The organism is Streptomyces sp. NPDC107538 (assembly GCF_055657445.1).
Genome location: NZ_JBVKAY010000018.1, coordinates 56,185 through 111,182, shown reverse-complemented (window position 1 = coordinate 111,182; position 54,998 = coordinate 56,185). Strand labels below are relative to the sequence as shown.

The window sequence follows — 54,998 nt, the reverse complement described above, 5'->3', positions numbered from 1 at the left end:
CGTGGGGTGGCTGGCGCGGCGGGTGCCGGGCGGACCCGGGGCGGCGCCGCGCAGTTGGGCGACCGGGGCGGCCGGGGCCGGGTTCGTGGCCTCGCTGGGACTGGCCTCGGTGGTGGCCACGGGCAATCTGGTGCCGGACTCCCCCGCCGACCTGGACGTGGGCGGCCTCTCCGAGACCCGGGACGGCAGACTCGCCCTCCTGGAGGTCAACGCCTTCGCGGCGGCCGGACTGCTGGCACGGTCCCGCCGGCCGGCCGCCCAGGCGCTGCCGCTGACCGCCGTCGTCGTCGCGGAGGCGCTGCGCGCCCACCCGACCACGGACCACCACGACCCGCTCGTCGGCACCGGTCTGACCCTGGTGCACCTGACGTGCGCGGCGCTGTGGGCGGGCGGGCTGTTCCACGTCCTGCGGACACTGCGCACGCGCGCGTGGCGGTCGTCGGGAGCGGGCGCCGCGCTGTTGGGCCTCTACGCGCGCGTGGCCGCCGTTCTGCTCGCCGCCATCACCGCCACGGGGGTGGGGAGCACCCTGCGCCGGATGCCGCCGGGCACGGTCCTCGACCAGCTGACGGAGACGGCGTACGGCCGCGCCCTGCTCGCCAAGGTGCTCCTCGTGGCCGCCGTCGCCGCGCTCGCCCTCTGGGCCCGGCTGCGGCTGCGCCGCCCGACCGGAGACCCGCTCGACGCCTGCGCTCCCGCCCGCGCGGAGGTGGTCGCGCTGGGCCTGGTCATGGCGGTGTCGGCGCTGCTCACGGCGCTGCCGGTGCCGATCCGGTGGTGAGCGGGGGCGGCTTCACGAAGGCCGGGGTCCGGGTGCGGCGCGGTCGGCCTAGCCGGTGGGTGTGGGCGGTCGGGCAGGGCGGGTCGTCCGGCGGGGCGGGGTGGTCGGGGAGAGCGGGTCGCCCGGCGGGGCGGGGGGTCGGGGAGAGCGGGTCTTCGGGGGGGGTGGTCGGGCCTGTCGCCCGGTCAGGTCGTGGTCGGGGACGCCTCGTCGTACGCCGGGGTGAGGGCGGGTGCGGGCCGCGCGCTGCGGGCGTCGAGGACGCCTCGGACCAGCAGGTACTGGGCCGCCAGATAGGTGAGCATGATCCACAGGTCGGGGCGGGGCGGCTGCGGCCACTCGGCGACGCCGGTCGCGATGAGCAGGTCCGACACCATGAAGAGGGCGCCGCCGAGGCCCGCGACGAGGCCCAGCCGGGTGGCGGCCCACGCCATCGTGGTCAGCAGGGCGCTGTACCCGGCGACGGGCAGCCGCAGCTCCACCGGCAGTCCGGGCCAGAGACTGGCGACGGCGGCGACCGGGGCGAGGGCGTACCCGACGCCGTACGCGAGCCGCTTGGGCCCCGCCGGTCTCCCGGACTTCGCGAAGAGCACGAGGTAGCAGACGTGCCCCACCGCGAAGGACCCCATCCCGGCGAGGAAGGCCGGCTCGGCGTCGGAGAGGAGCAGCACATCGCCGCCCCAGCCGAACAGCAGTGCGGCGAGCAGCGGTCGAGGGGCGCCGCGTGTGTAGGCGTAGGCCGCGAGCAGGGGCATCAACAGGGGCTTGGCGACGGCGTGCCCGGTGTCGAACCCAAGGGCGAGCGAGCCGAGGTCGACGGCGGCGGCGACTGCGAAGGCGATGAGCAGGGCGGGGCGGAGGGCAGAGCGGAGTGCGGGTCGGTGGGCGGAGCTTCGGTCCGGCTTCACGCGACGGTGTTCGTGGTCGGGGCCGGAGCGATGGACTCGGCGGTCTGCACCGTCTCTGCAGGCTCCGCCGTGCCCACGCACTCCACCGCCTCCACGGTCTCCGCCGGCCGCGTGGGCTGCCAGCCGGGCCCGCCGAACACCCGGCCCGCGCGCTCGCCCCAACTGCTCGCTCGCTTCAGGTCCTTGGCGATGGCGGCGTACTCGTGGGTGGCGACCCGCAGCGGGTTGTACGTGTCGATGTTCTTCGTCAGGCCGTACACCGGGCGCTCGGTCTCCTCGATGAACGAGCCGAAGAGCCGGTCCCAGACGATGAGGATGCCGCCGAAGTTGCGGTCCAGATAGCCGCCCTGGGAGGCGTGGTGGACCCGGTGGTGCGAGGGCGTGTTGAAGACGAACTCGAAGGCGCGGGGCAGTTTCCCGATGCGCTCGGTGTGGATCCAGAACTGGTAGACGAGGTTGGCGGAGGAGCAGAAGGCGAGCGCGGCCGGGTGCACGCCGAGGGCGATGAGCGGGACGTAGAAGGGCCACACGGTCCAGGTCGTCCAGGGCTGCCGCAGGGCGGTGGTCAGGTTGAACTTCCGGCTGGAGTGGTGGACCACGTGGCAGGCCCAGAGGATCCGGACGACGTGGTGGCCGCGGTGCGACCAGTAGTAGAAGAAGTCCTGGGCGAGCAGCATCAGCGGCACCGTCCACCACAGGACGGGGACGCGCAGCGGGGTCAGTTCGTAGACCGCCGTGTAGATCGCGACGATCGGGATCTTCCAGAGGAAGTCGAAGGCGAGACTCCCGAGCCCCATGCCGACACTCGTCGCGGCGTCCTTCGTCTCGTACCCCGCGGCATCGTCGTCCGGATGGATCCGGACGCTGATCACCTCGATCACGGTGAGCAGCACGAAGGCGGGTATCGACCACAGCACGACATCGGGCAGGTTCGGCATGGGGGCACGGTAGAACCGCTGGTCGGCGGGGGCTAGACGTTGTTACTGACAAGTATTTACGGTGGTACGCGCTTGCTTCTTGGCGTCCTTCACCAATTCGGGCGAGGAAGGGCGAGCCTGTCGCTCCGTCACCGGCCGCCAACCACCGTCGGGTAACGAGCTGTCAGTCGTGGCCCGTATCCTCAGGGACCATGCTCGAAGACCACACGACCGCAGCGTCGCAAGCGCCTTGGCCGGCCGCGTATCCGCAGGGGTACGCGGTCGTGGACGTGGAGACGACCGGGCTGGCCCGGGACGACCGGATAATTTCGGCGGCTGTGTACAGACTGGACGCGCGGGGCGAGGTCGAGGACCACTGGTACACGTTGGTGAACCCGGAGCGGGATCCGGGGCCGGTGTGGATCCACGGGCTGACGAGTGACGTGCTCGAAGGGGCGCCGCTGTTCAAGGAGATCGCGGAGGAGTTCTCGTCCCGGCTCGCGGACCGCGTGCTCGTCGCGCACAACGCGGTGTTCGACTGGTCGATGATCGCCCGGGAGTACGCGCGCGCGGAGACCGAGGCGCCGGTGCGGCAGCGGCTGTGCACGATCGCGCTGTCGAAGGAGCTGGGTCTGCCGCTGCCCAACCACAAGCTGGAGTCGCTGGCGGCGCACTTCGGGGTCGTGCAGCAGCGGGCGCACCACGCGTTGGACGACGCGCGGGTGCTGGCGGAGGCGTTCCGGCCGAGTCTGCGATCCGCCGCCGCGAGCGGGGTGCGGCTGCCGTTGCACGAGTGCCGGCCGCTGACCGAGTGGCGGGACGGCGCCGCCGCCGCGCCGCGGATCGGGCAGCAGGCGGGGCACGGTGGGGGGTACGGCGGCTACGACGGGTACCGGCCCACCAGTTGGCGGCCCTCGCGGAAGCGGCCCGCGTGCCCCTACCCCAACCCGGGGCGGTACGAGGACGGCAAACCGCTCAAGCAGGGCATGCGGGTCGCCTTCTCCGGGGACACTTCGGTCGAGCGCGATCTGCTGGAGGACCGCGCGATCGAGGCCGGGCTGCATGTCGCGACGAGTCTGTCCCGGGTGACCAGTCTGCTCGTGACCAACGACCCGGACTCGAACACGTCGAAGGTCGTCAAGGCCCGGCAGTACGGGACGCCGGTCGTGGACGAGGCGGGGTTCGGGCAGTTGCTCCGCGATGTCGCGCCCGCCGACGAGTGACCCGTGGTGACCCGTACGGACGGGTGATTGCCGGGCGACTCGCCAGGCGTCCGCTCGCCCGCACGGTGACGACGGCTCACCCTGTGGCGCATGGCGAGATGCGAAGTTTGCGGCAATGACTACGGAATGACCTTCGAGGTCCACGCACAGGGCGCGATCCACGTCTTCGACTGTTTCTCCTGTGCGATCCACCGTATGGCCCCCATCTGCGAGCACTGCCGGGTGCAGATCATCGGCCAGGGCGTCGAGGTCGAGGGCCACTGGTACTGCGGCGCCCACTGCGCGCGGGCCGAGGGGAAGGCGGGCATCGTCGACAAGGTCTGAGGGGCTGAGGGTCCCGAGTGCGCACCCGCTCGAACGCGCCCCACGGCCGAGTTGTACGGTCGTGGGGTGTACCGCTTCCTGTTGTCCCGGCAGTGGGTGATTCTCACTCTGCTCGCTCTCGTCCTGGTCCCGACCATGGTCAGGCTGGGTGTTTGGCAGATGCATCGTTATGAGGAGCGCAGCGCGCGGAACCAGCTCGTGGCCGACGCGATGGCCGCGAAGCCGGTGCCCGTGGAGCGGCTGACCTCCCCCGGGCACACCGTCACCAGTGCCGAGCGCTACCGCACGGTGACCGCGAAGGGCCGCTTCGACACCGACGACGAGGTCGTCGTACGCCGCCGGGTCAACGCCGACGACGAGGTCGGCTTCCACGTCCTGACCCCGTTCGTGCTCGACGACGGCAAGGTGCTGCTCGTCAACCGGGGCTGGATCCCCGCGGACGGGCCGAGCCAGACCGCGTTCCCCAAGATCCCCGCGCCGGCCGCCGGGGAGGTCACCGTCACCGGGCGGCTGATGCCCGACGAGACGACCGAGGCCAGCGGTATCAAGGACCTCCAGGGCCTGCCCGACCGGCAGATCATGCTGATCGACAGCGAGCGCGAGGCGGACCGTCTCGGTGCCCGGGTGCTCGGCGGCTACATCGCGCAGACGGCACCCGAGTCCACGGGCGACACCCCGGAACAGCTCGACAGCCCCGGCAACGAGAACGCCGCGCTGAACTACGCCTACGCCCTGCAGTGGTGGCTCTTCGCCCTCGGCGTTCCCGTCGGCTACGTCATCCTCGTCCGCCGTGAGCGCCGCGACCGCGCGGAGGCGGCGGCCGCCGCGGAGGCCGAGGAGAAGGAGACGGCGCCCGCTCCTGCCTAGGTCGGGTCCGGGCAGGCCCCGCTACCGGCCGCGGCCGTCGGTCGACCGGTCCCGCCAGTACGCGAACGTGCGTTCCGGCTCGGGGAGCAGGTCCCAGGGGTGGCGGGTCATGTGGCGGCCGAGGCGTCGGAGGACGGGGGCGGCCTCGTTCGGGCGGTGGGCGCGGGTCAGGGCGAACGCGAGGATGTTGAGGTCGGTGACGGCTTCGGCGTGCGGTGCGGTGCCGGCGTCGAACCAGCCCTTGAGCGCCAGGTCGATCTCGTGGACCGCGCGGGGCTCGTTCCAGTTGCCGCCGCCCGAGCCGAGGACGTCGAGGGGGGTCGCCTCCTGGCGGTGGGCCATGAGTTCGACGCGGGCCGCCACGGGGAGCAGGGCGAGGGGGGAGCCGTGCGGTGCGCGGGCGGCGGCCTGCCAGGCGAAGTCCATCATGTCGGGGACCGTGCCGTGGCCGCGCGGGGACAGGTAGCGCAGGAGCCGGTGGTATGACGTCCGCAGCCAGGGGGCGCGGTTGACGGCCTCGGTCCAGACGGGGACCGCGTCCTTGACCGGTACGGCGCAGGTGTCCATCAGGGACAGCAGGGCCAGCCAGGGTGTGGGGTCCTCCGGGCAGGCCTCGGCGGCGCGGAGGCAGGTGTGTTCGGCGTGGCGGACGGCGGTGCGGTCGGTGGCGGGGGTGCGGTGGGACTCGACGAAGGCGCGCAGGGTGAGGGCGTCGCCGTCGTCCGGGCGGTCGGTGGTCCAGCGTTGTGGGACGGCCGTGGGGAGGTGGTGGGCGAGTACGGCGATGCGGTGGGCTCGGCGGTCCCAGTCTCGGCCGGTGGTGCGGAGGAGGGTGGCGGCGGGTTCCCATGGGGGGCGGGTGCGGCCTGCGCCGAGGCCGTGGAGCTGTTGGGTGGGGCGGAGTTCGGTCAGGGTTCTGTGCAGGGCGTCGTCGTCGAGTTCGGGGCGGATCAGGAGGGCGGGGCGGCGTCTCAGCATCTCTGGATCCGGGGTCGGGGGTGGGGTGGGGTGCGTTGTCGGGTGGGGTGCGTTGTCGGGTGCGGGCCCGGTGGGGCTTCTCGCACAGTTCCCCGCGCCCCTGAAAAGCCGGGGCTGCGCCCCGTGCTTTTCAGGCCCGCAGCCCACCAACTTCAGGCCCGCAGCCCACCAACTTCAGGCCCGCAGCCCCGCCACCGTTCAGGCCCGCAGGGCCGCGGGCTTTCAGGCCCGCAGGGGTCTGTGTCTTTTAGGGGCGCGGGGAACTGCGCGTCCAGCCCCCGCGCGCCCGCACCCGACGACGCACCCGGGTCGGAAGGGATACCCGCAGCCGGAGCCGGGGCTCTCAGCAGCAGCGGCCCTCCGGGTGTTGCTCTCGCTGGCGGGTTCGTAGGGTGTCGTACTCCCTGCGGGTCGGGAGCGGGGCCTTCGGGTGGTGGCGGCGGTGGCGGTCGCAGTAGCGGTCGTACTCGGCCTCGCCGGTGAGTTCCCGGAGGTACCAGCGGACCCCGCGCACCCAGTTCCGGACGGTCACCTTCGGGCCCCCACCAGCTCCTTCTCGGCGCCCTCCGCGTCGATGCGGGACTCGACGTACGGGGCCTCGGTCGACGGGAGGGGGGCTGGGGAGCGGACGGCGCGGACGCAGACCACGGCGCAGTTGATCAGGACCGTGAGGACCAGGAGCAGGAAGATCGCCATGATCACGCCGTCGACCGTGTTGTTGGTGACGATCGTGTGCATGTCGTCCATGTTCGTGGCGCCGGGCAGGAGTTCACCCTTGTCGATGGCCGCCGCGTACTTGTCGCGGAGGGCGAAGAAGCCGATGGCCGGGTTGTCCGAGAAGATCTTCTGCCAGCCGGCGGTGAAGGTGACGGCCACGTCCCAGGCCAGCGGGATGCCGGTGACCCAGGCCCAGCGCAGCTTGCCCGACTTGATCAGGACGGTCGTGGTCACGGCCAGGGCGACCGCGGCGAGCAGCTGGTTGGCGATGCCGAAGAGGGGGAACAGCTGCTTGATTCCGCCGAGGGGGTCGGTGACACCGGCGTAGAGGAAGTACCCCCAGGCGCCGACGACCAGGGCGCTGGTGATCCAGATGCCCGGCTTCCAGGTGACGCGGCCGATCGGCTTCCAGACGTTGCCCAGCATGTCCTGGAGCATGAAGCGGCCCACGCGGGTGCCGGCGTCCACCGTGGTGAGGATGAACAGTGCCTCGAACATGATCGCGAAGTGGTACCAGAAGGCCTTCATCCCGGCGCCGCCGAAGACCCCGGCGAAGATCTCCGACATGCCGACCGCCAGCGTCGGGGCACCTCCGGAGCGGCCGACCAGTGTCTCCTCCTCGACGGCCTTGGCCGCCGCCGTGAGCTGCTCGGGGGTGATGGTGAAGCCGAGGTTCTTGACCGCCTCGGCGGCCGTGTCGACGGTCGGGCCGAGCAGCGCCGCCGGGGAGTTCATGGCGTAGAAGAGGCCGGGTTCGAGGACGCACGCGGCGATCAGGGCCATCACGGCGACGAAGGACTCCGTGAGCATGGAGCCGTAGCCGATCAGCCGGACCTGGGACTCCTTCTGGATCAGCTTCGGGGTCGTACCGGAGGAGACCAGGGCGTGGAAGCCGGACAGGGCGCCGCAGGCGATGGTGATGAAGAGGAAGGGGAAGAGGGAGCCGGCGAAGACCGGTCCGGCACCCGTGTGCGCGAACTCGGTGACCGACTCGGCGCGGAGGTTCGGGGCGGCGACCACGACACCGACGGCCATGAGGGCGATGGTGCCGACCTTCATGAAGGTGGAGAGGTAGTCACGCGGGGCCAGCAGCATCCACACGGGGAGCACGGAGGCGACGAAGCCGTAGCCGACCAGGCAGAAGACCAGGGTCTCGGGGCTCCAGACAAAGTACTCGGCGAGGGAGCTGTCCTGGATCCAGCCGCCGCCGAGGATGGCCAGCAGGAGGAGGGCGACGCCGATGAAGCTGGTCTCCACGACCCGGCCGGGGCGGAGGTAGCGCAGGTAGAAGCCCATGAAGAGGGCGATCGGGATGGTCATGGTGACCGAGAAGGTGCCCCAGGCGGATTCGGCGAGGGCGTTGACGACGACCATCGCGAGGACCGCGAGCAGGATGATCATGATGGCGAAGACACCGATCAGCGCGGCGGCACCGCCCACCTTGCCGATCTCGTCCCGGGCCATCTGTCCGAGGCTCTTGCCGTCCCGGCGCATGGAGAGGAAGAGGACGATCATGTCCTGGACCGCGCCGGCGAAGATCACGCCCGCGATGATCCAGATGGTGCCCGGCAGATAGCCCATCTGGGCCGCCAGCACCGGACCGACCAGCGGGCCGGCGCCGGCGATGGCCGCGAAGTGGTGGCCGAACAGCACCCGCTTGTCCGTGGGGTGGTAGTCGACACCGTCTTCGAGACGTTCGGCCGGGGTGGCCCGGGTGTCGTCGACCTGGAGGACCCGGCGGGCGATGAACCGGGAGTAGAAGCGGTAGCCGATCGCGTACGAGCCGAGGGCCGCCATGAGCAGCCAGACGGCGGAGATCTCCTCGCCCCGGGAGAGCGCGAGCACGGCCCAGCCGATCGCGCCGACGAGGGCGACGGCTATCCAGAGCGCTATGGACTTTGGTGACATACGGGATTTTTCCGGCGCCTCGGGACCGGATCCGGGCATGGCTGACGTAGACATGGCGGCTCCTGATTTCAACGGGTGTGCGGCAGAAAGCGAGGTGCGGCAGCCGGTGGGGGGTGCGGCAGCGGGTGGGTGCGGCTCAGCGATGTCGGTCCGGGCGCGGCCCGTCCGGGCGGCGGCGGTCCGGTCGATGTCGGCCCGGTCGGTGTCGGTCCGTCAGCGCGTACGCGGCGAGCAGGCAGAGGCCGCATCCCGGGACCCAGGCGAGCTGGTACCAGTAGAAGAACGGCGTGCCCGCGAGCCGTGGCTCCGCGGCGGCGTACCAGGGGACCCAGAGCAGTCCGGCGGCGGGGGCGAGGAGCAGGACGGCGCTCGCGACGCGCCGTAGTCGCTGGTGAGCGCGGTGTGCCGGGGGGTGTGTCATGGGCCGTTCTCCTCTCTCGGTGTCTCCCGATCGCTGTGGGTCTGTGCAAGAGTTGCCCACCCGCCGGATCCGGTTGACAGCGAATTCCAGAAGATTCCCGGAAGATTTTCCGGAAGATTTTCCGCCGATCCGTGTCCTCCGGACCGGCCCCCGGCGCAACCAACACGCAAGGGCCCCGGCACATCCGACGGCCCAGGCCCACCAAGGACGGTGACCCATGGCGGACGCTGCCATGACCGCGACGTTCCTCGCCGTGATCGGCGGAGCGTCGCTGTTCGCCGTCACCGCGCGCCGACTGCGCCCCACCGACCGGCTGCCCTCGCTGGAGGGCTGGGCGCTGGCCGACCGGAGCCTCGGCCCGGTGTGGACCTGGCTGCTGCTGGGCGGCACGATCTTCACCGCGTACACCTTCACCGCCGTGCCCGGCCTGGCGTACGGCAACGGGGCGCCCGCCTTCTTCGCGGTGCCGTACACGGTGATCGTCTGCCCGCTGGCCTTCGTGCTGCTGACCCGGCTGTGGGAGGTGGCCCGGCGGCACGGCTATGTGACGGCCGGGGACTTCGTGCGCGGGCGCTACGGTTCGGCGCCGCTCGCCCTGGTGGTGGCGCTGACCGGGATCCTGGCGACCATGCCGTATCTGGCGTTGCAGCTGCTCGGCATCAGGGCGGTGCTGACGGCAGGGGGTCTCTATCCGAAGGGCGCGGCCGGTGATCTGGTGATGGTCGCGCTGTTCGCGGGGCTCGCGGTGGCGACGTACCGGCACGGCCTGCGGGCACCCGCCGTGATCTCGGCGCTGAAGGCGGTCGCCGTCTTCGTGTCGCTGACGGCCGTGTGCTGGCTGGTGCTGGAACGGTTCGGCGGGCCCGGCGCGGTCTTCGACGGGGCGGCGGCACGGCTGAACGGCACCGGAATCGAGGACTCCGCCCTCCTGCTGGCCCCCGAACAGCAGCCCGCCTACGCCACCCTCGCGCTCGGCTCGGCGCTGGCCCTGCTGATGTATCCGCATGTCCTGACCGCCGGGTTCGCCGCCGACGGGCCGCGCACGGTCCGCAAGGTGGCCGTGGCCCTGCCCGCCTGGACGGGACTTCTGGCCCTCTTCGGTTTCCTCGGCATCGCGGCGCTCGCCGCCGGGGTGCGGGCGCCCGAGGGCGGCGCCGAGGCGGCCGTGCCGATGCTGGTGGACCGGCTGATGCCGGGGCCGTTGGCCGGACTGGTGTTCGGCGCGATCACCGTGGGCGCGCTGGTCCCGGCGGCCGTGATGTCGATCGCCGCCGCCACCGGCTTCGTCCGCAATGTGTACGTCGAGTACTTCCAGCCCACCGCCACACCCAAGCGGCAGGTGCGCATCGCCAAGGTGGTGTCGCTGACCGCGAAGGTGGGAGCGGTGGCGTTCGTGTTCGGGCTGCGCGACCAGGACGCCATCAACCTCCAACTCCTCGGCGGGGTGTGGATCCTGCAGATCTTCCCGGCGGTCGCGGTCGGTCTCTTCACCGGGCGGCTGCATCCCCGGGCGCTGCTCGCCGGGTGGGGGGTCGGCATGGTGACCGGCACGTTCCTGGTGGTACGCGAGGGCTTCTCGTCCATCGTGCTCCTGGGCGGCGGCTCGCTGGAGATCTACGCCGGTCTGCTCGCCCTCCTCGTCAATCTGACCGTCGCCGTCGTCGGCACCACGGTCCTCGAACGGCTCGGCGTCCCGCGCGGCGCCGACCTGACCGATCTACCGTCCCGCCTGACCGTCAGGCGGCGCCCCGAGACGGGAGCGAGCAACCCGTGAGACGCAGACAGCACATGCGTGTGCCGGTGCCCCCGGCGGCCTCCTCGGCGCCGCTGCCCCCGGCGGCTACGGCACCCGTGACCGCCGGCGAGCCCTTCGTCCCGAGCCCCGCGCTGCCGCCGGGTGCCCTCGGTGATCCCGCCGATGTGGAGCGCGAGGCGGGGGTCGCCCGGCTGTTCGAGCTGCACTACTCCTCGATGCTGCGGCTCGCGGTGCTGCTGGGCGCGGACGACCCCGAGAACGTGGTGGCCGAGGCGTACTACCAGATCTACCGCAAGTGGCGGCGCCTCAGGGACGCCGAGGCGGCGGAGGCGTACCTGCGGTCGACGGTCTGCAATCTGACCCGGATGCGGATACGTCATCTCCAGGTCGTCCGCCGACATGTGGAGACGCCGCCGGACGAGTCGGTCGCGTCCGCCGAGAGCACGGCCCTGCTCCACGACGACCAGCGGGTGCTGATCGGCGCGCTCCAGCACCTGCCCGCGCGGCAGCGGGAGGCGCTGGTGCTGCGTCACTGGCTGGGGCTGAAGGAGAGCGAGATCGCGGCCGCGATGGGGATCTCCTGCGGCTCGGTCAAGACCCACACCGCACGCGGCCTCGCCGCCCTGACCCAGGCGATGGAGGCCCGGCGATGAACGACACCACCGGCAACGACACCGGGCAGGACCGTACGGAACGGGAGCTGGCGTCGGCGCTCGCCGCGCTGGCGGGCGGTGTGCACGCGGCGCCGGACGCGTACCGGACGGCGCGGGGGGACTGGCTTCGCCGGGAGCGGCGACGGCGGCTGGTGCTGGCCGTCCTGGTCCTCGTCGTCTTCGCCCTCGCCACGCTGATCGGTCTGTGGGTGCTCAACCAGGCTCCGTCGGGGTCCGGGGTGATCTTCTCGGGGGTGGGGGGGACGACGGCGGGGGCGGGGCCTGGGTGAGAGGGGCGCGTCATCGGAGGGGGTGCCATCGCCGTGCGCGTCTGCGGGTCGTGTGTGGCTGGTCGCGCCCACGCGGCGGAGCCGCATATCGACGCAGCCCCGCGCCCCTGGAAAATCGGGCTTCGCCCTCTTTTCCCCGACCGGACTGATCGGCCCCCGCTCCGGGAACCCGACCCCCGTGCACCCCCTTATCGAGGATTACGCCCTGATCGGTGACCACCAGACCGCCGCGCTGGTGAGCCGCCGCGGTTCTGTCGACTGGCTCTGTCTGCCGCGGTTCGACTCGGCCGCCTGTTTCGCCGCGCTGCTCGGTGACGAGGAGAACGGCCACTGGACGATCGCGCCGAAGGATCCCGGAGCCCGCCCCCGGCGCGCGTACCGCCACGACGCCCTCGTCCTGGACACCGAGTGGGAGACGGACGAGGGCACGGTGCGGGTGACCGACCTGATGCCGCAGCGCGACCGTGCCCCCGACGTCGTACGGATCGTGGAGGGCCTGGACGGCCGGGTCACCATGCGCAGCACGCTGCGCCTCCGCTTCGACTACGGCTCGGCCGTCCCCTGGATGCGCAGGTCGGACGGGCATCGCGTGGCGGTCGCCGGCCCGGACGCCGTCTGGCTGCGCAGCGAACCCGGGGTGCGGTCATGGAGCGAAAACCGGGCCACGTACGCGGAGTTCACGGTCGAGCCGGGCGAGAAGGTCGCGTTCGTCCTCACCTGGCACCCCTCCCACGAACCCCGCCCCCGCCTGGTCGACCCGTACGAGGCGCTGCGGTCGAGCCTTCACGACTGGCGGGCGTGGGCGGCGCGCTGCCGGTACACCGGCCCGCACCGGGACACCGTGGTCCGCTCCCTGATCACCCTCAAGGCCCTCACCTACGCCCCGACCGGCGGTATCGTCGCGGCCGCCACCACCTCCCTGCCCGAGGAGATCGGCGGCGTCCGCAACTGGGACTACCGCCACTGCTGGCTGCGCGACTCCACCCTCACCCTCGGCGCACTGCTGTCCTGCGGTTACCAGGAGGAGGCCGAGGCCTGGCGCGACTGGCTGCTCCGCGCGGTCGCCGGCGACCCGGCCGACCTGCAGATCATGTACGGCCTCGCCGGTGAACGCCGCCTCCCCGAGTACGAACTGCCGTGGCTGTCCGGCTACGAGGACTCGCGGCCGGTCCGGGTCGGCAACGACGCCGTACGGCAGTTGCAGCTGGACGTGTACGGCGAGGTGATGGACTCCCTGTTCGTGTCCCGGCGTTCGGGTCTCCCCGACCAGCCGGACATGTGGCGGATGCAGTGCGCGCTGCTGGACTATCTGCGGACGGCCTGGCGGAAGCCGGACGAGGGGCTGTGGGAGGTGCGCGGTCCGCGCCGCCACTTCACCCACTCCAAGGTGATGTGCTGGGTCGCCGCCGACCGGGCCGTCCGCACCCTGGAGGACGACCCGACCCTGACCGGCGGCGACCTCGACGGCTGGCGGACCCTGCGCGACGAGATCCACCGCGAGGTCTGCGAACGCGGCTATGACGCCGACCGCAACACCTTCACCCAGTCCTACGGCTCCCGCGAACTGGACGCCGCGCTGCTGCTCATCCCCCTCATGGGCTTCCTGCCGCCGGACGATCCCCGGGTCGTCGGCACGGTCGACGCGATCCGCGAGGAGCTGTGCCACGAGGGCTTCGTCCGCCGCTACAGCGCCGACCACCTCAACCAGCCCACGGGCCCGGCCGACTCCGTCGACGGGCTGCCGGGCGGTGAGGCCACGTTCCTCGTCTGCTCGTTCTGGCTGGCGGACGCGCTGCAGCTGACCGGCCGTACGAAGGAGGCGCGCGAGCTGTTCGACCGGCTGGTGGGGCTGGTCAACGACGTGGGGCTGCTGGCGGAGGAGTACGACCCCGTCGCGGGCCGCCAGCTCGGGAACTTCCCGCAGGCGTTCAGCCATGTCGGTCTCGTCGGCACCGCCCTCGCCCTCTTCGACGGGGAGGAGGCAGGATAGGGGCCATGGATCTTGGGCTGAAGGACCGTGTCTACATCGTCACCGGGGCGACCCGCGGACTGGGCAACGCGGTCGCGCGGGAACTCGTCGCCGACGGCGCGAAGGTGGTCGTCACGGGGCGCGAGGAGGAGAGCGTGGGCGCGGCGGCGGCAGCGCTCGGCGCGAACGCGGTGGGGGTCGCCGCGGACAACGCGGACCCCGAGGTCGCCGGGCGGCTGATCGCCGCCGCCCGTGAGCACTTCGGGGGCTTCGACGGCATCCTCGTCAGCGTGGGCGGGCCGGCGCCGGGGTTCGTCGCCGACAACACGGACGAGCAGTGGACCACCGCGTTCGAGTCCGTGTTCCTGGGCGCGGTCCGCCTGGCGCGGGCGGCGGCCGAGGAACTGGGCGAGGGCGGTGTCATCGGGTTCGTGCTGTCCGGTTCCGTGCACGAGCCGATCCCCGGCTTGACCATCTCGAACGGGCTGCGGCCGGGGCTGGCCGGGTTCGCCAAGTCGCTGTCCGACGAGTTGGGGCCGCGCGGGATCCGGGTCGTGGGGCTGCTTCCGGCCCGCATCGACACCGATCGGGTGCGGGAGCTGGACGGGATGTCGGCGGACCCGGAGGCGACGCGGGCGGCGCACGAGTCGCGGATTCCGTTGCGGCGGTACGGGCGACCGGAGGAGTTCGGGCGGGCGGGGGCGTTTCTGCTGTCGCCGGCCGCGTCCTATCTGACGGGGATCATGCTGCCGGTCGACGGCGGGATGCGGCACGGGTTCTGACGGCCGTTCGGCGGGTCTCCAAGGCGGATGCGGGTGGGTGCGGGTGGGGGCCGGCGTGTGCGTGGCGCCGTCAACTCACGCGTTCCGCACCGTGCTTGGCCGCTTGCAGTCTGACCTCCGCCGGAAGTTCGGCCAGTCCCGCCGAGTCCTTGGCGTGGGCCAGTGCCTCCGTCGTCAAGGTCCGCAGGGCGTCGCCCGGGTTCACATGGGGCTGGAGGAGGAGGCGGACCCGGGCCTCGGGGGCGTTGCGGCGGCCGGTGAGGTGGGCGTGGGCGCGTTGGACGCCGTCCGCGTCGGCCGCGTCGGTGGTCAGGACACCCTCCAGGGCGCGTCCCCGGAGCAGGGCGCCCTCGCCGTCGCCGGTGTCGACGAGGACCTCGGCGAGGCGGTGGCGGCGCAGGACCGCCGTCAGCCACCACAGGGCGAGCAGGACGAGGACGGCGAGCACGGCGATGACGGTGGGCCACCACCAGCCGGAGTCCCGCCAGCGCGTCCGCTCGGCGGCGCTGAGCAGGACGTCGTTCCTGTCGTCGTGCAGCCACCAGGAGGGCGGGTCCGCGCCGAGCCCCACGGCGAGGACGGCACCGCCGACCCCGACCAGGACGAGCCCGACGACGCCGAGCAGCACACGGTTGACGATCCTCAGCATCGCCCCTCACCCCTTCCGGCCGGGCCGGCGGACATGCACCGACAGCGCGGGCGGCCGGGACAGGCCGAGGCCCCGGATGCCGTCGGCGAGCGTGTCGTCCAGGTCGGCCCGTACCTCGTCGAGTTCCCGGAAGTGGGACACCGCGCGGACGTCGACCCGCTTCCGGCCCGCCCGCACCCGTACGGACTGCACTCCGGACACCTCCATGGCCCGGTCGCGCAGGGCCAGCGCGGCGGCGCCCCGGTGCAGTCCGGCGCGTACGCCGGGGTGGACGCGCCGCATCGGCAGGACGTCCCGCAGCCCGGGGGTCGTGGCGAGCACCAGCAGCCAGAGGCCGAGGAGGACGGCGACCGAGGCGCCGACGAGCACCCAGATGTCGTCGAGGGGGCGCTCGGCCAGCTCCCGGGCCAGCGAACGGCGCCACGCCATCGCGGGCCGGTCGGCGCGGACCGCGACGACGTCGTACAGGAGGAGGCCCGCACCGCCGAGGAGCAGCACCGCGAGGATGCCCGCGGGGACTCTGCGCGCGGACCAGAAGCGCCGCTCCCCGCCGTGGCCGCCGTTCTCGCCGTCCAGGGCGGAGGGCGGGTCGTAGGCGGCGGCGGACGCGGACTGATCGGGACCGGAACCCGAACCCGAACCGGAACCGGGATCGCGGTCCCGGTCACTGCCGCTGTCGTCGGTCTTCTCTATGACGGGCAGTCGTCGTGTGGTGCCTTCGGAGCGCTGGGGTTCGCTCATCGCGTCCTCCCCTGAGCCACGTCGTGTGCGTGCGTCAGGTGCAGCCGTTCCACCTGAACGGCCACCTCCGATACGTGCATTCCCGCCAACGTCCCTACCCGCTCGGTGACATGGCGACGCACCGCAGCGCATTGGCCACCGATGTCCGAGGGGTACGGGAGCCCGAGCGTGACGCGGACGCGCGCGGTCTCGTGAAGGACCACGACGGTGGCATTGGGGGGCGCGGAGTCGGGCGGCGGTGCCACCAGTGCTTCGCGCGCCGCCTGTGCGGCGATCTTCGCGACCACCCGGTCGGCGATGCGGGTCGCCCCACGCTCACCGGCCGGAACGGCCGTCGTCCGCTGTCGGCCGTCCGTCTCCCGTTCCTCCGTGGGGCGGCCACTGTCCACCGGGTTCACCGGCGTCGGTCGTCACGCGGGCGGAAGAAGTCGCCCAGCTCCAGGTCCCCCTCCAGGAACCGGCCGACGACGAAGCCGACGGCGCCCAGCGCGGCCACCAGCAGAAAGGCCCCGAAACCGCCGAAGTACCCGGCGAAGCCCAGCGCCATCCCGGCGATCATCCCGATCACGGCCAAGCTCATCCTGCGCTCCTAGGTCGGACTCCTGACGTCCATCGTTCACTGCAGCCGGGAGTCCGGCTCCTCGTCCTCCTCGTCCGGCAGCTTCACATCGCTGACCGCGATGTTCACCTCGACGACCTCCAGGCCGGTCATCCGCTGCACGGCCGCGACGACGTTCTCGCGCACATCACGGGCCACGTCGCTGATGGACACCCCGTAGTCGACGACGATCTCCAGGTCCAGCGCGGTCTGCACCTCGCCGACCTCGACCTTCACACCCCGGGTCACGGACTTGGCTCCGCCGGGCACCCGATCCCGTACGGCCCCGAAGGTCCGCGACAGGCCGCTGCCCATGGCATGCACACCCACCACCTCGCGCGCGGCGAGTCCGGCGATCTTCTCCACGACGCCGTCGGCGATGGTCGTACGCCCCCGCTCGGCCGGGTCGCCGCCGCCGCGCCGGGTGGGCTTCCGCCCGGCCTGCGCCGGCTCCCTGGTGGTGTCGGGCTTCTCCGTCCGGTTCCGCTCCGTCATGTCAGTCATGCCGTACGTCCCTTCCGGTCGTCCCCCTCAAGCCCACAGTAAGCGCGGTTGCGGCACCGCGCGCCGGGGATGGGGCACGCTGGAGAAATGACGGCGGACGGTTGGACGAAGGCGGTACGCCAGCAGCTCGGGCTCGGCCGAGTGCTCCCCCTGGGCGGCCCGCACGACGGCGCGTGGATCACGGAGGCCGCGGCCGAGGCGGTACTGCGCCGGGGTGCCGCGACGCTGCCGGGGGTGCGGCTCGGCCGGCTCCGCATCTCATCGGTCGGCACCGCGCCCCTCGGCATCTCCCCGGGCGGCGCCGGGGCCGCCCCCGACGAGCGCGAGCAGCCGGCGGTGCCCGCGCCCCCGAGCGCCCTGCCCCCCGGCCCGCTGCGCGTCACGGCCGGCTTCGCCGCCCTGGCGGGTCCGGACGCCGAGCCGTTCCCCGCGGTGGCGGCCCGGCTGCGCGCGGGCCTCGCCACCACGGCCGGGGAACGGCTCGGGCTGTGGGTGACGGAGATCGATCTTCGGGTGACGGATCTGTGGGAGGGCGGGGAGGGAGACGGGGCTACGGCCCCTCCGGCTCCCGGGCCACAGCCCGCCCGGCCGGATCCCACCCAGCCGGCGCCCGCCGGGCCGGCGCCCCGACCGGCGCCCGCCGGGGCTCCCGTGCCGACCGGCGACGACGAGGTCTCCCGTACGGCCGCCGCGGCGCTCTCGGTCCCCGGGGTCGCGTATCTGACCTCCGCCCTCGGCGGCCCCGTCCACCTCGGCCCGGGGGCCGCGCTCCCCCGGCGCCCCGGCCCCGTGACGACAGGGCCCGCCCTCCCCCGTCGCCATGTCCGCGTGGAACTGGCGGTGTCGGAGCAGGGGCAAGCCCTGGAGGTGGCGCGCGCCGTACGCGCCACGGTGGGTGAGGCCCTACCGGACCACCCATCAGTAGCGGTACTCGTCACGGCCGTCGCCGGGTAGCCGGACCGGCCACCCGTCGGCGAGTGAGCGGACCGGCCGCTCGTCAGCGGGTGGGCGGACCAGCTGCCCCGTCAGCGGGTAGGCGAACCGGCCGTCCGTCAGCGGGTAGGCGGACCAGCTGGCCGTCAGCGGCTGGGCGGACCTCGGCGGGTGGGCGGGTCGCCGTTGTCCGGGCTACTCCCCGATGCCCGCGAGGTCCCGTAGGCGTCGTGCCTGCGCTGCCCGCTCTGCCGATCGCTGGTCGTCGTACGAGCGGCCCGCGGCTCCCCGTAGCAGTGCCTTGGTCTCGATCACGGCGTCCCTCGGGGCGGTCACCAGTGCGGCGGCGAGGTCCCGTACCGCGTCGTCGAGCTGGTCGGCGGGCACGGCGAGGTTGGCGAGGCCGACCCGCTGGGCCTCGTCCGCCTGGACGAAGCGGCCGGTGAGGCAGATCTCCAGCGCGCGGGCGTAGCCGACGAGGCTCACCAGCGGGTGCGTCCCGGTGAGGTCGGGCACGAGTCCGAGGCTGGTTTCGAGCATGGCGAACTGCACGTCGTCGGCGACGACGCGCAGATCACAGGCGAGGGCAAGCTGGAAGCCCGCACCGACGGCGTGTCCCTGCACGGCGGCGATGGACACGATGTCGTTGCGCCGCCACCAGGTGAACGCCTCCTGGTACTCGGCGATGGTCGCATCGAGCCCGGCGTCGTCACGGCGCGCGAGATCGATGAACGACGGCTCCCCTTCGATGCCTTCGGGCGTGAACATCTGCCGGTTGAGCCCGGCGGAGAACGATTTGCCCTCGGCACGCAGCACGACCACACGGACGGAGCCCGGCACCGACCGCCCGGCCTCGGTGAGCGCCCGCCACAGAGCGGGGCTCTGCGCGTTGCGCTTGGCCGGATTGGTCAGCGTCACCGTGGCGATCACATCGTCGACGGTGAGCCGAACGCCATCCTTGTCGAGCAGCGGTTCGAGCGAAGCCATGGGGCGCCTCCGATGTGTGCGGTCAGCAGAGCGATGGAGCGATGCTAAGTGACTGCACAGTAACCACCCGGTCGGTCAGCCGACCGACCGGGTGGCCACCATCGAAGGCGATGGCCGCCCGGCGTCAGGCCGAGGCGGCTTTCTTGCCCCGCGTCGCGCCGCCACGCCCTCGGAGCGTGACGCCCGACTCGCTGAGCATCCGGTGCACGAAGCCATACGAGCGGCCGGTTTCCTCGGCCAGTGCCCGAATGCTCGCACCGGAGTCGTACTTCTTCTTCAGGTCTGCCGCGAGCTTGTCGCGCGCGGCGCCGGTAACCCGGCTGCCCTTCTTCAGAGTCTCGGCCACCCGGTCCTCCTCATGGGAAGTGCGCTCTGGTCTCCTCATGATCACCCCTCCGGGGCGGGTTGGCCACCCATTCGGCAAGGTCCGTGCGACAAGGTTTTGACGACAGGAGCGCGTCCCCACGAGTGGAACCTGTGATTCCGCCCGCTCGTGTCCGTACACCCGAACGGGTTGTTCTGTGAAGTGCCAGGTCAGAGACGCATGACGGCCGAGCCCTTCGCACGGAAGGACTCGGCCGCGAAATCGATGTAGGACACACCTCGGTACGAGGAGATCTCACACAGATGATGGATCACCGATGGGCCGAATGATCCATACGCAGTGGATCAACCCATTCGATCAAGCTGTCGGTCGCGTCGGCCGGCTCAGGCGAGCGCGACGAGGTCCGCGTAGTCGGCGCCCCACAGGTCCTCGACGCCGTCGGGCAGCAGGATGATCCGCTCCGGCTGGAGCGCCTCGACCGCGCCCTCGTCGTGGGTGACGAGGACGACCGCGCCCTTGTAGGTGCGCAGCGCGCCGAGGATCTCCTCGCGGCTGGCGGGGTCGAGGTTGTTGGTCGGTTCGTCGAGGAGGAGGACGTTCGCGGACGAGACCACCAGGGTCGCGAGCGCGAGGCGGGTCTTCTCACCGCCGGAGAGGACCCCGGCGGGCTTGTCGACGTCGTCGCCGGAGAACAGGAACGAGCCGAGCGTCTTGCGGATCTCGACCAGGTCCAGGTCGGGCGAGGCGGAGCGCATGTTCTCCAGGACCGTGCGCTCGGGGTCGAGGGTCTCGTGCTCCTGCGCGTAGTAGCCGAGCTTGAGGCCGTGGCCCTCGATCACCTCGCCGGTGTCGGGCTTCTCCACGCCGCCGAGGAGGCGCAGCAGCGTGGTCTTACCGGCGCCGTTGAGGCCGAGGATGACGACCCGGGAGCCCTTGTCGATGGCCAGGTCGACATCGGTGAAGATCTCCAGCGAGCCGTACGACTTCGACAGGCCCTCGGCGGTGAGCGGGGTCTTGCCGCAGGGCGCGGGCTCGGGGAAGCGCAGCTTGGCGACCTTGTCGGAGACCCGGACGGCGTCCAGGCCGGCCAGCAGCCGGTCGGCGCGCTTGGCCATGTTCTGCGCGGCGACGGTCTTGGTGGCCTTGGCGCGCATCTTGTCGGCCTGCGAATGCAGCGCGGCGGCCTTCTTCTCGGCGTTCTGCCGCTCGCGCTTGCGGCGCTTCTCGTCGGCCTCGCGCTGCTGCTGGTAGAGCTTCCAGCCCATGTTGTAGACATCGATCTCGGCGCGGTTGGCGTCCAGGTAGAACACCTTGTTGACGACCGTCTCGACCAGGTCGACGTCGTGGGAGATCACGATGAAGCCGCCGCGGTAGGTCTTGAGGTAGTCCCGCAGCCAGACGATCGAGTCGGCGTCGAGGTGGTTGGTCGGCTCGTCGAGGAGCAGGGTGTCCGCGTCGGAGAACAGGATCCGGGCCAGCTCGATACGGCGGCGCTGACCGCCGGAGAGGGTGTGCAGCGGCTGGCCGAGCACCCGGTCGGGCAGGTTGAGCGCGGCGGCGATGGTGGCGGCCTCGGCCTCGGCGGAGTAGCCGCCCTTGGTGAGGAACTCCGTCTCCTGGCGCTCGTACTGCCGCAGGGCCTTGTCGCGGGTGGCGCCGCTGCCGCTGGCGATGCGCTGCTCGTTCTCGCGCATCTTGCGGATCAGTACGTCGAGGCCGCGGGCGGAGAGGATGCGGTCGCGGGCGAGGACGTCGAGGTCGCCGGTGCGGGGGTCCTGGGGGAGGTAGCCGACCTCGCCGGAGCGGGTGATGGTGCCGCCGGCCGGGATGCCCTCACCGGCCAGGCACTTGGTGAGGGTGGTCTTGCCGGCGCCGTTGCGGCCGACCAGGCCGATGCGGTCGCCCTTGGCGATGCGGAAGGTGGCGGACTCGATGAGGACGCGGGCGCCGGCGCGCAACTCGACGGCGGAGGCGGAGATCACGGACAGACTCCAGGGCGGATCGGGGTGGCGGGTGGGCGGCTGAGGACGTTCCCGCCGTCTAATGCGCGAGGAGAATGGCCATGGGCCGATTCTAACTGGGGGCAGCAAGCGGTTTTCCGCCCGTATGACAAGGGATCACGTGGTCTCGGTCACCGGTTCGGCGGGGCGTTGTCGGTGGCCGGTGCAAAACTGGGCAGCAAGTCGTGTTCCGGACGACAGAGAGGTCGTGATCGGTATGGCAGGCAGGAGCGACGGACGTCCGAGCGTCTATCCGACGCTGCTGTACGCGGACGCCAAGGCCGCCGTCCGGCAGCTCACGGAGGCGCTGGGCTTCACCGAGCTGTCGGTGTACGAGGGCGAGGACGGGATCGTGCAGCACGCCGAGCTGACGCAGGGCAACGGCGCGGTGATGATCGGTTCCAAGGGCAGCGGCAGCGTCTTCGACGGCGCGATGAAGGGCGCGGGGCCCGCCGGGGTGTACATCGTCGTGGACGACGTGGACGCCCACCACCGGCGGGCCGTGGAGCACGGCGTGGAGATCCTGACGCCCCCGACGGACCAGGACTACGGCTCGCGGGACTACATGGCCCGGGACGCCGAGGGCAATGTGTGGAGCTTCGGCACGTACGCCCCCGAGATAGGCGCCTGACGCCCTCCCGGCTGCCCCCCTCCAGCTCCTGGTTCAGCTGCCTCCGGTGTGCACCTGGAAGGCGGCGCGACGGACCGCCTTGGCGAGCGCCGGGTCGGGGTGGGCGGCGGCCAGCGCGACCAGGACCTGCACGGTGCGGGGGTGGCCGACCGCGCGGACCTCGGCGAGCAGCGCGGGGACGGTGGGCTGCACCGCGGACTCCAGATGCCGTACGAGGAGCGGGGCCTCGCCGTGGTCGGCGACGGCGGCGGCGGTGTCCACCCAGAGCCAGGTGGACTCCTCGCGGGTGAGGACCTCGTGGGCGTCCTCGGGGTCGGCGCCGTCGTGCTCGGCGAGCCAGAGCAGGGCGTAGGGGCGCAGCGGGGTCTCGTCGGCGACCGTGCGGACGTCGGGCTCGGCGGGGGCGCCGACGACGCGCAGCGCCTCGAAGGCGAGGCCGCGGATGAGGGCGTCCTCGCCGCGGGCGGCGTCGATCAGCTCGGTGACGGCGCCGCCGACGGGGCGGGCGGCGAGCCAGGCGCGGTACTCGGCGCGGGCCGCGTTGGGGCGGAGCTGGGCGCAGCCTCGGAGCATGTCCTCGGCGGAGACCTCGATGTTCCCGGCGGGGCTCTGCGCGGCGACGCAGATCTGCTCCAGCTTGACCCAGACCGCCCAGCTGCCGAGCGGGGTGAGGGTGGCCTGGGCGTCGCCGTAGGTGAGGGCGCCGACGGAGGCGAGGGCGCGCAGCGACCAGTCGAGGAGGGGGGCGAGGGGGGTGTCCTCGGCGGGCTCGGGGCTGGGCTCCGGCTGCGGGCCATAAGGGACCTCGCAGCGTTCGGTGCGCAGTTCGGTGACCCGTTGCTCCAGCAGGTCGAGGAGCTGCTCCACGGGGACGGGACCGGCGGAGAGCTGGAGGAAGGAGAGCACCTGGGGCATGGCCGAGACGACCTCGGCGACCGCCGCGGGCTCGCGCTCCTCGGGCTCGGGGTAGGCGATGGACCAGGCGTCGAAGAACGCGACCCAGCCGCGCAGTACGGCGCTGTCGTCGCGGTGCCAGGCGCGCAGGCGCCAGCCGGGGCGCGCGCTGTCGCCGTGCACCTCGACGAGGCCGGCCAGTCGGGCCGTGTCCCAGTCGTGGCGGACCTGATCCGGGGTCAGCCCCAGGTCGTCGGCGGCCCGTTCGGCGGTGGCGGCGGAGAGGGTGCCCTGGCCGTCGGGGCTCGCGCTCTCGCGGCCGGGGCGCAGGGCGGCATCGGCCCAGTGGGCGACGCGGGCCGCGTCGGCCAGGACGGCGCGGGCCATGCGGGCCAGTTCCACGGGCGGCGGTGTGCCTTCCGGGGGCCGGGGAGCCGGTCGGCGGCGCTGGGTCACCGCTGCTCGGGGAGCGGCGGCCAGGGTTCGGGGGCCGACGAGGCGGAGCCTGGAGTCGCGCGGGGTACGGGACGTCACGGGGGCAGTCTTCCGGTTGACGGTCCGAAAACCCAAACGGAATGTCACAGCGGGCGACAGGGGTGGCCAACGCACGGGTCCCTCCGGGGGGACATCGGCGGGGATCATCTTGGTTCGGCACTAAACGGAATGGGTCGTACCTGTCTGGGGTGGGCCCGGCCGAACGCGCTTACATCAGCGGTGTCAGGAAGCGGCGCAGGCTCTCCTCGTACTCCTTGGGGTCCGCGTTCCACATGGCGGCGTGCGGGGCGTGGCGGACCGGGCGGAGGGTGACCCGGTCGGGGCGGCGGGCGGCGAGGCGGCGGGAGGGGCCCCAGGGGGCGACGGTGTCCTCGGGGCCGTGGAAGAGCAGGGTCGGTGTCCTGAGGCCCGGCGGGTCGGTGTCCTGGCCGGCGGGGGCGGCGCGCAGTCCCGTACGGCCCTGGGCGGCGCGGACGGCGAGGGGCAGCAGGGCGCCGGGGGTGCGGCGGGCGGCGGCGAGGGCGCGCAGGGTGGCCGGCCAGTCGAGGACCGGGGAGTCCAGGACGAGTCCGGCGACGCGGTCGCGCAGCGCGGAGTGCGTGGTGGCGCGCAGGGCCATGGTGGCGCCGGTGGACCAGCCGAGCAGGACGATCCGCTCGGCGCCGGACCGGACGGCGTACCTGAGGGCGGCGTCGACGTCGCGCCACTCGGTCTCGCCGAGGTGGTTCAGGCCGTCCGGGGAGCGGGGGGCGCCCGGGTCGCCGCGGTAGGCGGGGGCGAGCACCGGGAAGCGGTGGTGGTGCAGGAACTCCATGACGTTCATGGTGTGGGCGCGGGTGGCGCCGAGGCCGTGCACGGCGATCACCCAGGTGTCCCGGGCCGCGGGCACGAACCAGGCGGGCAGGGTGCCGAGTTCGCCGGGGATCTCGACGTCCTCGTGGTCGAGGCCGAGTGCGGTGCGCGGGTCGCCGAGGTGGAGTGCGGGGGTGAGCCGCACCTTGTCGCCGGGCTCCAGGGTGCCGTGGGTGACGCGTTCCAGGCGGCGGACGACGGCGTCGGGGGCGTGCGGGGCGCCGTCGAGGACGGTGCCGACGACGGCGTGGGAGCCGTTGCCGGTGAGGCCGTAGACGCCGGGGCGCCGGGAGGCGAAGGCGCGGGTCAGGGCGATGCGGCCGGCGGCGGTGGAGTGCACGGTCAGCCGGGGTTCGGTGGGCAGGGGTTCGCCCGGCGGCGCCTTCAACGCGACATCGCTCGCCAGCCGGCCCGCGGCGACACTGGCCGCCCCGGCCGCGAACGCGACCCCGACGGCCACGACTGCTGCTTTGACTGCACCCACGCGTCCCAGTGTCCTGGCGGACCCGTCCGGGGGCCAGTGGGCGGGGGCCCAGGGGTGGACCGCGCAGGAGTGACCGGCGCGGCCCGGCGCACGGAGGGGCGCATACGGGACCGGGGTCGCCCTCCGGGGCCGGGACGGGGGGCCGGGCGGGGGGCCGGGACAGGGGTCCGGGCGGAAGGCCGAACGGAAGGCCGGGCGGGGGCCGGGCGGGGGCCGGGCAGAAAGCCGGGGCGGGGCCCAGGCAGAAGGCCGGACGGAAGGCCGGGCGGGGGCCCGGGCAGAGGGCCAGGCGGAAAGCCGGGCGGGGGCCCGGCAGAAGGCCGGGCGGGGGCTTGGGCAGAGGGCCGGGTGGAAGGCCGGGCGGAAAGCCGGGCAGAGGACCGGGCGGACGGCCGGGCAGAGGACCGGACGGGGGCCGGACGGAGGCCCGGACGGAGAGCCGGACGGGGGCCCGGACGGAGGCCCGGACGGGGGCCGGGCGGAGGCCCGGACGGGGGCCGGACGGAGGCCCGGACGGAGAGCCGGACGGGGGCCGGGCGGAAGGCCGGGTGGGTGGGGCTACTTCGGCTGGCCGTATCCTCGGAGCCGCTCGCCCGCCCGTGCCACCTGGTCGGGGGTGAGCAGGTGTGGGGTGAGGCCCGGGGCGGAGGATGCCGTCAGCCAGACGTGGCACATCCATTCGAGCTGGGCCGTGCGGTCGTAGGCCTCGGAGAGGGTGCTTCCGTACGTGATCGTGCCGTGGTTCTGGAGGAGACAGCCGGTGCGCTCTGTCAAAGCGCGGAGCATGTTCTCGGCCAACTCGGCCGTGCCGTAGGTCGCGTAGGGGGCGACGCGGACGGGTCCGCCGAGGGCCGCGGACATGTAGTGGATCAGCGGCAGCTCGCTCACGAGGGTGGAGACGGCCGTCGCGTGGACCGCGTGGGTGTGGACGACGGCCCGGGCGTCGGTGGTGGCGTAGATAGCCAGATGCATGGGGAGTTCGCTGGTCGGCCGGAGCGTGCCGAGGACCTGCCGGCCGGAGAGGTCGACGCCCGTCACGTCCTCCGGGGTCAGTCGGTCGTACGGCACGCCCGTCGGTGTGACCAGGACCGTCTCCCCGACGCGTACGGACACATTGCCGGAGGTGCCGACGACCAGACCGTCGGCCACCGTCCGGCGGGCCGTCCCGACCAGGTCGTCCCACGCCCGCGCCACCTCGTCCGGCACGTCCCGCCGCCGTACATTTCGCGAACCCCGCGCGTCCTCACCCGCGTCCCGCTCGTCCCCGGTGTCGCGCCGCTGCTCAGCCATGCGGTGATCCTGCCAGGCGGAGGGGGCCGGCGGGTGCCGGGAGTGGGCACTGTAGGGGCGGACGCGGGCCTTCGGAAGAGCCCATATACGCATACATCGCCCGGAGTTGGCGATTGGCCGGTGATCGACCGCGATACGGCGACCTTCCAGTAACCTCCGGGTGTTTTGTCGCACAAGTCGCCATTCCGGGGGGAACCATGGATCGCGCCCACAAGCCGTTCCGCCGTCGCCACCGCGTGTTCGCCGCCTCGGTCGCGGCGCTCGCCCTAGGGGGGACCACTCTCGTGGAGCTCCCCGTCTCCGCCGCCGCCAAGCCGAAGGGGCACGACGTCTCCTCGCACCAGAAGAAGGTGAACTGGTCGAGCGCGAAGGCGAAGGGCGCCAGGTTCGTCTACGTCAAGGCGACCGAGTCCACCACCTACCGCAACCCGTACTTCGCCCAGCAGTACAACGGCTCGGGCGAGGCGGGCCTGATCCGTGGCGCGTACCACTTCGCGGTGCCGAACTCGTCGTCCGGCAAGGCCCAGGCCCGCCACTTCGTCGACAACGGCGGCGACTGGCGCGCGGACGGCCGGACGCTGCCTCCGGCGCTCGACATCGAGTACAACCCGTACGACAAGAAGAAGAAGTGTTACGGCCTGAGCAACAGCAGGATGGTCGGCTGGATCACGTCGTTCAGCGACGAGGTCAAGCGCCTCACGGGCCGCCGTCCGGTGATCTACACGACCACCCACTGGTGGAAGACCTGCACCGGCAACAGCGCGGCCTTCGGCGCGAACCACGCGCTGTGGCTGGCCCGGTACGACTCCTCGGGGGCGGGAGAGCTTCCGGCGGGGTGGACGTTCTGGACGATCTGGCAGTACGACAACGGCAGCGGCAGCCTGCCGGGTGACCAGAATCTCTTCAACGGGTCAATGGGCAGGCTGAAGGAGTTCGCGGAGGGGTAGCAGAGACCCGCCCTCAACCACTACACCCCCACGCCCACCCCAGTTCATCTTCCGTTCACCCAGGTTGCCTACGGTCCTCGTGCCAATGACGTCCGAAAGAAGCCTGGGTAAATGGAAAACTTCTCGCTGATCCTCGCGATCGTGGTCATCACCGCGCTTGCGTTCGATTTTACGAACGGTTTCCACGACACCGCCAACGCGATGGCCACGACCATCTCGACCGGCGCGATGAAGCCCAAGGTCGCGGTGGCCATGTCCGCCGTGCTCAACCTTGTCGGCGCGTTCCTGTCCATAGAGGTCGCCAACACCATCTCCAAGGGGCTCGTCGACGAGTCCGGCATACAGCCAGAGGTCATCTTCGCGGCGCTCGTCGGCGCCATCCTCTGGAACCTGTTGACCTGGCTGGTCGGGCTCCCCTCCAGCTCCTCGCACGCCCTGATGGGCGGCCTCATCGGCGCCACGATCGCCTCGGTCGGCGTGGGCGCGGTCCACGGCGACGTGCTCGTCACCAAGGTGCTGATCCCCGCCGTCGCGGCCCCGCTGGTCGCGGGCATCGCGGCGATGCTCGCCACCAAGCTGACGTACAGGCTGGGGCGGCACACCAGCGAGAAGGCCGCCGGCAAGGGCTACCGCGCCGGGCAGATCGCCTCCGCCGGTCTGGTCTCGCTGGCCCACGGCACCAACGACGCCCAGAAGACGATGGGCATCATCACCCTCGCCCTGGTGGCCGGCGGCGCCCTCGCGCCCGACTCCGACCCGCCGGTGTGGGTCATCGTCTCCGCCGGCGCCGCCATCGCCCTCGGCACCTACCTGGGCGGCTGGCGCATCATCCGCACCATGGGCAAGGGCCTGACCGACCTTCAGCCGCAGCAGGGCTTCGCCGCCCAGACCAGTGCGGCGACGGTCATCCTGGCCTCCTCGCACCTCGGTTTCTCGCTCTCCACCACGCACTCGGTCTCCGGTGCCGTGATGGGCGCGGGCCTCGGCCGCAAGGGCGGGGTGGTCCGCTGGTCCACCGCGACCCGGATGTTCGTGGCGTGGGGGCTGACCCTGCCGGCCGCCGCGCTGGTCGCGGCGCTCGCCGAGTGGGTCACGTCGTTCGGCAGCTGGGGCACGGCCGTCGTCGCGGTCTTCCTCGTGGCCTCCAGTGCCGCGATCTGGATGGTCTCGCGCCGTGAGGTCGTCGACCACACGAACGTCAACGACACCGAGGAGCCGCCCGGGGTGGTGACCACGGCCATCGCCGCCGTGACGCCGCCGGTGGCCGGCACCGTGGCCGAGGACCTGTCGGCGACCATCCCGGCACCCGCCCCCGCCGCCGAGACGACGGCCTCGGCGAACTCGTCCGCGCCGACGCCCGCCGTCTGAGCCCCGCGACCCTGAGGAAGATCACCACCATGCACATCGACTGGGCAGCCCTCGGCTCCGTCTTCGGAGTCAGCCTCGTGGTCACCGTGGCCCTCGTCGGCCTCTTCACCCTGGGCATCGTCGGCCTCTCCAAGCGGGAACAGGCGTCGACCCGGGGCGACTCGGTGGCCCTCGCGACCACCGGGGCGTACGCGTGCTTCGCACTGTGCGCGGCGGCGGTGGCGTACGGCATCTCCCTGATCATGACCTGAGACCGGAAACCCGAGACGGGAGACCGGAGACCGGAGACCGGAAACGGGAGACCGGAGAACCCACGACCCCGTCACGGTGGTCAGTGCTGGTCAGCGGTGGTGCGGCCTTCGGGGCCGCGCCACCCCCAGCGCCCGGTTAAGAACCCGGAGCCGTTCCGTGACGGGGGTCAGCCCCCACCACAGGCCGGCTCCGGCGGCGCCGAGCACGGTCACCACCAGCCAGACCAGGGCACGCACCTCACCGCCCGGCACCAACAGCGCGGCCAGGGCGCCCACTCCGACGGACAGCACGCCCATCACGGAGCAGAACAGCGCCAGTGGAGCGGCCGCCGTCACCCGTTCCCGCCAGAGACCCGGCTGCCGCAGGCACGCCGAGGCGGTCTCCCTCGCTCGCTCTTCCATGTGTGCACCTCCCGTCCCCCGAGCGGATCTTCACGATCCGCCCGCTCCCGGGTCCACAAGCCCCGCCAGACAACCACAGCACACCGCGTAGCGGAAGACGAGCAGCGCGTCACGATTCCCGGTGCTCCTGACCCCCACCCGTCACGACCGGCGGTGTGGGGCTCGGCACACCGTTGCGTCGCAGGTCAACAGCAAGTTGACGGGTCTCGAAGGGGCGTGGTGGACTGCCGGGGCCATGTACGACGGCAGAAGAGGAAGCCGGTGCGAGTCCGGCGCGGTCCCGCCACTGTCACCGGGAAGCAGGTCGAAGTGCCTCCCGGGAGCCAGGAACTCTCGCCGTCGGTCTCGTCGAACCAGGGCGTGGACACCCTGAGTGAGGACACAACGCCATGTGCGCCCTGCGCGGCTGCCCGTCGAAGCCCCGTGCCCGGTCCCTGCCCGACCCCGTGAACGGCTGAACCGGTGCGTGCCGATCGCGTCTTCGCGTACGGCGCCGCCGCTGGACTCCTCGGTGATCTGCTGCTCGGCGATCCGCGCCGGGGGCATCCGGTCGCCGCGTTCGGGCGGGCCGCCGGTGCCGTGGAGCGGGTGTTGTGGCGGGACCACCGTGGGTGGGGCGCGCTGCACACCGCGGTGTGCGCGGGCGGCGCCGTGGCGCTGGGCGCCGTAGCCGCCGCTGCCGTACGGCCGTCGCGCGCGGCCTCCGTCGCGTTGACCGCCGCCGCCACCTGGGCCGTCGTCGGGGGGACCTCGCTCGGGCGGGAGGCGCGGGCCGTCGGACGGTCCCTCGAAACGGGTGATGTCGAGGGCGCGCGGGCGCGGTTGCCCCATCTGTGCGGGCGGGATCCCCAGGCGCTGGACGCGGACGGGATCGCGCGGGCCGTCGTGGAGTCCGTCGCCGAGAACACGTCCGACGCGGTGGTGGGGGCGCTCGTGTGGGGGGCCGTGGGCGGGGTGCCGGGACTCGTGGGGTTCCGGGCCGTCAACACGCTGGACGCCATGGTCGGGCATCGGTCGGAGCGGTACCGGCGCTACGGCTGGGCCTCCGCGCGGCTGGACGATGTCGCGGGGTGGCCGGGTGCCCGGCTGACGGCCGTGCTGGCCGCGGCCTCCGGTGGGGACGCCCGGGGAGCCGTACGGGCCTGGCGGGCCGACGCGGGGAAGCATCCGAGTCCCAACGCGGGGCCGGTGGAGGCGTCGTTCGCGGGGGCGCTCGGAGTGCGTCTGGGGGGCACGTTGTCGTACGGGGGGCGGGTCGAGCATCGGCCCGTGCTGAATGGGGAGGGGCGGGCGGTCGCCGTGGAGGACATCGAGCGGGCCGTTCGGCTGTCCCGGCGGGTCGGGTGGCTGGCGCTCGGGGTCGGTGCGGGGGCCTCGGTGCTGCGGGGACGGGTCTTGAGGCGGTTGGGGAGTCAGGGATGAGCGGTGGGCTGTTGGTCGCCGGGACCACCTCCGACGCGGGGAAGAGTGTGGTCACCGCCGGGATCTGCCGGTGGCTGGTGCGGCAGGGGGTGAAGGTCGCGCCGTTCAAGGCGCAGAACATGTCGCTGAACTCCTTCGTGACGAAGGAGGGCGCCGAGATCGGGCGGGCCCAGGCCATGCAGGCGCAGGCCTGCCGGGTGGAGCCCAGCGCGCTGATGAACCCGGTACTGCTGAAGCCCGGGGGCGAGCGCAGCAGCCAGGTCGTGCTGCTCGGGAAGCCCGTGGGCGAGATGAGTGCGCGCGGCTATCACGGGGGGCGGCAACAGCGGCTGCTCGGGACCGTGTTGGAGTGTCTCGCCGAGTTGCGGGGCACGTATGACGCGGTGATCTGTGAGGGGGCCGGTTCGCCCGCCGAGATCAATCTCCGGCGCACCGACATCGTCAACATGGGGATCGCCCGCAACGCCGGGCTGCCCGTGCTCGTGGTCGGCGACATCGACCGGGGTGGGGTCTTCGCGTCGTTCTTCGGGACCGTCGCGCTGCTCTCCCCCGAGGATCAGGCCCTCGTCGCCGGGTTCCTCGTCAACAAGTTCCGCGGGGACGTCACCCTGCTGGAGCCGGGGCTCGACATGCTGCACGGGCTGACCGGGCGGCGGACGTACGGGGTGCTGCCGTTCCGGCACGGGCTCGGGATCGACGAGGAGGACGGGCTGCGGGTCTCGCTGCGCGGGACCGTCCGGGAGTCGAACGTCGCGCCGCCCGTCGGGGAGGACGTGCTGCGGGTCGCCGTGTGCGCGGTGCCGCTGATGTCCAACTTCACCGATGTGGACGCGCTCGCCGCCGAACCCGGTGTCGTGGTGCGGTTCGTGGACCGGGCCGAGGAACTGGCCGACGCCGACCTCGTCGTCGTCCCCGGCACCCGGGGCACCGTTCGGGCGCTGGAGTGGCTGCGGGAACGCGGGCTCGCCGACGCGCTCGTGCGGCGTGCGGCGGAAGGGCGGCCGGTGCTGGGGATCTGCGGCGGGTTCCAGGTGCTCGGGGAGCGGATCGAGGACGAGGTCGAGAGCCGGCGGGGGCGGGTGGCGGGGCTGGGCGTCCTTCCCGTCCGGGTGCGGTTCGCCGAGGAGAAGACGCTCACCCGGCCCGTGGGTGAGGCCCTCGGGGAGCGGGTCGAGGGGTACGAGATCCATCACGGGGTCGCCGAAGTCCTGGGCGGGGAAGCCTTCTTGGACGGGTGCCGGGTCGGGCAGACCTGGGGCACGCACTGGCACGGGTCGCTGGAGTCGGACGGGTTCCGGCGGGCCTTTCTGCGTGAGGTGGCAGCCGCGTCGGGGCGGCGGTTCGTACCGGCCCCGGACACGTCGTTCGCCGCGCTGCGCGAGGAGCAGTTGGACCGGCTCGGCGATCTGATCGAGGAGCACGCGGACACGGATGCGCTGTGGCGGCTCATCGAGTCGGGGGCGCCGGCGGGGCTGCCGTTCGTGCCGCCGGGGGCGCCGGGATGAGGGCGCCGGGTCTTCCCCGCCGGGGGAGGGAGCTTCTTCCGCGGGCCGGTGGGGCTTCTCGCGCCCACGCGGCGGAGCCGCAGATGTCACAGCCCCGCGCCCCTGAAGAGCAGGGGCTGCGCCCCGTGCTCTTCATCCCGCCGGTCCGCAGTCGTCTCATTTGTTCACCTCTAGGAGGGACCACCGCGTGAGCACGCACTTCCCCTTCACCGCCGTCGTCGGGCAGGGCGACCTGCAACTCGCTCTGCTTCTCAACGCCATCTCCCCGCGCATCGGCGGTGTGCTCGTGCGCGGCGAGAAGGGCACCGCGAAGAGCACCGCCGTGCGGGCGCTCGCGGCGCTGTTGCCGGAGGTGGAGGTCGTCGTCGGGTGCCGGTTCTCGTGTGATCCGCTGAAGCCGGACCCCGCGTGTCCGGACGGGCCGCACGAGCCGGCGTTCGAGACGCGGCCCTCGCGCATGGTCGAGCTGCCGGTCGGGGCCTCGGAGGACCGGCTCGTCGGCGCCCTCGACATCGAACGGGCGCTCTCCGAGGGCGTGAAGGCCTTCGAGCCCGGCCTGCTCGCGGACGCGCACCGGGGCATCCTCTACGTCGACGAGGTCAACCTCCTCCACGACCACCTCGTCGACCTGCTGCTGGACGCCGCCGCGATGGGTGCCTCGTACGTGGAGCGCGAGGGCGTCTCCGTACGGCACGCCGCGCGGTTCCTGCTCGTCGGCACGATGAACCCCGAGGAGGGCGAGCTGCGGCCCCAACTCCTCGACCGGTTCGGGCTGACCGTGGAGGTCGCGGCCTCGCGGGAGCCGGACCAGCGGGTGGAGGTCGTCCGGCGGCGGCTCGCCTATGACGACGATCCGGCGGGTTTCGCGGCCCGTTGGGCGGCCGAGGAGGCCGGCGTACGGCAACGGGTCGTCGCGGCACGGGAGTTGCTGCCGTCGGTGGTGCTGGGTGACGGGGCGCTGTTGCAGATCGCGGCGACCTGTGCGGCCTTCGAGGTGGACGGGATGCGGGCCGACATCGTGATGGCCCGGACGGCGACGGCGCTGGCCGCGTGGGCGGGGCGGGACGAGGTGCTCGCGGAGGATGTGCGGCAGGCCGCGCTGCTCGCGCTGCCGCACCGGCGGCGGCGGAATCCCTTCGACGCGCCCGGTCTCGACGAGGACAAGCTCGACGAGACGCTGGAGGAGTTCGCGGAGCCGCCGCGGAACTCGAACGATCCACAGGACGGCGGCCCGGAGGACGACGATCCCGACCCCGGTCCCGAGGGACCCGGTGGTGGTGGGCAGCCGCCTGCTCCGGAGCCCGAGGGGCCGCAGGGCGGCGACGGCGCTGCTCAGCCCGAGTCCGGGGAGGGTGTGCCGGCGCAGGCGCCCGCGCCCGCCGGGGAGCAGTCCGCCGTACAAGCCGCCGAGCCCTTTCGTACCAAGGTGCTGAGTGTGCCGGGGCTCGGGGAGGGTGCCGCCGGGCGGCGTTCGCGGGCGCGGACCGAGCACGGGCGTACGACCGGGGCGCGCAGGCCGCGTGGCACGCTGACCAAGCTGCATCTGGCGGCGACCGTGCAGGCCGCCGCGCCGCACCAGCGCACCCGGGGACGCTCCGGGCCGGGGCTGGTTGTCCGGCGGGACGATCTGCGGCAGGCGACTCGGGAGGGGCGTGAGGGGAACCTCGTGCTGTTCGTGGTCGACGCCTCCGGGTCGATGGCGGCGCGGCAGCGGATGAGTGCCGTGAAGGGCGCGGTGCTGTCGCTGCTGCTGGACGCCTACCAGCGGCGGGACAAGGTGGGGCTGGTGACCTTCCGGGGATCGGCCGCCGAGGTAGCACTGCCGCCGACCTCGTCGGTGGACGCGGCGGCGGCCCGGCTGGAGTCGCTGCCGACGGGCGGGCGGACGCCGCTCGCGGCCGGGTTGCTCAAGGCGCACGACGTGTTGCGGGTGGAGCGGCTGCGGGACCCCGCGCGCCGGCCGCTGGTCGTCGTGGTGACGGACGGCCGGGCGACCGGCGGGCCGGAGCCGGTGGCGCTCGCCGGGCGGGCGGCGCGGCTGTTCGCGGCCGAGGGCCACGCGTCCGTGGTCGTGGACTGCGAGTCGGGCCATGTCCGGCTCGGCCTCGCCGGGCGGCTCGCGGGTGAACTGGGCGGTACGGCGGTGACGTTGGACGAGCTGCGCGCGGACTCCATCGCCGGGCTGGTGCGGGATGTGCAGGGCACGCAGAGGGCTCACGGCACGCAGGGATCGCAGGGATCGCAGGGGACTTCGAGGAGGGCCGCTTAATGCCGCAGGGACAGCCGAGTGTCGTACCGGACGACGGGATGACGACCCGTCAGCGTCGCAACCGTCCGCTGGTGTTCGTGCACACGGGCATCGGCAAGGGCAAGTCGACCGCCGCGTTCGGGCTCGCGCTGCGGGCCTGGAACCAGGGGTGGCCGATCGGGGTGTTCCAGTTCGTCAAGTCGGCGAAGTGGAAGGTCGGCGAGGAGAACGCGCTGCGGGTGCTCGGGGCGTCCGGGGAGGGCGGGTCCGTGGACTGGCACAAGATGGGCGAGGGCTGGTCGTGGGTGCAGCGCGATGGGCAGATGGACAACGAGGACAAGGCCCGGGAGGGCTGGGAGCAGGTCAAGCGGGACCTGGCGGCCGAGACGTACAAGCTGTATGTGCTCGACGAGTTCGCGTACCCGCTGCACTGGGGGTGGATCGACACCGACGAGGTGATCGACGTGCTGCGGAACCGGCCGGGGACCCAGCATGTGGTGATCACCGGGCGGAACGCGCCGGAGAAGCTCGTGGACTTCGCGGACCTGGTGACGGACATGTCGAAGGTCAAGCACCCCATGGACGCGGGCCAGAAGGGCCAGCGGGGCATCGAGTGGTGACATCGTGACGTCTCTCGCTTCCGCGGTCTCCGCCTCCCCCTCCCCCTCCTCCTCCCCTCCCCTGCCCTCCGTGCCCCGGCTGGTGATCGCCGCGCCCGCGTCGCGCAGCGGCAAGACCACCGTGGCGACGGGGCTGATGGCCGCGCTCACCGAGCGGGGGCTCGCCGTGTCCCCGCACAAGGTGGGGCCGGACTACATCGACCCCGGGTACCACGCGCTCGCCAGCGGGCGGGTGGGGCGGAACCTCGACGCGTATCTGTGCGGGCCCGAGCTGGTCGCGCCGTTGTTCGCGCACGGGGCGCACGGCTGCGACATCGCCGTGGTCGAGGGTGTGATGGGGCTGTACGACGGGGCCTCGGGGCAGGGCGAGCTGGCGTCGACCGCGCATGTGGCGAAGCTGCTGCGGGCGCCGGTGGTGCTGGTGGTGGACGCGTCGTCGCAGTCGCGGTCGGTGGCGGCGCTGGTGCACGGGTTCGCCTCCTGGGACCCCGAGGTGCGGATGGGGGGCGTGATCCTCAACAAGGTCGCCTCCGACCGGCACGAGGAACTGCTGCGGGACGCCCTGGAGTCGACCGGGGTACCCGTGCTGGGGGTGCTGCGGCGGGCGCCGCAGGTGGACACGCCGTCCCGGCATCTGGGGCTGGTACCGGTCGCCGAGCGGCAGACGGCGGCGGTGGAGGCCGTGGCGGCGATGGCCGCGCAGGTGCGCGCCGGGTGCGATCTGGAGGCGCTGGTCGCGCTCGCCCGGACCGCCGGGCCGCTGTCGGGTACGGCGTGGGAGCCGCCGGTGGTCGCGACGGCGGGGCGGCGGGAGGTGGTCGCGGTGGCCGGTGGGCCCGCGTTCACGTTCTCCTACGCCGAGCACGCCGAGCTGCTGACGGCCGCAGGTGCCGAGGTCGTCGTCTTCGATCCGCTGCGGGACGAGCAACTGCCCGACGGAACACGCGGGTTGGTGATCGGCGGCGGCTTCCCCGAGATGTACGCCGCCGAGCTGTCCGCCAACGAGCCGCTGCGGAAGGCGGTCGCCGAGCTGGCGTTCGGCGGGGCTCCGGTGGCCGCCGAGTGCGCCGGGCTGCTCTATCTGTGCCGGGAGCTGGACGGGCGGCCCATGTGCGGGGTGCTCGACGCGACGGCCCGGATGGACGAGCGGCTGACCCTCGGCTACCGGGACGCCGTGGCCGTCACCGACAGTGTGCTCGCGTCGGCCGGGACCCGGATGCGGGCCCACGAATTCCATCGGACGGTCGTCGAACCCGGGGCCGGGGCGGCTCCCGCCTGGGGGATACGGACTCCTCCCCCGCGTGTCGAGGGGTTCGTACAGCGTGGGGTGCACGCGAGTTATCTGCATACGCACTGGGCGGCGGAGCCGGGGGTCGCGCGGCGGTTCGTGGAGAGATGCCGGACGACGACGTCATGAGCGGACGGCCGCCACGTTCACTCCGCCACCCCCACCACCAGCCAGATGAAGGCCGCCCCGGCGATCGTGCACAGCAGGGTGGAGCGGGCCGGGTGTTCGTGGTGGGCCTCGGGGAGGATCTCGGCGGCGGCGAGGTAGAGCAGCGCGCCGCCGAAGAAGCCGAGGTAGCAGCCGAGGGGGCCCTCCGGGATCGTGAACAGCAGGGTGGAGGCGGCGCCCACCACCGGGGCCGCCGCGTCCGCGAACAGCATCGCCAGCGCACGGCGGCGGGCGTTGCCGTACACGCTGGTGAGGGTGTACGTGTTGAAACCGTCCGCGAAGTCGTGGGCGATCACCGCGAGCGCGACGGCGATGCCCATGCCCTCGCCGATCTGGAAGGCCGCGCCGATGGCTACGCCGTCCATGGCGCTGTGTCCGACCATCGCGGCGGCGGCCGTCAGGCCCACCTGGGGCGTACGGCCGTTGTGTTCCTCCGCGCCGTGTGCCGCCTGGCGGGCGGCCAGCAGGCGTTCCACGAGGTGGGCCAGGAGGAATCCGGCGACGAACAGCAGCAGGGCGGCGGGGACGCCGAAGACCTCGTCGCCGGCGGCCTCCAGGGCCTCGGGGAGCAGGTCGAGGCCGACGACGCCCAGCATCAGGCCGCCGGCCAGGCCCAGTACGAGGTGACGGCGGTCCGTCACGCGTTGGGCCGTCCAGCCGCCGAGGAGGGTCATCAGGAATGCGCCGAGTGCCACGAGGAGCGCCATGCGTCTTTGGTACCGGATGAGGTGGGCGTTGTGTTTGCGGCGCCCCGGGGTGGTGTGGGAGTGGGGGTCGTGTTTTTGAGTGCGGGTGAGTGGGGGCTTGTCGCGCAGTTCCCCGCGCCCTCAAGAAGGGGGCGCGGCTGTGGCTGAGCGTGTTTCCGAGGCGCTCGTTGTTGGTGTGGGCGCCTCTACGGGGGTGTCGGTGACGGAGGTTCTCGGGCTGGTCGAACGGGTGCTGCGGGAGGCCGGGCTGGCGGTCGGGGCTGTCGTCGCGTTGGCCACCGTCGATGCCAAGGCCGGTGAACCCGGGCTTGTTCAGGCCGCCGAGCGGCTCGGGGTTCCCCTGGTGGGTTGGCCCGCCGGGGAGTTGGCGGCCGTGAAGGTGCCCAATCCCTCCGGTGCGGTGCTGGGGGCCGTCGGGACGGCGTCCGTCGCGGAGGCCGCCGCGCTCGTGGGTGGGGGTGAACTGCTCGTGCCGAAGCGGAAGTCGGAGCCGGTGGACGGGCGGGCGGGGAGGGTGACGTGTGCGGTCGCGCGGCGACCGGCATGATGATCGTCGAGACACAGTGGCCCCGACCCCACCCCCAGCAGCACCAACCCTTCGCCCTTGAGGAGACATCGTGACCACCCCGCCGCCCGCCCTGCTCATCGCCGGTCATGGCACCCGGGACGACGCCGGGGCCGAGGCCTTGCGCGACTTACTGCGTGAGGTGGGGAGCCGTCACCCCGGGCTGCCCGTCGGGGGTGGTTTCGTCGAGCCGTTCGGGCCGGGGCCGGGGGAGGCTGTGGCCGGGTTGGTGGAGCGGGGGGTGCGGCGGTTCGTCGTGGTCCCGTTGACATGGGAGGCCGCCGGGCGCGCGGAGGCGGATGTCGAGGAGGCGCTGGCCCGGGTGCGGGAGCGGCACCCGGAGGTGTCGTACGGTCTCGGCCGGCCCCCGGGCCCGCGCCCCGCGCTGCTGCGTCTGCTGGAGCGGCGGGTGGAGGAGGCGCTGGGGTCGGGCGCGCCGCGTACGCCGGGCGACCGGGCCGATGTGACCGTGCTGCTCGTCGGGCACGGTTCCCACGACCCCGAGGCCAACGCCGAGGTGCACCGGGCGGCCCGGCTGCTGTGGGAGGGGCGCGGGTACGGGGGCGTGGAGACGGCGTTCGTGTCGCTGGCGGCGCCGGATGTGCCCAGCGGGCTCGACCGGTGTGTGCGGCTGGGCGCGCGGCGGATCGTCGTGCTGCCGTACTTCCCGCTCGGCGGCGTACCGGCGGACCGGGTGCGGCAGCAGACCGAGGGCTGGGCTGCCGCTCGCCCGGAGATCGGGGTACGGTCGGCCGATGTCATCGGACCGGAACCGGAGCTGCTCGATCTGATCGTGGAGCGGTACCGGGAGGCGCTGGAGGGCGACCCGCACATGAACCGCGTCGCAGGGCTGCCGCGGCAGCCGCACGGCCGCCCGGACGACGACGGGCACCACGATCACGATCATCACCACTGGGGACACACGCACTCCCATGCACACTGAATCCGGCTCCAGAAGCAAGCACGATCTGCGGCATCACGGTGACGCCGAGGTGCGGGACGACGGGGCGGGGCTCATCGACCTCGCCGTGAACGTGCGGACCGGCACACCGCCCGCCTGGCTGCGGGAGCGGATCGCCGGGTCGCTGACCGGGCTGGCCGCGTATCCGGACGGGCGTTCCGCGCGGGCGGCGGTGGCGGCCCGGCACGGGCTGCCGGTGGACCGGGTACTGCTGACGGCGGGCGCCGCCGAGGCCTTCGTGCTGCTCGCGCGGGCCCTGAAGGTCCGTCGGCCGGTGGTCGTGCACCCGCAGTTCACGGAGCCGGAGGCCGCGCTGCGGGACGCCGGGCACAGCGTGGACCGGGTGCTGCTGCGGGAGGCGGACGGCTTCCGGCTGGACCCGGCGGCCGTACCGGAGGACGCGGACCTCGTCGTGATCGGCAACCCGACCAACCCGACATCGGTGCTGCACCCGGCGGCCTCGATCGCCCGACTCGCCCGTCCCGGGCGGACGTTGGTGGTCGACGAGGCGTTCATGGACGCGGTGCCGGGTGAGCGCGAGGCGCTGGCCGGGCGGACGTACGTGCCCGGCCTCGTCGTGCTGCGCAGTCTCACCAAGACCTGGGGGCTGGCCGGGCTGCGGATCGGGTACGTTCTCGCCGCGCCCGAGACGATCGACGAACTGGAGCGGGCGCAGCCCCTGTGGCCGGTGTCGACGCCGGCCCTCGCGGCGGCCGAGGCGTGTATGTCGGACCGGGCGCTGGCGGAGGCCGCCGAAGCGGCCGTACGGATCGCCGCCGACCGGGCCCATCTGGTCGCCGGGCTCCGGGAGTTCGGTCCCGACGGGCTGGTCGTGGCGGAGCCCGCCGAGGGCCCGTTCGTGCTGATGCGGCTGCCGCGCGCGACGGCCGTACGTCGGCATCTGCGCACCCTCGGCTTCGCCGTCCGCCGCGGTGACACCTTCCCGGGGCTGGACGATGACTGGCTGCGCCTGGCGGTCCGCGACCGGACCACGGTCAACGGGTTCCTCCAGGAACTGGACCGGGCGATCACGCTGGCCGACCGCTGAGCGGAGAAGCTCAGCGGTCCGCCGGCGGACCGTCGGGGCGTTGGAGGGTCACTGCTGGGGAAGTGGCAAAGGCCTTGTCGCGTACGGCGGTTCGGCCCGGCGGACCCGCTCCCGGGTGCCGTCCGGGAAGCGGAGGTCCACGTTCCCGTCGGGGCCGACCGTCGCGCTCGCCCCGGTGTGCGGGGTGTGCGGGTCGCCGCTGAGCACGACGAGGGTGACCAGGACGGGTCCGCTCCCGCGCACCCCTTCCAGTACGGGTGTCGCGGAGTGGTGTCCGCACGCGTTCGCCCCGACGGCCCGTACGACCGCGCCGGGCGCCTCGCCCCAGCCGTGCAGGCCCACGATCGCGCTGGTCAGTCCGTCCGCGCGGCGGGCCAGTGCCCGGCCGGGCCCCGACTCCCCCGTGGGCGGCCCGGCGTCGTCGGCCACGGCCCAGCCCCCTTCCCGTACGGGCGTGCCGGCCGGGGCGTCGACGTGGTGGACCCGCACCTCCCAGGGGCCGTGCACCATGCTGACCGTCTCGATACGGCCCGCGTCGCCGCCGTACCGGGACGCGGCGCGGCTGCCCTCGGCGCCCAGGGGGTGGATGCGGCCGCGCGGGGAGGGAGTGCCGTCCGGGGCGAGCAGGGCCAAGTGGTTGTCGGGGCCCGTCCGCGGGGTCGGCGGGGTCTCCGGGGCGGTGGCACTGGAGTAGGCGAGCCGGGCGTAGTGCGGGCTGTCGTCGGCGTCGGCGGGCGGGGGCGGTAACCGGTCGCTGCCGTGGTTGACGAGCCGTACGAGTCCGTCGGCGGCGGTGGAGTGGAGCAGCCAGCCGGGGCCGGGCAGGGCGAGCGTGGTGTCGTCCGTGTCGATGGGCGCGGCCTCCTCGGGCGCGGTCCACACGGGGTGGGTCTCGGGCAGGAGCAGGCCGAGGAAGGCCTTGCTCGCCCAGTACGGGGAGGCGGGGCCCGAGTAGCGCTGGGTGACGGGGAGGAAGGGCCGGTACCAGCCGAGGCTGAGCAGGCCCCGTTCGTCGGGGGCACCGCGGTCCGCGAAGTGCTTCAGGGTGCCGGAGGCGAGGCGGCGGGTGCGGCCGGGCGGCAGCGGTGTGGCGTCGGCGAGGGCACCGGCCCACAGCGGGGCGGCGGTCGCGAAACGGTAGGTGAGGGAGCGGCCTTGGTGCACCGGGCCACCGTCGGAGCCGAAGAAGTGCTGGTGGACGCCGAGGAACTCACGCAGCCGGGCCCGGTGCCGGACCACCCGTGCCGCATCCGCCCGGGGGCCCGCGATGCGCGCCCACAGCACCGGGTACAGGTGCAGCGCCCAGCCGTTGTAGTAGTCGAACTTCCGTCCGTCGCCGTCGGTGTACCAGCCGCCGCCCCGGTACCAGTCGTCCAGCCGGGCGAGCCCCGCGTCGATCTCTGCGCGGCTGTGCGGGGCGCCGACGGAGGCGAGGAACTCCTCGGTGATCACCTGGAAGAGCCGCCAGTTGGAGTCGTTGACGTCCGCCCCGACGAACCCGCCCAGCCAGTCGGCCACCCGTCCGCGCACCCCGTCGTCCAGCCGGTCCCACAGCCACGGCCGGGTCTCGTGCAGCGCGATCGCGATCGACGCGGCCTCCACCATGGGCTGCGCCCGGTCGGTGATCGCCGGCCAGCGCTCGTCACCACCACGGGGGTCGGTCCCGGCGGCGAGCCCGGCCGCGTACCGCTCGATCAGCGCGGGCCCGACGCGCCCTCCCGAGCCCGCGATCCGAAAGGCCGCGAGCAGAAAAGACCGCGCGAACCCCTCCAGCCCGTCGGACACCGACCCCGAGTGACTGGCCCGCCCCGGCAGCCGGTACTGCGCCAGCCCCGGCGAGGCATAGGGCACCAACCCGTCGAGCAGCCGATCAGCCATGGCTTCCCAGTGGGCTCGGGTCCAGCCGGTGAGGGGGGAGAGGGAGGGATCGAGGGGTGGAAGCGTCGAGTGGTCGGCGGGCGACACGTGCGGCGCGGTCATAGGGAAATGCAACCTCCGTGACTTGTAGAGAGGGACCAGGACAGCGCGCCCCGACAGGGGCGCGGGGAACTGCGCGACCAGCCACGAATCACCCGCACGTGCCCTACAGCCCTACGGCCTCACCTGCGGAGCACTCGGCGGCCCCACACTCCGCCGCACAACGATGTGCGTGCCCAGCAGGTGATGGCGTCCCGCCGCGCTCGCCGCATCCCGCAGAGCGATCCGCACAGCCGCCCGCCCCAACTCCTCCGCAGGCGTCCGCACCGTCGTGAGCGGCGGATGGAAGTCCTCGGCCAGCGGTATGTCGTTGTACCCCACCACCGAGATGTCGCCGGGCACGCTCAGCCCGGACTCGGCGATCGCGCGGAGCGCCCCCGCCGCGACCATGTCGTCCCCCGCGAACACGGCCGTGAACTCCCTTGTCTCCTTGAGCAGTTCGGTCATCGCCCGCAGCCCGGCGGGACGCCCGAGGCCGCAGTCCACGACGTGCGCGGCCTCCGGCGGCAGCCCGTGCTCGGCGAGCGCGGCCCGGTACCCGGCGACCCGGGCGTCGAGGGCCGTGTTCCCGGGCAGCCCGCCGAGGAAGACGATCCGGCGGTGCCCGGCGGACAGCAGATACCCGGTGATCGCCTGCGCCCCCGCCTCGTTGTCGAACTCGACGACCAGCGCGGGGATCTCGGGATCGGGGGCGGGGCGCCCGCACAGCACCAGCCGGGCACCGGACGCGTCCAGGGCCTGGGCGTACTGCGCGACCCGGGAGCGGTACGCGTCGTCCTCGACGACCCCGCCGACCAGGATCACCAGCCGCGCCCCCTCCTCCCGCATCAGCCGGACGAACTCCATCTCCCGCTGCGGGTCTCCCCCGGTCGCGCCGACCACGCACAGCCAGCCCCGGTCGGCGGCCTCCGCCTCGACGCCCTCGGCGACCTGGGCGTAGAAGGGGCTGGTGACCTGGCGGACGACGACGGCGGCCATCTTGCGGCCGCCGCCGACCAGGGCGCGGGCGTGCGCGTTGGCGACGTAGTCCAGTTCGCGGGCGGCGCGCAGGACGCGGGTCCGGGTGGCGGCGGGCACGGGGTGGTTGCCGCTGAGCGCGCGGGAGGCGGTGGCCGTGGACACCCCGGCCCGCACGGCGACCTCACGGATCGTGATGCGCTCCTTGGGCCTCTCCTCCTTGGACGTCGTCTCCTTGGGCGCCATGTCGTTCCCCATCCCCCGCGTCTCCTCTTCGCTTCCGTCGGCCGCCGCTCATGTGTTGGCCGCGTGGTCCTTCGCGAACTCCTCGGCCATTCTGTCGCCGCCGCGCTGCCGCCACTTCTTCACGGTGGCGTCCCATTCCGAGAGCGGGAGGCGCCCGGCGACGATGCCGGTGACGGTGTCCTCGACGAGGGCCTTGAGGGTGGCGCCCTGGGAGTTCCTGGTGGCGGACTGCAGCCCGAAGGAGGCGTTGCGGACGGCGTGCGGCACGACCTTCGTCTGCCAGGTGTGCAGGGCCCGTACGGCGTCCGGCATGCCCGGGACGAACAGCACCTGGGGGCCTTCGGCGAGGTACTTCAGCGGCAGGTTGGTGTTGTTCTCGACCTCGCCGAGCTTCGTGACCTGCGGGGAGCCGTCGGCGGCACGGGTGAAGTGGGTGCCCTCGACACCGTAGTGGACGAGCTCCCACTCCTCGCTGCCGAAGGGGGCGGCGAGATAGTCGAGGATGCGCAGCAGCAGTTCGACGCGTTCCTTCTTCGCCTTCTTCAGCACGGTGTAGCCGAAGGAGCGGCGGGCGGCGACGATGCCGCCGGGCTCCCCGCCGACGCTGTACGGGAGGGCCGCGGCCGGGGTCAACTTGCCTTTGCTCTCCCGGTATTTGGGGAGGTACGCGCCGAAGCCGTCCTGCATGGAGCCGACCGTGCCGTTGTAGTAGAGCGTGGTCAGGTCGATCTGGGAGATGGAGGTGGCGTCGGGGTGGTACGAGCCGTCCTTGCGCAGCCGGGCCTGGAAGGCGATGGCCGCCTTGAGGCGTTCGTCGGCCCAGGCGGACTCGAAGGTGCCGTCCTTGGTGACGGACCACTCCATCGGCGCGTTGTGGGCGGCGGCGTGGACGGCGTTGCCGAAGAGGGAGCCGGTGGCGGCGCCGAGGGCGTAGGTACGGCCGCCGGTGGCCCGCTTGGCGACGGCGGCGAAATCGTCGGCGGTCCAGCCCTCCTTCATGCCCGCGTCGGTGAACATGCCCTGGTTGAGCCAGAGCGTCGAGCCGGGCAGCGGGCGCTCCAGCGGGATGCCGTAGAGGAGGCCGCCGATGCGGCCCATGTCGCGCCAGGCGTGGGTGGGGATGTTCGCGAGGTTCGGGTAGTCGGCGATGGCGTCGCCGGAGAGGTACGGGGTGAGGTCCTCGGCGCGGCGCCGGACGAACTCGGCCTCGCGGGGCAGGACGAAGCCGGAGAAGACGTTGATGATGTCGGGGAGGGTGTCGGCGTCGCCGGCCATCACCGTCGCCATCTTCTTCTGGTAGTCGGCCTGGGGGACGATCGTGTACTCGATCTTCACCCCCAGGGCCTTCTCGACGGCCGCCCAGAAGCGGTTGGCGGAGGCGGGCTTCGGCGGCGTACCGAACGACACGGACAGGACCCTGACCGTGGAGCCGTCGCCCGGGGTGCGGGAGACGGACCTGGCGAGGTCGGCGGGGTAGGCGGTGTAACCGGCCTGGACGCCGGCCTCGGTGGGCGCGAGGTCCGGCTTCGGGCCGGTCGCGGGGGTGTACGCGGGCCAGGGCGCGAGCTTCTTGCCGGCGTTGGAGACATCGCTGTCGCCGGAGCTGGTGGAGCAGGCGGTCAGCAGGGCGGGGGCGGCGGCTGCGGCGCCGCCGACGGCCACGGAGCGGAGCAACGTACGGCGGGACATGCTGGGCATGAGTGGACGACCTTTCCGTGCACGTCTCTTGATGGACGGTCAGCTCTTGATGGCGCCGGTGAGCACGCCCTTGGTGAAGTACTTCTGCAGGAAGGGGTAGACGAGCAGGATCGGTACGGTGGCGATCACCAGCACGGCCATCTGCACGGTCTGCGGCGCGGTGACCGTGCCCTCGCCGGTGGTCGCGTCGGTGAGGCCGGAGCCGGCCACCACATAGGTGCGCAGGACCTGTTGGAGGGGCCAGTGGTCGCTCTCCAGGTACAGCGAGGCGTAGAACCAGGAGTTCCAGTACGCCACCGCGTAGAACAGTCCGACGACGGCGAGCGCGGCCTTGGACAGCGGCAGGACGACGGAGAACAGCACCCGCCAGTCCCCCGCCCCGTCGAGCCGGGCGGCCTCGTACAGCTCCTCGGGGATGCCCTGGAAGAAGCCGCGCAGGACGACGAGGTTGAAGACGTTCACCAGGACCGGGAGGACCAGGGAGGCGTAACTGTCCAGCAGGCCCAGCTCCTTGACCAGCAGGAAGCTCGGGATCATGCCGGGCGGGAAGAGGAAGGTGAACAGGATCAGCAGCAGCACCGGACGGCCGCCGAAGACGCCGGGGCGGGAGAGCGCGTAGGCGAGGGTGACCGTGCAGGCGAGGCTGAGCAGGGTGCCGACGAGGGTGACGCCGGCGCTGACGCCGAGGGCGTGGGTGACGATGCCGCCGTCGAGGATGTCGCGGTAGGCGTCGAGGCGGGGTTCGGTGGGCCAGAGCACCCAGCCGCCGTTCGCGACCACCTCGTCCGTCGAGGCCAGCGACGTGGACACGATCACCAGGAACGGCACGCACACCAGCAGTACGACGGCGACGAGGGCGACGGCCTTGGCGGCCTGGGTCAGCGGCTTCGGCTTCTCCAGCCAGCCGGGACGGGTGTGGGCGCTCACTTGTAGACCCCCTGTTCGCCGAGGCGGTGGGCGACCTTGTTGGCGGCGTAGACCAGCAGCGCGCCGATGACGCCCTTGAACAGGCCCGCGGCGGCGGCGAATCCGTAGTCGCCGCCGACGATGCCCTGGTAGTAGACGAAGGTGTCGATGATCTCGGCGGCCTCCGGGCCGACCGCGTCGCGCTGGAGCAGCATCTGTTCGAAGCCGACGGAGAGGATGTCGCCGAGCCGCATGATGAGCAGCAGCACGATCACCGGGCGGATGGCGGGCAGGGTGACGTGCCAGAACCGCCGCCAGGGGCCCGCCCCGTCGATCGCGGCGGCCTCGTACTGCTGCTCGTCGACCTGGGCGAGGGCGGCCAGGAAGATGATCGTGCCCCAGCCGGCGTCCTTCCAGATGACCTGGGCGACGGTGAGCGGCCGGAAGGCGTCCGGGTTGCCGATGATGTCGACGGTGCTCAACCCCATGCCGTCCAGTGAGGAGTTGAGCAGTCCGGTGTCGCCGAGCACCTGCTGGAACAGGGCGACGACGATCACCCAGGAGATGAAGTGCGGCAGGTACGCCACCGACTGCACGAACCGGCGGACGCTGGTGTGGGTGAGGCTGTGCAGCAGCAGGGCGAGGGCGAGCGGGACCGGGAAGTAGAAGACCAGCTGGAGGACGGCGATCCAGAGGGTGTTGAGGACGGCCGCCCAGAACGCCCCGTCCTCGAACATGCGCTGGAAGTTGCCCAGGCCGACCCAGGGGCTGGCCCAGACGCCGTCGAAGGGCACGTACTCCTTGAACGCGATGAGGTTGCCGGCCAGGGCTCCGTAGTGGAACAGCAGAAAGTAGCCGAGGCCGGGGAGCATGAGCAGGACGAGGGTGCGGGAGCCCCGGATCCGGCCCTTGCTCTGTAAACCTTTTCGTCGCGGTGGCCGACCGTCCACGCGACGGCTTGCCGACCTGACCTCCTCTGCACCTGCGCGTTCCCGTAGTACAGCGGCCACGGGTCCCCCTCACGTCTCGAAGTCGGAGTGAGGGGAAGTTAAAACGTTTTCAGTACGCGGTCAACACTTCAGACACACAAGGGGAGTTGACCGGGTGGCCGGATCCGGCCACCCGCCCCGGCGGCTAGCCCACGACCCGCCCGTTCAGCACCACCCTCGACGGGGCCCCCAGCACGCGTACGTCGGTGCGGGGGTCCTCGGGGTAGACGACCAGGTCGGCGGGGGCGCCCTCGGTGAGGCCGGGGCGGCCCAGCCAGTCGCGGGCGTTCCAGGTGGTCGCCGCGAGGGCGTGGACCGGGGGGAGGCCGGCGGTGACGAGTTCCGCGACCTCGGCGGCGACCAGGCCGTGGGCGAGGGAGCCGCCGGCGTCGGTGCCGACGTAGACGGGGATGCCGGCGTCGTAGGCGTTGCGGACGGTGTCGTAGCGGCGTTCGTGGAGGCGGCGCATATGGGCCGCCCACTGCGGGAACTTGGCCTCCCCGCCGTCCGCCATGGTGGGGAACGTCGCGATGTTGACGAGGGTGGGCACGATGGCGACTCCGCGCGCGGCGAAGAGGGGGATCAGGTCGTCCGTCAGGCCCGTCGCGTGCTCGATGCAGTCGATGCCCGCCTCGACGAGGTCCCGCAGCGAGTCCTCCGCGAAGCAGTGCGCGGTGACCCGGGCGCCCAGCAGATGCGCCTCCGCGATGGCCGCCTCCACGGCCTCCCGGGGCCAGCAGGCCGTGAGGTCGCCGACGCCCCGGTCGATCCAGTCGCCCACCAGTTTCACCCAGCCGTCACCGCGCCGGGCCTCCTGGGCGACGTACGCGACGAGTTCGTCCGGCTCGATCTCATGGGCGAAGTTGCGGATGTAGCGGCGGGTACGGGCGATGTGGCGGCCCGCGCGGACGATGTTCGGGAGGTCGTCGCGGTCGTCGATCCAGCGGGTGTCGGAGGGGGACCCCGCGTCCCGGATCAGCAGGGTGCCCGCGTCGCGGTCGGTGAGTGCCTGGCGCTCCGCGATGTCTTCCGGGACGGGGCCGTGGGGGCCGAGGCCGACGTGGCAGTGCGCGTCGACGAGGCCGGGGAGGGCCCAGCCCTCGACGGTACGGATGTCGCCCGCGGTGAGGGGACGGTCGTAGGAGACGCGGCCGTCGATGACCCAGAGTTCGTCGCGGACGTCGTCCGGGCCGATGAGGATGCGTCCCTTTACGTGCAACACCGGCAGATCGTTCATGCCACGCACCATAGTTCGCCGGCCGCGGGTCCGTTGTGGCTGATCGCGCCCACGCGGCGGAGCCGCATATGTCATCGCCCCGCGCCCCTTACGGGGCGGGGGTGCTGTCGTCCTCCTCCACGTTCGCCATCGCCGGGTCCAGCAGACGCGACAGGAAGTGGCGGGTTCGCTCGTGCTGCGGGGCGCCGATGACCTGGGCCGGGGTGCCGTCCTCGACGATGACGCCGTCGTCCATGAAGACCACCCGGTCGGCGACGTCCCGCGCGAAGGTCATCTCGTGGGTCACGACCATCATCGTCATGCCGTCGTTCGCGAGCATGCGCATCACCGCCAGGACGTCCCCCACCAGCTCCGGGTCGAGGGCCGAGGTCGGCTCGTCGAAGAGCATCACCTCGGGGCCCATGGACAGCGCGCGGGCGATGGCCACGCGCTGCTGCTGGCCGCCGGAGAGGGAGGCCGGGTAGGCGGTGGCCTTCTCGGAGAGGCCCACGCGGTCCAGGTTCTCGGCGGCCACCTCCGCCGCCTTCGCCTTGCCCCGCTTCAGGACCCGGCGCTGGGGCAGCGTGAGGTTCTCGGTCACCGTGAGGTGCGGGAAGAGGTTGAACTGCTGGAAGACCATGCCGATACGGCGGCGTACGGCGTCGATGTCGACGTCGGGGTCGGTGAGTTCGGTGCCGCCGACGAAGACCTGGCCCTTCGTCGGCTCCTCCAGGAGGTTCACGCACCTGAGCAGGGTCGACTTGCCGGACCCCGAGGGGCCGATGACGCAGACGACCTCACCGCGGCCGATCTCCAGGTCGATGCCCTTGAGGACCTCGTTGTCGCCGAACGACTTGTGCAGGCCGCGGACTTGGATCTCGGGGCCGCCCCCGGGAGACTTCTCGCTCATTTCACGGCCTCCTGGGCCTTCGCCTCCATGCGGCGTACGACGAAGCCGAGCGGGATGGTCACCAGCAGATAGCAGAGGCCGGCGACGAGGATCGGCGTGGAGTTGGCGGTGGTGCTGGCGAGGTCACGGCCGTACTTGGACAGTTCGCGCTCCTCCAGCGTGACGCCGAGGAACAGGACCAGCGAGGAGTCCTTGAACAGCAGGACCAGTTCGTTGGTGAGCGGCGGCAGGATGATCCGGAACGCCTGCGGGATGATGATCGAGACCATCGCGCGCGCGGGCGAGAAGCCCAGCGAACGGGCCGCTTCCAACTGGCCCTTGGGGACCGCCTGGATGCCCGCGCGGATCGTCTCCGCCATGTACGCGGCGGCCACCAGGCCCAGCGCGAGCGCCACCTTGCCGTAGGTGCCGCCGGGGATCTCCGTGCCGGGGAAGGCCAGCGGCACGGCGACGCCGATGAAGATGAAGATCAGCAGGGCGGGCAGGCCCCGGAAGATCTCGATGTAGACACCGGCGAACCAGCGGTAGGGGCCCACCGACGACAGCCGCATCAGCGCGATGACCATGCCGAGGACGAGTCCGAAGGCGAAGCCGGACAGCGTGTACAGCACGGTGTTCTTGAGGGCCAGCGTGATGACGTCGGGGAACATCTGCTCGGCGATGTCCCACTGGGCGAACTGGTTCTTCAGCCGCGCCCAGTCGGCGGACGCGGCGAAGGCGACGACGGCCGCGACGAAGACGACGTACTGCGCGCCCCGGGACAGGGCGCGCTTACGGCTCCGGCTGAGCCCCTTCCGCTTCGGCTGGAGCGGTGTGTCGGGGTCGGTGGCGCTCATGAGGCGGACGGGGAGGCGGAGGCCGCGCTCTCGTCGTACGGGCCGATCCACTGCTCGTACAGCTTCTTGTACGTGCCGTCGGACTTGGCCTCGGACAGCGCCTTGTTGATCGCGGCGACGAGCTTGGTGTTGCCCTTCTTGACCGTGAAGCCGTACTGCTCGCCGGTGTTGATCTGCTCGGCGACCTCGAAGGCGGCGGCGTTCGCCTTGTCCTTCAGCCAGCCCTGGACGACCGGGTAGTCGATGATCACGGCGTCGACCTGCTTGGTGCGCAGGCCGTTGAGGACGGCGTCGGAGGACTCGAAGGAGACGGGGTCGATGCCCTTGCTCTTGGCGTAGTCCTCGCCGGTGGTCTGCGCCTGGGTGCCGACCTTCTTGCCCTTGAGGTCCGCGAAGGAGCCGATGCCGGCGCTCTTGTCGGCGAGGACGGCCTGCGTCGCCTCGAAGTACGGGTCGGAGAAGTCGACGTTCTTCTTGCGCTCGTCGGTGATCGTCATACCGGCGGCGGCGAGGTCGCACTCGCCGGAGTTCAGGAAGGCGCCCGTCTTGAAGTTCTCGAACGGGGTGTCGAGGATCTCCTGCTTCACGCCCAGGTCCTCGGCGACGAGGTCGATCAGGGACACGTCGAAGCCCTGCACCTTGCCGTCGATCTCCGACTGGAACGGCGGGTACGGAAGGTGGGTGCAGGTCGTGAGCTGACCGGCCTTCACCAACTCCACCCCGCCGGCCGCGGTCTTGGTGCCGCCGCCGTCACCGTCCGAGGAACAGCCGGCCACGAGCAGCAGACCGGCCGCGGCGGTGGTGGCGGCCAGGATGCGGGTCCGGCGTCCGGGGACCGAGTTCACGGGGAGACCTCCTGTGAGGGAACTGAAGGGCGATCGAAGACGATCGATTATAAGGAAATGTTTGACTCGCTCAAATCATTCCCATGGCTGCCGAGCCGCTCGACCTCGGAAGTCATCGGTGAGGGGTGCGAGGGTGCCGTCGGTACCCTCGACACCATCTACCCCGTCAGTGAAGAGAGCACCCCGTGACACACCCGTTTCTGGATCTGGCCCCGTTGAGCGCGGCGCACTTCGCGTCGATCGAGGACCGGGTGGGGCGGCTGCTCTCCACCGCGCAGGACGTGGTGATCACCCAGGGCGAGGCGCTGCTGCCGCTGGAGGGCGCGATCCGCGGGGCCGCCGGGCCCGGCACCACCGCGCTCAATGTGATCACCGGGCCGTACGGGCAGACCTTCGGGAACTGGCTGCGGGACTGCGGGGCGACCGTGATCGACCTGGCCGTCCCCTTCCACACGGCGGTGACGGCCGGACAGATCCGGGACGCGTTCGCCGAGCACCCGGCGATCGACTTCGTGTCGCTGGTCCACGCGGAGGCGGCGACCGGCAACACCAACCCGGTGGCGGAGATCGGTGAGGCCGTCCGCGAGCAGGGCGCGCTGTTCTACCTGGACGCGGTCGCCTCCGTCGGCGCCGAGCCGGTGCTGCCCGACGCGTGGGGTGTCGACCTGTGCGTGATCGGGGCACAGAAGGCGATGGGCGGACCGGCCGGGGTGTCGGCGATCTCGGTGAGCGAGCGGGCCTGGGCGCGGATGGCGGCCAATCCGCGGGCCCCGCGCCGCTCCTACCTCTCCCTGCTGGACTGGAAGGAGCGCTGGATCGACGGCGGCCGGCGCGCGCTCCTGCACGCGCCGGCGCAGCTGGAGATGCTCGCCCTGGAGGCCTGTCTGGAGCGCATCGAGGCGGAGGGCCCGGCCACGGTGATGGCCCGACACGCGTCCGCCGCCGCGGCCACCCGGGCGGGGACGCTCGCACTGGGCGGCGGTCTGGAGCCGTACGTCCACGAGGCGGCCGACGCCGCGCCGGTGGCCACGACGCTGCGGGCGCCCGCCGGGGTCGACGCGTCGGAGCTGGTCGCCAAGGCGCTCGCCGCGGACCCGGCCCTGCCGCTGGCGGCGGGCGGGGGCACCCTCGCCTCGGAGATGGTCCGAGTGAACCACTACGGCCCGGACGCGACCCCGGGTGTCGTACACGCCGCCCTCGCGGGGCTGGGCGCGGCGCTGGCGGAGTTCGGCGCGGCGGTCGACCTGGAGGGCGCCCGCCGGGCGGCGACGGAGGCCTGGGCGTAGCCGGGCGGGAGGAATCCGGGGGAATTGCGGGCGGTCGCTTTTCCGGCAGGAATACGATGGAATTCTCAGAACAGGATCCCGTATTCTTCTGCCCGCTCTCCTCTCACCTAAACGCAAAGGTTTCGCGAACACTGACGGGGCCAATTCGAGCAGATCTCGTGAGGGTTACGCACGTGTGACCGACTCCACAACGCGCCCGTTTTCTGCGGTAATTACCGGTCAAAACCCCCCACAACACCCCTGCCCCCCTGGGCCCCTCACGCCCGCGTGATAACACGCGGGCGGCCCATACGTAACCCCAGCGGGCAATGCAATTCGAAATTCCCGTGGGTAAATTCAAGCCCATGACTGCCGCACAAGCAGAACCACTGACAGAAATCGTGGAAGGGATTCGGATCGACCGCCCGGACGTGGCGGACGGCGCCGCGCTGTGGCGTATCGCCGGGGACTCCGGAGCCCTGGACCTGAACTCCTCGTACAGCTATCTGCTGTGGTGCCGGGACTTCGCGGACACCTCGGTGGTGGCGCGGGACGAGTCCGGGGAACCGGTCGGGTTCGTGACCGGGTATGTGCGGCCCGAGCGTCCGGACACCCTGCTGGTGTGGCAGGTGGCCGTAGACGAGGCGCACCGGGGGCTCGGCCTGGCTGGCGCGCTGCTGGACGGGCTCACCGCGCGGGTCGCGCGACAGCACCCCCTGACCGCCGTCGAGACCACCATCACCCCGGGCAACACCGCCTCCGAGCGCCTGTTCGCCGCGTACGCCGAACGTCACGGCGCGCGCGTCGAGCGCACGGTCCTGTTCGAAGCGGCGGACTTCCCGGACGGCCCGCACCAGCCCGAGGTGCTGCACCGCATCGGCCCGCTCTCCCCCTGAGCCCCGCCGCCACCCCCGTACTCCCCCTCCCCTCCCTCACCCCCCACGCACCGAGGAGCGATTCGACGTGACCATCACCCAGCCCGACCTGAGCGTCTTCGAGACCCTGGAGTCCGAGGTGCGCAGCTACTGCCGCGGCTGGCCCACCGTCTTCGACCGCGCGCAGGGCAGCCGGATGTTCGACGAGGACGGCCACACGTATCTGGACTTCTTCGCCGGCGCCGGGTCACTCAACTACGGCCACAACAACCCGGTCCTCAAACGCGCCCTCATCGACTATCTGGAACGCGACGGCGTCACCCACGGCCTCGACATGTCGACGACCGCGAAGCGGGCCTTCCTGGAGTCCTTCCAGAACCTGGTGCTGCGGCCGCGTGATCTGCCGTACAAGGTGATGTTCCCGGGCCCGACCGGCACCAACGCGGTGGAGTCGGCGCTGAAGCTGGCCCGGAAGGTGAAGGGCCGGGAGTCGGTCGTGTCGTTCACGAACGCCTTCCACGGCATGTCGCTCGGCTCGCTGGCCGTGACCGGCAACGCCTTCAAGCGGGCCGGGGCGGGCATACCGCTCGTCCACGGGACGCCGATGCCGTTCGACAACTACTTCGACGGCACGGTCGAGGACTTCCTGTGGTTCGAGCGACTGCTGGAGGACCAGGGCTCCGGGCTGAACAAGCCCGCCGCGGTGATCGTGGAGACCGTGCAGGGCGAGGGCGGCATCAACGTCGCCCGCCCGGAGTGGCTGCGGGCGCTGGCCGCGCTGTGCGAGCGGCAGGACATGCTGCTGATCGTCGACGACATCCAGATGGGCTGCGGTCGTACGGGCGCCTTCTTCTCCTTCGAGGAGGCCGGCATCACGCCCGACATCGTGACGGTCTCCAAGTCCATCAGCGGCTACGGGCTGCCGATGTCGCTGTGCCTGTTCAAGCCGGAGCTGGACATCTGGGAGCCGGGCGAGCACAACGGCACGTTCCGCGGCAACAACCCCGCGTTCGTGACGGCGACGGCCGCGCTGGAGGCGTACTGGGCGGACGGCTCCGCCATGGAGAAGCAGACCCGTGAGCGCGGTGAGCAGGTCGAGCAGGCACTGATCTCGATCACCGAGGAGAACCTCGCCGATGTGAAGGAGTACCGGGGACGCGGCCTGGTGTGGGGCATCGAGTTCCACGAGAAGGCGCGCGCGGGGCGGATCGCCCACCGGGCCTTCGAACTCGGGCTGCTGATCGAGACGTCCGGCCCGGAGAGCGAGGTCGTCAAGCTGCTGCCCGCGCTCACCATCACCCCCGAGGAGCTGGACGAGGGCCTGCGCGTCCTCGCCCGCGCCGTACGGGAAACCGTCTGACGCCGTACGGGAAGCCGTCCGACGCCGTACGGGAATTCATCTAACTAGGAGGCATCGCAGCACCGTGATCGTCCGTTCTTTCAAGGACCTGGAAGGCACCGACCGGCACGTCAAGGCCGCGTCCGGCACGTGGGAGAGCAAACGCATCGTCCTCGCCAAGGAGAGGGTCGGCTTCTCGCTGCACGAGACGATCCTCTACGCCGGTACGGAGACGTCGATGTGGTACGCGAACCACGTCGAGGCCGTGGTCTGCGTCGAGGGCGAGGCCGAGCTGACCGACAACGAGACCGGGCGGACGTACACGATCACGCCCGGGACCATGTACCTCCTCGACGGGCACGAGCGGCACACGATGCGGATCAAGGAGGACTTCCGCTGCCTCTGTGTGTTCAACCCGCCCGTGACCGGCCGGGAGGACCACGACGAGAACGGCGTCTACCCGCTGCTCACCGAGCCCGAGGAGGTGTGACATCACCATGACCACGACCACCACGATGAACACTGCCACCAGCGTTCCGGACCTCTACCCGAGCCGCGGCGCCACCGAGGTGTCGATGCCGCGGCAGGACCCGGTCGTCTGGGGCTCCCCCGGCACGCCCGGCCCGGTCTCCCTCGCCGAACTCCAGGCGTACGAGCGCGACGGGTTCCTCCCCGTCGAACAGCTGATCGCGCCGGACGAGGTCGCCGTCTACCACCGGGAGCTGGAGCGGCTCGTCGCCGATCCGGCGGTCCGCGCCGACGAGCGCTCGATCATCGAGCCGCAGTCGCAGGAGATCCGGTCGGTCTTCGAGGTGCACCGCATCAGCGAGCTGTTCGCGCAGCTCGTGCGGGACGAGCGGGTCGTCGGACGGGCCCGGCAGATCCTCGGCTCGGACGTCTATGTCCACCAGTCGCGGATCAACGTGAAGCCGGGGTTCGGCGCGTCCGGGTTCTACTGGCACTCCGACTTCGAGACCTGGCACGCCGAGGACGGGCTGCCGAACATGCGGACGGTGTCCGTCTCGATCGCGCTGACCGAGAACCACGACACCAACGGCGGTCTGATGATCATGCCGGGGTCGCATCGGACGTTCCTCGGCTGCGCCGGGGCCACCCCGAAGGACAACTACAAGAAGTCGCTGCAGATGCAGGACGCCGGCACGCCGTCCGACGAGGCGCTGACGGCCATGGCCTCCGAGTACGGCATCAAGCTGTTCACGGGCAAGGCCGGTTCGGCGACCTGGTTCGACTGCAACTGCATGCACGGCTCCGGCGACAACATCACGCCGTTCCCGCGCAGCAATGTCTTCATCGTCTTCAACAGCGTGGAGAACGCGGCCGTGGAGCCCTTCGCGGCTCCGATCCGGCGGCCGGAGTTCATCGGCGCGCGGGACTTCACCCCGGTGAAGTGATCCCGCGGCTCCCCTGACGGGCCGGACGGTCGCCACCCCCTGGGCGACCGCCCGGCCCTTTCCGTTCTCACAGCCAGGCCAGCGACGCCGCCGTCTCCAGTACGGTCCTCGCCGCGGTCTCGTCGCCCGTGATGCCGCTCGGGACCTCGT

55 protein-coding genes, 1 pseudogene and 1 riboswitch (2 of these 57 only partly in view) are annotated in these 54,998 nt (G+C 72.3%); of the genes and pseudogenes, 27 read left to right on the top strand and 29 right to left on the bottom strand.

Features of this window, described 5'->3' with window-relative positions:
- A protein-coding gene (locus ACZ7MG_RS38665) for a CopD family protein (protein ID WP_471391494.1) crosses the window boundary here: on the top strand, window positions 1-781 show its 3' portion. The gene continues 260 nt to the left of window position 1, outside the view; only the last 781 of its 1,041 coding nucleotides appear in the window; its start codon lies off the left edge, out of view; its stop codon occupies window positions 779-781.
- A 185-nt stretch (window positions 782-966) separates the two neighbouring features.
- Here ACZ7MG_RS38665 and ACZ7MG_RS38660 read toward each other — a convergent pair whose 3' ends face one another.
- On the bottom strand, window positions 967-1,689 hold the full coding sequence (locus ACZ7MG_RS38660; RefSeq protein WP_471391497.1) for a lysoplasmalogenase: 723 nt from the start codon (window positions 1,687-1,689) through the stop codon (window positions 967-969).
- Window positions 1,686-2,627 carry a sterol desaturase family protein gene (locus ACZ7MG_RS38655; protein ID WP_471391499.1) on the bottom strand — a complete coding sequence of 314 codons (942 nt, stop codon included), beginning with the start codon at window positions 2,625-2,627 and terminating at the stop codon, window positions 1,686-1,688. Before ACZ7MG_RS38655 ends, ACZ7MG_RS38660 begins: the two co-directional genes overlap by 4 nt.
- Window positions 2,628-2,818: 191 nt before the next feature.
- Here ACZ7MG_RS38655 and ACZ7MG_RS38650 point away from each other — a divergent pair, with 191 nt between their 5' ends.
- The 3 genes from ACZ7MG_RS38650 (at window position 2,819) to ACZ7MG_RS38640 (ending at window position 5,020) form a co-directional block, all read left to right on the top strand.
- Complete coding sequence (locus ACZ7MG_RS38650) at window positions 2,819-3,829, top strand: DEDDh family exonuclease (protein WP_471391502.1); 1,011 nt, start codon at window positions 2,819-2,821, stop codon at window positions 3,827-3,829.
- 90 nt (window positions 3,830-3,919) lie between these two features.
- Complete coding sequence (locus ACZ7MG_RS38645) at window positions 3,920-4,153, top strand: hypothetical protein (protein ID WP_471391504.1); 234 nt, start codon at window positions 3,920-3,922, stop codon at window positions 4,151-4,153.
- Window positions 4,154-4,219: 66 nt separating this feature from the next.
- Window positions 4,220-5,020: an SURF1 family cytochrome oxidase biogenesis protein gene (locus tag ACZ7MG_RS38640; protein ID WP_471391507.1), complete on the top strand. Its 801-nt coding sequence runs from the start codon at window positions 4,220-4,222 to the stop codon at window positions 5,018-5,020.
- A gap of 21 nt (window positions 5,021-5,041) precedes the next feature.
- Here ACZ7MG_RS38640 and ACZ7MG_RS38635 read toward each other — a convergent pair whose 3' ends face one another.
- The 4 genes from ACZ7MG_RS38635 to ACZ7MG_RS38620 form a co-directional block, all read right to left on the bottom strand.
- Entirely contained in the window at window positions 5,042-5,998 is a 957-nt protein-coding gene (locus ACZ7MG_RS38635; RefSeq protein WP_471391509.1) for a hypothetical protein, read from the bottom strand.
- A gap of 343 nt (window positions 5,999-6,341) precedes the next feature.
- The gene (locus ACZ7MG_RS38630; protein ID WP_471391512.1) at window positions 6,342-6,530 is read right to left on the bottom strand and encodes a YbdD/YjiX family protein; all 189 of its coding nucleotides are present in this window, start codon (window positions 6,528-6,530) and stop codon (window positions 6,342-6,344) included.
- Window positions 6,527-8,677: a carbon starvation CstA family protein gene (locus tag ACZ7MG_RS38625; RefSeq protein ID WP_471391515.1), complete on the bottom strand. Its 2,151-nt coding sequence runs from the start codon at window positions 8,675-8,677 to the stop codon at window positions 6,527-6,529. The genes ACZ7MG_RS38630 and ACZ7MG_RS38625 overlap by 4 nt, the downstream gene beginning before the upstream one ends.
- Window positions 8,678-8,759: 82 nt before the next feature.
- Window positions 8,760-9,044, bottom strand: coding sequence for a DUF3311 domain-containing protein (locus tag ACZ7MG_RS38620; RefSeq protein WP_471391518.1), 285 nt, complete (start codon window positions 9,042-9,044; stop codon window positions 8,760-8,762).
- A 217-nt stretch (window positions 9,045-9,261) separates the two neighbouring features.
- On the opposite strand from ACZ7MG_RS38620, the gene ACZ7MG_RS38615 reads away from it, so the two are divergent.
- From ACZ7MG_RS38615 to ACZ7MG_RS38595, 5 genes are all read left to right on the top strand, one after another.
- Window positions 9,262-10,818 carry a sodium:solute symporter family protein gene (locus ACZ7MG_RS38615; protein WP_471391521.1) on the top strand — a complete coding sequence of 519 codons (1,557 nt, stop codon included), beginning with the start codon at window positions 9,262-9,264 and terminating at the stop codon, window positions 10,816-10,818.
- Window positions 10,815-11,453: a SigE family RNA polymerase sigma factor gene (locus ACZ7MG_RS38610; protein WP_471391524.1), complete on the top strand. Its 639-nt coding sequence runs from the start codon at window positions 10,815-10,817 to the stop codon at window positions 11,451-11,453. The genes ACZ7MG_RS38615 and ACZ7MG_RS38610 overlap by 4 nt, the downstream gene beginning before the upstream one ends.
- Complete coding sequence (locus tag ACZ7MG_RS38605) at window positions 11,450-11,743, top strand: hypothetical protein (protein WP_471391526.1); 294 nt, start codon at window positions 11,450-11,452, stop codon at window positions 11,741-11,743. Before ACZ7MG_RS38610 ends, ACZ7MG_RS38605 begins: the two co-directional genes overlap by 4 nt.
- Before the next feature lie 178 nt (window positions 11,744-11,921).
- Window positions 11,922-13,733, top strand: a complete 1,812-nt coding sequence (locus ACZ7MG_RS38600) for a glycoside hydrolase family 15 protein (RefSeq protein WP_471391529.1) — start codon at window positions 11,922-11,924, stop codon at window positions 13,731-13,733.
- A 5-nt stretch (window positions 13,734-13,738) separates the two neighbouring features.
- On the top strand, window positions 13,739-14,494 hold the full coding sequence (locus ACZ7MG_RS38595) for an SDR family oxidoreductase (protein WP_471391532.1): 756 nt from the start codon (window positions 13,739-13,741) through the stop codon (window positions 14,492-14,494).
- 70 nt (window positions 14,495-14,564) lie between these two features.
- Here ACZ7MG_RS38595 and amaP read toward each other — a convergent pair whose 3' ends face one another.
- Genes amaP through ACZ7MG_RS38570 form a run of 5 tightly spaced genes read right to left on the bottom strand, consistent with a single transcriptional unit; the run spans window position 14,565 to window position 16,986 of the window.
- The gene (gene amaP / locus ACZ7MG_RS38590) at window positions 14,565-15,143 is read right to left on the bottom strand and encodes an alkaline shock response membrane anchor protein AmaP (protein WP_471391535.1); all 579 of its coding nucleotides are present in this window, start codon (window positions 15,141-15,143) and stop codon (window positions 14,565-14,567) included.
- Window positions 15,144-15,149: 6 nt separating this feature from the next.
- Window positions 15,150-15,884: a DUF6286 domain-containing protein gene (locus ACZ7MG_RS38585; RefSeq protein ID WP_471391537.1), complete on the bottom strand. Its 735-nt coding sequence runs from the start codon at window positions 15,882-15,884 to the stop codon at window positions 15,150-15,152.
- Entirely contained in the window at window positions 15,881-16,282 is a 402-nt protein-coding gene (locus ACZ7MG_RS38580) for an Asp23/Gls24 family envelope stress response protein (protein WP_471391540.1), read from the bottom strand. The genes ACZ7MG_RS38585 and ACZ7MG_RS38580 overlap by 4 nt, the downstream gene beginning before the upstream one ends.
- Window positions 16,279-16,464, bottom strand: a complete 186-nt coding sequence (locus ACZ7MG_RS38575) for a hypothetical protein (protein ID WP_316729604.1) — start codon at window positions 16,462-16,464, stop codon at window positions 16,279-16,281. The genes ACZ7MG_RS38580 and ACZ7MG_RS38575 overlap by 4 nt, the downstream gene beginning before the upstream one ends.
- 36 nt (window positions 16,465-16,500) lie before the next feature.
- Window positions 16,501-16,986, bottom strand: coding sequence for an Asp23/Gls24 family envelope stress response protein (locus tag ACZ7MG_RS38570; RefSeq protein ID WP_471391543.1), 486 nt, complete (start codon window positions 16,984-16,986; stop codon window positions 16,501-16,503).
- 87 nt (window positions 16,987-17,073) lie between these two features.
- Here ACZ7MG_RS38570 and ACZ7MG_RS38565 point away from each other — a divergent pair, with 87 nt between their 5' ends.
- Entirely contained in the window at window positions 17,074-17,940 is an 867-nt protein-coding gene (locus ACZ7MG_RS38565) for a nucleopolyhedrovirus P10 family protein (RefSeq protein WP_471391546.1), read from the top strand.
- A 174-nt stretch (window positions 17,941-18,114) separates the two neighbouring features.
- Here ACZ7MG_RS38565 and ACZ7MG_RS38560 read toward each other — a convergent pair whose 3' ends face one another.
- The 3 genes from ACZ7MG_RS38560 to ACZ7MG_RS38550 all read right to left on the bottom strand — a co-directional run bounded on the left by ACZ7MG_RS38560 (window position 18,115) and on the right by ACZ7MG_RS38550 (window position 21,213).
- Window positions 18,115-18,906, bottom strand: coding sequence for an enoyl-CoA hydratase/isomerase family protein (locus tag ACZ7MG_RS38560; RefSeq protein WP_471391551.1), 792 nt, complete (start codon window positions 18,904-18,906; stop codon window positions 18,115-18,117).
- 124 nt (window positions 18,907-19,030) lie between these two features.
- A complete protein-coding gene (locus ACZ7MG_RS38555; protein WP_006123601.1) occupies window positions 19,031-19,252 on the bottom strand; it encodes a helix-turn-helix domain-containing protein in 222 nt (73 codons plus the stop codon).
- Window positions 19,253-19,614: 362 nt separating this feature from the next.
- Window positions 19,615-21,213: an ABC-F family ATP-binding cassette domain-containing protein gene (locus ACZ7MG_RS38550; RefSeq protein WP_152167854.1), complete on the bottom strand. Its 1,599-nt coding sequence runs from the start codon at window positions 21,211-21,213 to the stop codon at window positions 19,615-19,617.
- Window positions 21,214-21,448: 235 nt separating this feature from the next.
- On the opposite strand from ACZ7MG_RS38550, the gene ACZ7MG_RS38545 reads away from it, so the two are divergent.
- Window positions 21,449-21,862 (top strand): VOC family protein, encoded by a 414-nt coding sequence (locus tag ACZ7MG_RS38545; protein ID WP_471391556.1) that lies wholly within the window; start codon window positions 21,449-21,451, stop codon window positions 21,860-21,862.
- A gap of 33 nt (window positions 21,863-21,895) precedes the next feature.
- Here the strand turns inward: ACZ7MG_RS38545 and ACZ7MG_RS38540 are convergent, their stop codons facing one another.
- From ACZ7MG_RS38540 to ACZ7MG_RS38530, 3 genes are all read right to left on the bottom strand, one after another.
- Window positions 21,896-23,290 carry a hypothetical protein gene (locus ACZ7MG_RS38540; protein WP_471391559.1) on the bottom strand — a complete coding sequence of 465 codons (1,395 nt, stop codon included), beginning with the start codon at window positions 23,288-23,290 and terminating at the stop codon, window positions 21,896-21,898.
- Window positions 23,291-23,459: 169 nt separating this feature from the next.
- Window positions 23,460-24,587: an alpha/beta hydrolase gene (locus tag ACZ7MG_RS38535; protein WP_471391562.1), complete on the bottom strand. Its 1,128-nt coding sequence runs from the start codon at window positions 24,585-24,587 to the stop codon at window positions 23,460-23,462.
- Between the two features lie 558 nt (window positions 24,588-25,145).
- Window positions 25,146-25,877 (bottom strand): class II aldolase/adducin family protein, encoded by a 732-nt coding sequence (locus ACZ7MG_RS38530; RefSeq protein ID WP_471391565.1) that lies wholly within the window; start codon window positions 25,875-25,877, stop codon window positions 25,146-25,148.
- Between the two features lie 197 nt (window positions 25,878-26,074).
- Here ACZ7MG_RS38530 and ACZ7MG_RS38525 point away from each other — a divergent pair, with 197 nt between their 5' ends.
- The 3 genes from ACZ7MG_RS38525 (at window position 26,075) to ACZ7MG_RS38515 (ending at window position 28,443) form a co-directional block, all read left to right on the top strand.
- Window positions 26,075-26,824: a lysozyme gene (locus ACZ7MG_RS38525; protein ID WP_471391567.1), complete on the top strand. Its 750-nt coding sequence runs from the start codon at window positions 26,075-26,077 to the stop codon at window positions 26,822-26,824.
- A gap of 111 nt (window positions 26,825-26,935) precedes the next feature.
- Entirely contained in the window at window positions 26,936-28,192 is a 1,257-nt protein-coding gene (locus ACZ7MG_RS38520) for an inorganic phosphate transporter (RefSeq protein WP_471391570.1), read from the top strand.
- A 29-nt stretch (window positions 28,193-28,221) separates the two neighbouring features.
- Window positions 28,222-28,443: a hypothetical protein gene (locus ACZ7MG_RS38515; RefSeq protein WP_086759391.1), complete on the top strand. Its 222-nt coding sequence runs from the start codon at window positions 28,222-28,224 to the stop codon at window positions 28,441-28,443.
- A 90-nt stretch (window positions 28,444-28,533) separates the two neighbouring features.
- On the opposite strand, the gene ACZ7MG_RS38510 is transcribed toward ACZ7MG_RS38515, so the two are convergent.
- The gene (locus ACZ7MG_RS38510; protein ID WP_471391572.1) at window positions 28,534-28,845 is read right to left on the bottom strand and encodes a hypothetical protein; all 312 of its coding nucleotides are present in this window, start codon (window positions 28,843-28,845) and stop codon (window positions 28,534-28,536) included.
- Between the two features lie 203 nt (window positions 28,846-29,048).
- A riboswitch (cobalamin riboswitch) is annotated at window positions 29,049-29,200 on the top strand.
- 107 nt (window positions 29,201-29,307) lie between these two features.
- On the opposite strand from ACZ7MG_RS38510, the gene ACZ7MG_RS38505 reads away from it, so the two are divergent.
- The 5 genes from ACZ7MG_RS38505 to ACZ7MG_RS38485 all read left to right on the top strand — a co-directional run bounded on the left by ACZ7MG_RS38505 (window position 29,308) and on the right by ACZ7MG_RS38485 (window position 36,057).
- Window positions 29,308-30,267, top strand: a complete 960-nt coding sequence (locus ACZ7MG_RS38505; RefSeq protein WP_471391574.1) for a cobalamin biosynthesis protein — start codon at window positions 29,308-29,310, stop codon at window positions 30,265-30,267.
- Window positions 30,264-31,772, top strand: coding sequence for a cobyric acid synthase (locus ACZ7MG_RS38500; protein ID WP_471391576.1), 1,509 nt, complete (start codon window positions 30,264-30,266; stop codon window positions 31,770-31,772). The genes ACZ7MG_RS38505 and ACZ7MG_RS38500 overlap by 4 nt, the downstream gene beginning before the upstream one ends.
- Window positions 31,773-31,959: 187 nt before the next feature.
- The gene (locus ACZ7MG_RS38495) at window positions 31,960-34,041 is read left to right on the top strand and encodes a putative cobaltochelatase (protein WP_471391578.1); all 2,082 of its coding nucleotides are present in this window, start codon (window positions 31,960-31,962) and stop codon (window positions 34,039-34,041) included.
- Window positions 34,041-34,640 (top strand): cob(I)yrinic acid a,c-diamide adenosyltransferase, encoded by a 600-nt coding sequence (gene cobO / locus ACZ7MG_RS38490; RefSeq protein ID WP_471391581.1) that lies wholly within the window; start codon window positions 34,041-34,043, stop codon window positions 34,638-34,640. The genes ACZ7MG_RS38495 and cobO overlap by 1 nt, the downstream gene beginning before the upstream one ends.
- Window positions 34,641-34,701: 61 nt before the next feature.
- A complete protein-coding gene (locus tag ACZ7MG_RS38485) occupies window positions 34,702-36,057 on the top strand; it encodes a cobyrinate a,c-diamide synthase (RefSeq protein WP_471392089.1) in 1,356 nt (451 codons plus the stop codon).
- Window positions 36,058-36,074: 17 nt separating this feature from the next.
- On the opposite strand, the gene ACZ7MG_RS38480 is transcribed toward ACZ7MG_RS38485, so the two are convergent.
- On the bottom strand, window positions 36,075-36,803 hold the full coding sequence (locus ACZ7MG_RS38480) for a ZIP family metal transporter (RefSeq protein WP_471391584.1): 729 nt from the start codon (window positions 36,801-36,803) through the stop codon (window positions 36,075-36,077).
- Window positions 36,804-36,963: 160 nt separating this feature from the next.
- Between ACZ7MG_RS38480 and ACZ7MG_RS38475 the strand changes: the two are divergent.
- The 3 genes and pseudogenes from ACZ7MG_RS38475 to cobC all read left to right on the top strand — a co-directional run.
- A pseudogene (locus ACZ7MG_RS38475) lies at window positions 36,964-37,344 on the top strand (cobalamin biosynthesis protein); the annotation flags it as partial.
- 76 nt (window positions 37,345-37,420) lie between these two features.
- Window positions 37,421-38,311, top strand: a complete 891-nt coding sequence (locus ACZ7MG_RS38470) for a sirohydrochlorin chelatase (protein WP_471391587.1) — start codon at window positions 37,421-37,423, stop codon at window positions 38,309-38,311.
- Entirely contained in the window at window positions 38,301-39,377 is a 1,077-nt protein-coding gene (gene cobC, locus ACZ7MG_RS38465; RefSeq protein ID WP_471391590.1) for an Rv2231c family pyridoxal phosphate-dependent protein CobC, read from the top strand. The genes ACZ7MG_RS38470 and cobC overlap by 11 nt, the downstream gene beginning before the upstream one ends.
- 48 nt (window positions 39,378-39,425) lie before the next feature.
- Here the strand turns inward: cobC and ACZ7MG_RS38460 are convergent, their stop codons facing one another.
- The 9 genes from ACZ7MG_RS38460 to ACZ7MG_RS38420 all read right to left on the bottom strand — a co-directional run bounded on the left by ACZ7MG_RS38460 (window position 39,426) and on the right by ACZ7MG_RS38420 (window position 49,957).
- Complete coding sequence (locus ACZ7MG_RS38460) at window positions 39,426-41,357, bottom strand: DUF2264 domain-containing protein (protein WP_471391593.1); 1,932 nt, start codon at window positions 41,355-41,357, stop codon at window positions 39,426-39,428.
- A gap of 111 nt (window positions 41,358-41,468) precedes the next feature.
- Window positions 41,469-42,569, bottom strand: a complete 1,101-nt coding sequence (locus tag ACZ7MG_RS38455) for a LacI family DNA-binding transcriptional regulator (protein WP_471391597.1) — start codon at window positions 42,567-42,569, stop codon at window positions 41,469-41,471.
- A 36-nt stretch (window positions 42,570-42,605) separates the two neighbouring features.
- Complete coding sequence (locus tag ACZ7MG_RS38450; protein WP_471391600.1) at window positions 42,606-44,255, bottom strand: extracellular solute-binding protein; 1,650 nt, start codon at window positions 44,253-44,255, stop codon at window positions 42,606-42,608.
- A gap of 39 nt (window positions 44,256-44,294) precedes the next feature.
- Window positions 44,295-45,182: a carbohydrate ABC transporter permease gene (locus ACZ7MG_RS38445; RefSeq protein WP_471391603.1), complete on the bottom strand. Its 888-nt coding sequence runs from the start codon at window positions 45,180-45,182 to the stop codon at window positions 44,295-44,297.
- Window positions 45,179-46,033: an ABC transporter permease gene (locus tag ACZ7MG_RS38440; RefSeq protein WP_471391606.1), complete on the bottom strand. Its 855-nt coding sequence runs from the start codon at window positions 46,031-46,033 to the stop codon at window positions 45,179-45,181. The genes ACZ7MG_RS38445 and ACZ7MG_RS38440 overlap by 4 nt, the downstream gene beginning before the upstream one ends.
- A 262-nt stretch (window positions 46,034-46,295) precedes the next feature.
- The gene (locus ACZ7MG_RS38435; RefSeq protein WP_471391609.1) at window positions 46,296-47,387 is read right to left on the bottom strand and encodes an amidohydrolase family protein; all 1,092 of its coding nucleotides are present in this window, start codon (window positions 47,385-47,387) and stop codon (window positions 46,296-46,298) included.
- An 88-nt stretch (window positions 47,388-47,475) separates the two neighbouring features.
- Complete coding sequence (locus ACZ7MG_RS38430) at window positions 47,476-48,276, bottom strand: amino acid ABC transporter ATP-binding protein (RefSeq protein WP_471391612.1); 801 nt, start codon at window positions 48,274-48,276, stop codon at window positions 47,476-47,478.
- Entirely contained in the window at window positions 48,273-49,112 is an 840-nt protein-coding gene (locus ACZ7MG_RS38425; protein ID WP_471391614.1) for an amino acid ABC transporter permease, read from the bottom strand. Before ACZ7MG_RS38425 ends, ACZ7MG_RS38430 begins: the two co-directional genes overlap by 4 nt.
- The gene (locus tag ACZ7MG_RS38420) at window positions 49,109-49,957 is read right to left on the bottom strand and encodes a transporter substrate-binding domain-containing protein (protein ID WP_471391617.1); all 849 of its coding nucleotides are present in this window, start codon (window positions 49,955-49,957) and stop codon (window positions 49,109-49,111) included. Before ACZ7MG_RS38420 ends, ACZ7MG_RS38425 begins: the two co-directional genes overlap by 4 nt.
- Window positions 49,958-50,142: 185 nt before the next feature.
- Here ACZ7MG_RS38420 and ACZ7MG_RS38415 point away from each other — a divergent pair, with 185 nt between their 5' ends.
- The 5 genes from ACZ7MG_RS38415 to thpD all read left to right on the top strand — a co-directional run bounded on the left by ACZ7MG_RS38415 (window position 50,143) and on the right by thpD (window position 54,848).
- Window positions 50,143-51,243: a pyridoxal-phosphate-dependent aminotransferase family protein gene (locus ACZ7MG_RS38415; RefSeq protein ID WP_471391620.1), complete on the top strand. Its 1,101-nt coding sequence runs from the start codon at window positions 50,143-50,145 to the stop codon at window positions 51,241-51,243.
- A gap of 344 nt (window positions 51,244-51,587) precedes the next feature.
- Window positions 51,588-52,118: a diaminobutyrate acetyltransferase gene (gene ectA, locus ACZ7MG_RS38410; RefSeq protein WP_471391623.1), complete on the top strand. Its 531-nt coding sequence runs from the start codon at window positions 51,588-51,590 to the stop codon at window positions 52,116-52,118.
- Between the two features lie 67 nt (window positions 52,119-52,185).
- The gene (gene ectB, locus ACZ7MG_RS38405; protein ID WP_471391626.1) at window positions 52,186-53,457 is read left to right on the top strand and encodes a diaminobutyrate--2-oxoglutarate transaminase; all 1,272 of its coding nucleotides are present in this window, start codon (window positions 52,186-52,188) and stop codon (window positions 53,455-53,457) included.
- Between the two features lie 64 nt (window positions 53,458-53,521).
- Window positions 53,522-53,926, top strand: coding sequence for an ectoine synthase (locus ACZ7MG_RS38400; protein ID WP_471391629.1), 405 nt, complete (start codon window positions 53,522-53,524; stop codon window positions 53,924-53,926).
- Window positions 53,927-53,933: 7 nt separating this feature from the next.
- Window positions 53,934-54,848 (top strand): ectoine hydroxylase, encoded by a 915-nt coding sequence (gene thpD, locus ACZ7MG_RS38395; protein WP_471391647.1) that lies wholly within the window; start codon window positions 53,934-53,936, stop codon window positions 54,846-54,848.
- Between the two features lie 67 nt (window positions 54,849-54,915).
- Here the strand turns inward: thpD and ACZ7MG_RS38390 are convergent, their stop codons facing one another.
- On the bottom strand, window positions 54,916-54,998 hold the final stretch of the coding sequence (locus ACZ7MG_RS38390; protein WP_471391650.1) for a maleylpyruvate isomerase family mycothiol-dependent enzyme. It continues 985 nt past the right edge of the window; only the last 83 of its 1,068 coding nucleotides appear in the window; its start codon lies off the right edge, out of view; the stop codon is at window positions 54,916-54,918.

Bases quoted from the DNA above. Each gene is read 5' to 3' on its own strand.
- ACZ7MG_RS38520 (WP_471391570.1), top strand. From the start codon at position 26,936: ATGGAAAACTTCTCGCTGATCCTCGCGATCGTGGTCATCACCGCGCTT.
- ACZ7MG_RS38500 (WP_471391576.1), top strand. From the start codon at position 30,264: ATGAGCGGTGGGCTGTTGGTCGCCGGGACCACCTCCGACGCGGGGAAG.
- ACZ7MG_RS38515 (WP_086759391.1), top strand. From the start codon at position 28,222: ATGCACATCGACTGGGCAGCCCTCGGCTCCGTCTTCGGAGTCAGCCTC.
- cobC (WP_471391590.1), top strand. From the start codon at position 38,301: ATGCACACTGAATCCGGCTCCAGAAGCAAGCACGATCTGCGGCATCAC.
- ACZ7MG_RS38530 (WP_471391565.1), bottom strand. From the start codon at position 25,877: ATGGCTGAGCAGCGGCGCGACACCGGGGACGAGCGGGACGCGGGTGAG.
- cobO (WP_471391581.1), top strand. From the start codon at position 34,041: ATGCCGCAGGGACAGCCGAGTGTCGTACCGGACGACGGGATGACGACC.
- ACZ7MG_RS38650 (WP_471391502.1), top strand. From the start codon at position 2,819: ATGCTCGAAGACCACACGACCGCAGCGTCGCAAGCGCCTTGGCCGGCC.
- ACZ7MG_RS38545 (WP_471391556.1), top strand. From the start codon at position 21,449: ATGGCAGGCAGGAGCGACGGACGTCCGAGCGTCTATCCGACGCTGCTG.
- ACZ7MG_RS38565 (WP_471391546.1), top strand. From the start codon at position 17,074: ATGACGGCGGACGGTTGGACGAAGGCGGTACGCCAGCAGCTCGGGCTC.
- ACZ7MG_RS38450 (WP_471391600.1), bottom strand. From the start codon at position 44,255: ATGCCCAGCATGTCCCGCCGTACGTTGCTCCGCTCCGTGGCCGTCGGC.
- ACZ7MG_RS38480 (WP_471391584.1), bottom strand. From the start codon at position 36,803: ATGGCGCTCCTCGTGGCACTCGGCGCATTCCTGATGACCCTCCTCGGC.
- ACZ7MG_RS38435 (WP_471391609.1), bottom strand. From the start codon at position 47,387: ATGAACGATCTGCCGGTGTTGCACGTAAAGGGACGCATCCTCATCGGC.
- ACZ7MG_RS38440 (WP_471391606.1), bottom strand. From the start codon at position 46,033: ATGCTCCCCGGCCTCGGCTACTTTCTGCTGTTCCACTACGGAGCCCTG.
- ACZ7MG_RS38605 (WP_471391526.1), top strand. From the start codon at position 11,450: ATGAACGACACCACCGGCAACGACACCGGGCAGGACCGTACGGAACGG.
- thpD (WP_471391647.1), top strand. From the start codon at position 53,934: ATGACCACGACCACCACGATGAACACTGCCACCAGCGTTCCGGACCTC.
- ACZ7MG_RS38585 (WP_471391537.1), bottom strand. From the start codon at position 15,884: ATGAGCGAACCCCAGCGCTCCGAAGGCACCACACGACGACTGCCCGTC.
- ACZ7MG_RS38615 (WP_471391521.1), top strand. From the start codon at position 9,262: ATGGCGGACGCTGCCATGACCGCGACGTTCCTCGCCGTGATCGGCGGA.
- ACZ7MG_RS38625 (WP_471391515.1), bottom strand. From the start codon at position 8,677: ATGTCTACGTCAGCCATGCCCGGATCCGGTCCCGAGGCGCCGGAAAAA.
- ACZ7MG_RS38575 (WP_316729604.1), bottom strand. From the start codon at position 16,464: ATGAGCTTGGCCGTGATCGGGATGATCGCCGGGATGGCGCTGGGCTTC.
- ACZ7MG_RS38460 (WP_471391593.1), bottom strand. From the start codon at position 41,357: ATGACCGCGCCGCACGTGTCGCCCGCCGACCACTCGACGCTTCCACCC.
- ACZ7MG_RS38635 (WP_471391509.1), bottom strand. From the start codon at position 5,998: ATGCTGAGACGCCGCCCCGCCCTCCTGATCCGCCCCGAACTCGACGAC.
- amaP (WP_471391535.1), bottom strand. From the start codon at position 15,143: ATGCTGAGGATCGTCAACCGTGTGCTGCTCGGCGTCGTCGGGCTCGTC.
- ACZ7MG_RS38645 (WP_471391504.1), top strand. From the start codon at position 3,920: ATGGCGAGATGCGAAGTTTGCGGCAATGACTACGGAATGACCTTCGAG.
- ectA (WP_471391623.1), top strand. From the start codon at position 51,588: ATGACTGCCGCACAAGCAGAACCACTGACAGAAATCGTGGAAGGGATT.
- ACZ7MG_RS38570 (WP_471391543.1), bottom strand. From the start codon at position 16,986: ATGACTGACATGACGGAGCGGAACCGGACGGAGAAGCCCGACACCACC.
- ACZ7MG_RS38525 (WP_471391567.1), top strand. From the start codon at position 26,075: ATGGATCGCGCCCACAAGCCGTTCCGCCGTCGCCACCGCGTGTTCGCC.
- ACZ7MG_RS38455 (WP_471391597.1), bottom strand. From the start codon at position 42,569: ATGGGGAACGACATGGCGCCCAAGGAGACGACGTCCAAGGAGGAGAGG.
- ACZ7MG_RS38595 (WP_471391532.1), top strand. From the start codon at position 13,739: ATGGATCTTGGGCTGAAGGACCGTGTCTACATCGTCACCGGGGCGACC.
- ACZ7MG_RS38430 (WP_471391612.1), bottom strand. From the start codon at position 48,276: ATGAGCGAGAAGTCTCCCGGGGGCGGCCCCGAGATCCAAGTCCGCGGC.
- ACZ7MG_RS38620 (WP_471391518.1), bottom strand. From the start codon at position 9,044: ATGACACACCCCCCGGCACACCGCGCTCACCAGCGACTACGGCGCGTC.
- ACZ7MG_RS38425 (WP_471391614.1), bottom strand. From the start codon at position 49,112: ATGAGCGCCACCGACCCCGACACACCGCTCCAGCCGAAGCGGAAGGGG.
- ACZ7MG_RS38655 (WP_471391499.1), bottom strand. From the start codon at position 2,627: ATGCCGAACCTGCCCGATGTCGTGCTGTGGTCGATACCCGCCTTCGTG.
- ACZ7MG_RS38560 (WP_471391551.1), bottom strand. From the start codon at position 18,906: ATGGCTTCGCTCGAACCGCTGCTCGACAAGGATGGCGTTCGGCTCACC.
- ACZ7MG_RS38510 (WP_471391572.1), bottom strand. From the start codon at position 28,845: ATGGAAGAGCGAGCGAGGGAGACCGCCTCGGCGTGCCTGCGGCAGCCG.